The 57,671-nt window shown below is 36.9% G+C and carries 55 protein-coding genes and 1 pseudogene (2 of these 56 running past the window's edge); 52 read left to right on the top strand and 4 right to left on the bottom strand.

Features of this window, described 5'->3' with window-relative positions; translation table 11 throughout:
* The 14 genes from ileS to pyrE all read left to right on the top strand — a co-directional run.
* A protein-coding gene (gene ileS, locus NST00_RS13570; protein WP_016837490.1) for an isoleucine--tRNA ligase crosses the window boundary here: on the top strand, positions 1-1,678 show its 3' portion. It extends 1,085 nt beyond the left edge of the window; the window shows 1,678 of its 2,763 coding nt (coding positions 1,086-2,763); its start codon lies off the left edge, out of view; the stop codon is at positions 1,676-1,678.
* A gap of 199 nt (positions 1,679-1,877) precedes the next feature.
* The gene (locus NST00_RS13565; protein ID WP_340710128.1) at positions 1,878-2,063 is read left to right on the top strand and encodes a hypothetical protein; all 186 of its coding nucleotides are present in this window, start codon (positions 1,878-1,880) and stop codon (positions 2,061-2,063) included.
* Positions 2,064-2,247: 184 nt separating this feature from the next.
* On the top strand, positions 2,248-2,727 hold the full coding sequence (lspA, locus tag NST00_RS13560) for a signal peptidase II (protein ID WP_016837488.1): 480 nt from the start codon (positions 2,248-2,250) through the stop codon (positions 2,725-2,727).
* Positions 2,724-3,638, top strand: a complete 915-nt coding sequence (locus tag NST00_RS13555; RefSeq protein ID WP_016837487.1) for an RluA family pseudouridine synthase — start codon at positions 2,724-2,726, stop codon at positions 3,636-3,638. Before lspA ends, NST00_RS13555 begins: the two co-directional genes overlap by 4 nt.
* A 294-nt stretch (positions 3,639-3,932) precedes the next feature.
* Positions 3,933-4,478 carry a bifunctional pyr operon transcriptional regulator/uracil phosphoribosyltransferase PyrR gene (pyrR, locus tag NST00_RS13550; RefSeq protein WP_016837486.1) on the top strand — a complete coding sequence of 182 codons (546 nt, stop codon included), beginning with the start codon at positions 3,933-3,935 and terminating at the stop codon, positions 4,476-4,478.
* A 21-nt stretch (positions 4,479-4,499) separates the two neighbouring features.
* Positions 4,500-5,831, top strand: a complete 1,332-nt coding sequence (locus NST00_RS13545) for a solute carrier family 23 protein (protein ID WP_340710127.1) — start codon at positions 4,500-4,502, stop codon at positions 5,829-5,831.
* Positions 5,832-5,965: 134 nt separating this feature from the next.
* Complete coding sequence (locus NST00_RS13540; RefSeq protein ID WP_016837484.1) at positions 5,966-6,835, top strand: aspartate carbamoyltransferase catalytic subunit; 870 nt, start codon at positions 5,966-5,968, stop codon at positions 6,833-6,835.
* Position 6,836: 1 nt separating this feature from the next.
* Positions 6,837-8,111 (top strand): dihydroorotase, encoded by a 1,275-nt coding sequence (locus tag NST00_RS13535; RefSeq protein ID WP_016837483.1) that lies wholly within the window; start codon positions 6,837-6,839, stop codon positions 8,109-8,111.
* A complete protein-coding gene (locus tag NST00_RS13530; protein ID WP_340710125.1) occupies positions 8,111-9,214 on the top strand; it encodes a carbamoyl phosphate synthase small subunit in 1,104 nt (367 codons plus the stop codon). Before NST00_RS13535 ends, NST00_RS13530 begins: the two co-directional genes overlap by 1 nt.
* A complete protein-coding gene (gene carB, locus NST00_RS13525; RefSeq protein ID WP_340710124.1) occupies positions 9,201-12,398 on the top strand; it encodes a carbamoyl-phosphate synthase large subunit in 3,198 nt (1,065 codons plus the stop codon). Before NST00_RS13530 ends, carB begins: the two co-directional genes overlap by 14 nt.
* On the top strand, positions 12,395-13,168 hold the full coding sequence (locus tag NST00_RS13520) for a dihydroorotate dehydrogenase electron transfer subunit (protein ID WP_340710123.1): 774 nt from the start codon (positions 12,395-12,397) through the stop codon (positions 13,166-13,168). The genes carB and NST00_RS13520 overlap by 4 nt, the downstream gene beginning before the upstream one ends.
* Entirely contained in the window at positions 13,165-14,076 is a 912-nt protein-coding gene (locus NST00_RS13515; RefSeq protein ID WP_168411959.1) for a dihydroorotate dehydrogenase, read from the top strand. Before NST00_RS13520 ends, NST00_RS13515 begins: the two co-directional genes overlap by 4 nt.
* Positions 14,076-14,774 (top strand): orotidine-5'-phosphate decarboxylase, encoded by a 699-nt coding sequence (pyrF, locus tag NST00_RS13510; RefSeq protein WP_016837478.1) that lies wholly within the window; start codon positions 14,076-14,078, stop codon positions 14,772-14,774. Before NST00_RS13515 ends, pyrF begins: the two co-directional genes overlap by 1 nt.
* Complete coding sequence (gene pyrE, locus NST00_RS13505; RefSeq protein ID WP_340704270.1) at positions 14,774-15,403, top strand: orotate phosphoribosyltransferase; 630 nt, start codon at positions 14,774-14,776, stop codon at positions 15,401-15,403. The genes pyrF and pyrE overlap by 1 nt, the downstream gene beginning before the upstream one ends.
* A gap of 47 nt (positions 15,404-15,450) precedes the next feature.
* Here pyrE and NST00_RS13500 read toward each other — a convergent pair whose 3' ends face one another.
* Together NST00_RS13500 and NST00_RS13495 are read right to left on the bottom strand one after the other, a co-directional pair.
* On the bottom strand, positions 15,451-17,376 hold the full coding sequence (locus NST00_RS13500) for a serine hydrolase domain-containing protein (protein ID WP_340710122.1): 1,926 nt from the start codon (positions 17,374-17,376) through the stop codon (positions 15,451-15,453).
* 245 nt (positions 17,377-17,621) lie between these two features.
* Entirely contained in the window at positions 17,622-19,304 is a 1,683-nt protein-coding gene (locus NST00_RS13495; RefSeq protein WP_340710121.1) for an Rqc2 family fibronectin-binding protein, read from the bottom strand.
* Between the two features lie 200 nt (positions 19,305-19,504).
* Between NST00_RS13495 and NST00_RS13490 the strand changes: the two genes are divergently transcribed.
* The 16 genes and pseudogenes from NST00_RS13490 to NST00_RS13415 all read left to right on the top strand — a co-directional run bounded on the left by NST00_RS13490 (position 19,505) and on the right by NST00_RS13415 (position 34,881).
* On the top strand, positions 19,505-20,071 hold the full coding sequence (locus tag NST00_RS13490; RefSeq protein ID WP_340710119.1) for a TetR/AcrR family transcriptional regulator: 567 nt from the start codon (positions 19,505-19,507) through the stop codon (positions 20,069-20,071).
* An 87-nt stretch (positions 20,072-20,158) separates the two neighbouring features.
* The gene (locus tag NST00_RS13485; protein ID WP_340710117.1) at positions 20,159-21,079 is read left to right on the top strand and encodes an NAD(P)H-binding protein; all 921 of its coding nucleotides are present in this window, start codon (positions 20,159-20,161) and stop codon (positions 21,077-21,079) included.
* Between the two features lie 98 nt (positions 21,080-21,177).
* On the top strand, positions 21,178-22,053 hold the full coding sequence (locus NST00_RS13480; protein ID WP_016837472.1) for a YicC/YloC family endoribonuclease: 876 nt from the start codon (positions 21,178-21,180) through the stop codon (positions 22,051-22,053).
* A 37-nt stretch (positions 22,054-22,090) separates the two neighbouring features.
* A complete protein-coding gene (gene gmk / locus NST00_RS13475; protein ID WP_016837471.1) occupies positions 22,091-22,708 on the top strand; it encodes a guanylate kinase in 618 nt (205 codons plus the stop codon).
* Between the two features lie 2 nt (positions 22,709-22,710).
* Positions 22,711-22,935 carry a DNA-directed RNA polymerase subunit omega gene (rpoZ, locus tag NST00_RS13470; RefSeq protein ID WP_016837470.1) on the top strand — a complete coding sequence of 75 codons (225 nt, stop codon included), beginning with the start codon at positions 22,711-22,713 and terminating at the stop codon, positions 22,933-22,935.
* A gap of 81 nt (positions 22,936-23,016) precedes the next feature.
* Positions 23,017-23,562, top strand: a pseudogene (gene coaBC, locus NST00_RS13465) (bifunctional phosphopantothenoylcysteine decarboxylase/phosphopantothenate--cysteine ligase CoaBC); the annotation flags it as partial.
* A gap of 5 nt (positions 23,563-23,567) precedes the next feature.
* Complete coding sequence (priA, locus tag NST00_RS13460; RefSeq protein WP_340710196.1) at positions 23,568-25,976, top strand: primosomal protein N'; 2,409 nt, start codon at positions 23,568-23,570, stop codon at positions 25,974-25,976.
* A gap of 18 nt (positions 25,977-25,994) precedes the next feature.
* Positions 25,995-26,486 carry a peptide deformylase gene (gene def, locus NST00_RS13455; RefSeq protein ID WP_096550619.1) on the top strand — a complete coding sequence of 164 codons (492 nt, stop codon included), beginning with the start codon at positions 25,995-25,997 and terminating at the stop codon, positions 26,484-26,486.
* Between the two features lie 3 nt (positions 26,487-26,489).
* Entirely contained in the window at positions 26,490-27,428 is a 939-nt protein-coding gene (gene fmt / locus NST00_RS13450) for a methionyl-tRNA formyltransferase (RefSeq protein ID WP_340710115.1), read from the top strand.
* A complete protein-coding gene (rsmB, locus tag NST00_RS13445) occupies positions 27,425-28,783 on the top strand; it encodes a 16S rRNA (cytosine(967)-C(5))-methyltransferase RsmB (RefSeq protein WP_168411962.1) in 1,359 nt (452 codons plus the stop codon). The genes fmt and rsmB overlap by 4 nt, the downstream gene beginning before the upstream one ends.
* Before the next feature lie 18 nt (positions 28,784-28,801).
* Positions 28,802-29,938: a 23S rRNA (adenine(2503)-C(2))-methyltransferase RlmN gene (gene rlmN / locus NST00_RS13440; protein ID WP_168411963.1), complete on the top strand. Its 1,137-nt coding sequence runs from the start codon at positions 28,802-28,804 to the stop codon at positions 29,936-29,938.
* 5 nt (positions 29,939-29,943) lie between these two features.
* Positions 29,944-30,690, top strand: coding sequence for a Stp1/IreP family PP2C-type Ser/Thr phosphatase (locus NST00_RS13435; RefSeq protein WP_168411964.1), 747 nt, complete (start codon positions 29,944-29,946; stop codon positions 30,688-30,690).
* A gap of 3 nt (positions 30,691-30,693) precedes the next feature.
* On the top strand, positions 30,694-32,661 hold the full coding sequence (pknB, locus tag NST00_RS13430; protein ID WP_016837462.1) for a Stk1 family PASTA domain-containing Ser/Thr kinase: 1,968 nt from the start codon (positions 30,694-30,696) through the stop codon (positions 32,659-32,661).
* A gap of 11 nt (positions 32,662-32,672) precedes the next feature.
* Positions 32,673-33,557, top strand: coding sequence for a ribosome small subunit-dependent GTPase A (gene rsgA / locus NST00_RS13425; protein ID WP_016837461.1), 885 nt, complete (start codon positions 32,673-32,675; stop codon positions 33,555-33,557).
* Between the two features lie 2 nt (positions 33,558-33,559).
* Positions 33,560-34,228 (top strand): ribulose-phosphate 3-epimerase, encoded by a 669-nt coding sequence (rpe, locus tag NST00_RS13420; RefSeq protein WP_016837460.1) that lies wholly within the window; start codon positions 33,560-33,562, stop codon positions 34,226-34,228.
* Entirely contained in the window at positions 34,225-34,881 is a 657-nt protein-coding gene (locus NST00_RS13415; protein WP_016837459.1) for a thiamine diphosphokinase, read from the top strand. The genes rpe and NST00_RS13415 overlap by 4 nt, the downstream gene beginning before the upstream one ends.
* A 428-nt stretch (positions 34,882-35,309) precedes the next feature.
* Here NST00_RS13415 and rpmB read toward each other — a convergent pair whose 3' ends face one another.
* Positions 35,310-35,498 carry a 50S ribosomal protein L28 gene (rpmB, locus tag NST00_RS13410; protein WP_016837458.1) on the bottom strand — a complete coding sequence of 63 codons (189 nt, stop codon included), beginning with the start codon at positions 35,496-35,498 and terminating at the stop codon, positions 35,310-35,312.
* A gap of 316 nt (positions 35,499-35,814) precedes the next feature.
* Between rpmB and NST00_RS13405 the strand changes: the two genes are divergently transcribed.
* From NST00_RS13405 to ylqF, 22 genes are all read left to right on the top strand, one after another.
* On the top strand, positions 35,815-36,180 hold the full coding sequence (locus NST00_RS13405) for an Asp23/Gls24 family envelope stress response protein (protein ID WP_016837457.1): 366 nt from the start codon (positions 35,815-35,817) through the stop codon (positions 36,178-36,180).
* Between the two features lie 17 nt (positions 36,181-36,197).
* On the top strand, positions 36,198-37,841 hold the full coding sequence (locus NST00_RS13400) for a DAK2 domain-containing protein (RefSeq protein WP_016837456.1): 1,644 nt from the start codon (positions 36,198-36,200) through the stop codon (positions 37,839-37,841).
* A 137-nt stretch (positions 37,842-37,978) separates the two neighbouring features.
* Positions 37,979-38,641 (top strand): L-serine ammonia-lyase, iron-sulfur-dependent subunit beta, encoded by a 663-nt coding sequence (gene sdaAB / locus NST00_RS13395; protein WP_016837455.1) that lies wholly within the window; start codon positions 37,979-37,981, stop codon positions 38,639-38,641.
* Between the two features lie 13 nt (positions 38,642-38,654).
* Positions 38,655-39,533, top strand: a complete 879-nt coding sequence (gene sdaAA / locus NST00_RS13390) for an L-serine ammonia-lyase, iron-sulfur-dependent, subunit alpha (RefSeq protein ID WP_096550639.1) — start codon at positions 38,655-38,657, stop codon at positions 39,531-39,533.
* A 7-nt stretch (positions 39,534-39,540) separates the two neighbouring features.
* Positions 39,541-41,589 carry an ATP-dependent DNA helicase RecG gene (recG, locus tag NST00_RS13385; protein ID WP_408056480.1) on the top strand — a complete coding sequence of 683 codons (2,049 nt, stop codon included), beginning with the start codon at positions 39,541-39,543 and terminating at the stop codon, positions 41,587-41,589.
* A 188-nt stretch (positions 41,590-41,777) separates the two neighbouring features.
* Positions 41,778-42,356: a transcription factor FapR gene (gene fapR / locus NST00_RS13380; protein WP_026018997.1), complete on the top strand. Its 579-nt coding sequence runs from the start codon at positions 41,778-41,780 to the stop codon at positions 42,354-42,356.
* Positions 42,353-43,351 carry a phosphate acyltransferase PlsX gene (gene plsX, locus NST00_RS13375; RefSeq protein WP_340710112.1) on the top strand — a complete coding sequence of 333 codons (999 nt, stop codon included), beginning with the start codon at positions 42,353-42,355 and terminating at the stop codon, positions 43,349-43,351. The genes fapR and plsX overlap by 4 nt, the downstream gene beginning before the upstream one ends.
* Positions 43,352-43,363: 12 nt before the next feature.
* Entirely contained in the window at positions 43,364-44,302 is a 939-nt protein-coding gene (gene fabD / locus NST00_RS13370) for an ACP S-malonyltransferase (protein WP_016837450.1), read from the top strand.
* 4 nt (positions 44,303-44,306) lie between these two features.
* Positions 44,307-45,053, top strand: a complete 747-nt coding sequence (gene fabG / locus NST00_RS13365) for a 3-oxoacyl-[acyl-carrier-protein] reductase (protein ID WP_016837449.1) — start codon at positions 44,307-44,309, stop codon at positions 45,051-45,053.
* A 111-nt stretch (positions 45,054-45,164) separates the two neighbouring features.
* Positions 45,165-45,401, top strand: a complete 237-nt coding sequence (locus tag NST00_RS13360) for an acyl carrier protein (RefSeq protein ID WP_016837448.1) — start codon at positions 45,165-45,167, stop codon at positions 45,399-45,401.
* Positions 45,402-45,620: 219 nt separating this feature from the next.
* Complete coding sequence (gene rnc / locus NST00_RS13355; protein ID WP_016837447.1) at positions 45,621-46,382, top strand: ribonuclease III; 762 nt, start codon at positions 45,621-45,623, stop codon at positions 46,380-46,382.
* Between the two features lies 1 nt (position 46,383).
* Entirely contained in the window at positions 46,384-49,956 is a 3,573-nt protein-coding gene (gene smc, locus NST00_RS13350) for a chromosome segregation protein SMC (RefSeq protein ID WP_016837446.1), read from the top strand.
* A 1-nt stretch (position 49,957) separates the two neighbouring features.
* Complete coding sequence (gene ftsY, locus NST00_RS13345) at positions 49,958-51,199, top strand: signal recognition particle-docking protein FtsY (RefSeq protein WP_340710111.1); 1,242 nt, start codon at positions 49,958-49,960, stop codon at positions 51,197-51,199.
* A 178-nt stretch (positions 51,200-51,377) separates the two neighbouring features.
* On the top strand, positions 51,378-51,710 hold the full coding sequence (locus tag NST00_RS13340; protein WP_016837444.1) for a putative DNA-binding protein: 333 nt from the start codon (positions 51,378-51,380) through the stop codon (positions 51,708-51,710).
* A 12-nt stretch (positions 51,711-51,722) separates the two neighbouring features.
* Positions 51,723-53,084, top strand: coding sequence for a signal recognition particle protein (ffh, locus tag NST00_RS13335; protein ID WP_016837443.1), 1,362 nt, complete (start codon positions 51,723-51,725; stop codon positions 53,082-53,084).
* 102 nt (positions 53,085-53,186) lie between these two features.
* A complete protein-coding gene (gene rpsP, locus NST00_RS13330; RefSeq protein WP_016837442.1) occupies positions 53,187-53,465 on the top strand; it encodes a 30S ribosomal protein S16 in 279 nt (92 codons plus the stop codon).
* Positions 53,466-53,491: 26 nt separating this feature from the next.
* Entirely contained in the window at positions 53,492-53,722 is a 231-nt protein-coding gene (locus NST00_RS13325) for a KH domain-containing protein (RefSeq protein WP_016837441.1), read from the top strand.
* Positions 53,723-53,862: 140 nt separating this feature from the next.
* Positions 53,863-54,384, top strand: a complete 522-nt coding sequence (rimM, locus tag NST00_RS13320; RefSeq protein WP_016837440.1) for a ribosome maturation factor RimM — start codon at positions 53,863-53,865, stop codon at positions 54,382-54,384.
* Positions 54,381-55,118: a tRNA (guanosine(37)-N1)-methyltransferase TrmD gene (gene trmD, locus NST00_RS13315; protein ID WP_016837439.1), complete on the top strand. Its 738-nt coding sequence runs from the start codon at positions 54,381-54,383 to the stop codon at positions 55,116-55,118. Before rimM ends, trmD begins: the two co-directional genes overlap by 4 nt.
* Before the next feature lie 194 nt (positions 55,119-55,312).
* The gene (rplS, locus tag NST00_RS13310) at positions 55,313-55,657 is read left to right on the top strand and encodes a 50S ribosomal protein L19 (protein ID WP_016837438.1); all 345 of its coding nucleotides are present in this window, start codon (positions 55,313-55,315) and stop codon (positions 55,655-55,657) included.
* 107 nt (positions 55,658-55,764) lie between these two features.
* Positions 55,765-56,328, top strand: coding sequence for a signal peptidase I (gene lepB, locus NST00_RS13305; RefSeq protein WP_340710110.1), 564 nt, complete (start codon positions 55,765-55,767; stop codon positions 56,326-56,328).
* Positions 56,329-56,382: 54 nt separating this feature from the next.
* Positions 56,383-57,258: a ribosome biogenesis GTPase YlqF gene (gene ylqF / locus NST00_RS13300; protein ID WP_016837436.1), complete on the top strand. Its 876-nt coding sequence runs from the start codon at positions 56,383-56,385 to the stop codon at positions 57,256-57,258.
* Positions 57,259-57,310: 52 nt separating this feature from the next.
* On the opposite strand, the gene NST00_RS13295 is transcribed toward ylqF, so the two are convergent.
* Positions 57,311-57,671, bottom strand: the 3' portion of a protein-coding gene (locus NST00_RS13295; protein ID WP_016837435.1) for a PCYCGC motif-containing (lipo)protein. 125 nt of this gene lie beyond the right edge of the window; only the last 361 of its 486 coding nucleotides appear in the window; the start codon falls outside the window, past its right edge; it ends in the stop codon at positions 57,311-57,313.

Below are 57,671 nucleotides of genomic sequence, written 5' to 3'. Positions count from 1 at the left end.
AGGCATGTTCTATGATGATGCCAATAAAGTGGTGACTGAAAAATTAAAAGAGGTCGGAGCTTTATTAAAATTAAATTTCTTTACGCACTCCTATCCACATGACTGGCGTACAAAAAAACCGGTTATTTTCCGTGCAACGCCGCAATGGTTCTGTTCCATCGAACCGTTCCGCGATCAATTGTTGGAAGCTATTGAAAATACAACATTTACACCAAGCTGGGGTAAAATTCGCCTTTACAACATGATTCGCGATCGTGGTGACTGGTGTATTTCCCGTCAACGCGCTTGGGGTGTGCCAATTCCGGTATTTTACGCTGAAAATGGAGAAGAAATTATTACACCAGAAACAATTGCTCACGTAGCAAAATTGTTCCGTGAACACGGTTCAAATATTTGGTTTGAAAAAGAAGCAAAAGATTTATTACCTGAAGGTTTTACTCATCCAGGCAGTCCAAACGGAAAATTTACGAAAGAAAAAGATATTATGGACGTGTGGTTCGATTCTGGTTCCACTCACCAAGGTGTGCTTGTTGAACGAGGCATGAAATATCCTGCTGACCTTTATTTAGAAGGTTCTGACCAATATCGTGGATGGTTTAACTCATCGTTAATTACATCTGTTGCAATTAATGGACATGCTCCATATAAAGGGCTTTTATCTCATGGGTTCGTTTTAGATGGTGAAGGACGCAAAATGAGTAAATCCCTTGGAAACGTCATCGCTCCTGAACAAGTGATGAAACAATATGGTGCGGATATTCTTCGTCTATGGGTTGCTTCTGTAGATTATACAGGTGATGTTCGTATTTCGATGGACATGTTAAAACAAATTTCTGAAGTGTATCGTAAAATCCGAAATACGCTTCGTTATTTACACGGGAATCTATATGATTTCAATCCAAAAACGGACCGAGTTCCATATGAAGAATTGCGTGAAGTGGATCAATATATGTACATGCGCTTGCAGGATGTATTAAAACAAGTGCGTGCTGCATATGACAGATATGATTTCTCAGCAGTTTATCATTCCATCAACAACTTTGTGTCTGTTGAATTGTCAGCATTCTATTTAGATGTTGCGAAAGACGTAGTATATATTGAGGCGCCAAACAATCCAGCTCGCCGTGCGATGCAATCAGTGATGTATGATTGCTTGCATACATTATTAAAGGTTCTAACACCAATCATCCCACATACGACGGATGAATTATGGTCATATTTAAATGAAGAAGAAGCTTCTGTTCAATTAACAGACTTCCCAGAAGTTGATGAACGCAGCAACTTCAAAGAACTTCGTGAAAAATGGAATCAAGTGATGGAGATTCGTGACGAAGTATTAAAAGCTTTAGAAGAGGCACGAAACGCGAAAATCATTGGTAAACCATTAGATGCAAAAGTGGCTGTTTATGCAGATGATGAAGAAGTATTAGCATTATTAAATGATGAACATGTTGACTTTAAACAAATTTCACTCGTATCACAATTTGTTGTTCTAGGCAATAGAAAAGATGCACCAAACAATGCTGTAGAGTTAGATAAAACATCCATCGCTGTTGAGAAAGCGAATGGCGAAAAATGCGAACGTTGCTGGTCTTATGCTGAAACTGTTGGACAAAACGAAAAACATTCAACATTGTGTGCTCGCTGTGCAGAAATTGTAATCAATCATTACGAATAATTAATAGACCGCTTTTGAATTACTTATGTAATTCAAGGGCGGTTTTTTTGTTTGCAAATACATCTTTTTTTATAAAATGATTAGTAGAAGAAATTTAATGGAACGATTCATGAATTTTTAAGGTTGTTACAAAAGATTTTTTCCATTTAATGGAGTGGTTTACACTGTATCCGCATAAGTTGAAGGATTATCTTCACGAGTGGGAAGTGTATCCACACAAGTTGAAAAATTATCTGCACGAGTGGGAAGTGTATCCACACAAGTTGAAAAATTATCTGCACGAGTGGGAAGTGTATCCACACAAGTTGAAAAATTATTTGCACGAGTGAGGAGTGTATTTGCACAAGTTAAAGAATTATCTGCACGAGCGGAAAGGAAGCAATGAAGATATCTGCGCAAGTGCGAAAGGCAAACGCACAAGTAGGAGGATTATCATATTAAATGGAAGTAGTATTTACACAATATTTTTTTTTTTACATAGGAATTGAAATAAAAGGAATAGTTTCTCTGTATTAATTGAAGGAATATGTTAGAATAATGAAGATATATAGGCAAACGGGGGAAAGAATGTGTTTAAATACTACGTTTTAGCACTATTCATCATATTGATTGATCAAATTACAAAATGGTTTATCGTGACGAGGATGCAAATAGGTGATAGGATTGGCATTTGGGATCCTTGGATTGGTATTTTAAGTCATCGAAATCGTGGAGCAGCTTGGGGAATGCTTCAAGGACAAATGTGGATTTTTTATATTGTCACGATTATTGTAATTGTCGGTGTGATTTATTATTTTCATAAAGAAGGAAAAAATAAGCCTTTACTTGGCGTTAGTTTAATGATTTTATTAGGTGGGGCAATCGGCAACTTTATCGATCGAGTTTTTCGAGGTGAAGTGGTTGATTTTATTGATGTTTTCATTCCAATTATCCGCTATGATTTTCCTATTTTTAATGTAGCTGATGCGGCATTGACGATATCTGTAGTCATGTTGATTATTGTGATATTAAAGGAAGATCAAAAAGAACAGAGAAAGGTGAAACAATGACAGTTGTATCCATAACAATTGAAGCAGAACATGCAGGAGAACGAATTGATAAAGCTTTATCAACTATTCAAGAGGACTGGTCCAGAACACAAATATCAAATTGGATTGAAGAAGGGCTAATAAAAGTAAACGGCAAGGAAGTAAAGGCTAAATATAAAGTAAAAGAAGGGGATTCTATTGAAGTAGATGTTCCCGAACCTGAAATACTTGAAGTAATCCCTGAAAATTTAGAGTTGGATATTGTGTATGAAGATTCTGATGTACTTGTTGTGAATAAACCAAGGGGGATGGTAGTTCATCCTGCCCCAGGACATATGACAGGTACATTAGTGAATGGCTTAATGTATCATTGTAAAGATTTATCTGGAATTAACGGGGTTCTTCGTCCAGGGATTGTTCATCGCATCGATAAAGATACTTCTGGTCTGTTAATGGTTGCTAAAAATGACCAAGCCCATCATTCGCTTGTTGAACAGTTAGTGAATAAAACAGTAAAACGAAAATATACTGCATTAGTTCATGGACATATTCCACATAATAAAGGTACAATTGATGCTCCTATTGGTCGGGATCCGAAAGACCGCCAAAAACAGGCTGTTGTCAACAATGGAAAAGAAGCAATTACTCATTTCCAAGTGTTGGAACGTTTTGGAGGAAAATATACATTAGTGGAATGTCAATTAGAAACAGGGCGCACTCATCAAATTCGCGTTCATATGAAATATATTGGTTATCCATTAGTGGGAGATCCGAAATATGGTCCAAAGAAAACGATTGATTTTGGAGGACAAGTTTTACATGCAGGTGTTTTAGGTTTCGTGCATCCTAGAACAAATGAATTTTTGGAATTTGAAGCACCTTTACCTCATGATTTTGTAAATTTACTTGAACAATTAAGAAAAGAGTGTTGACTTGGAAGATAATTAGTTCTATACTTTACAGAAGTAGAATAACATCAAACGACAATAAAATATGAGTACCTTTAATGGCAGTCCAGAGAGGCTGAAAAGGTAATGAGATATGTTGGATGGAATGGGTATAATTATATCTAATTAGGGTGAAGTGTACCCAATTTTACAGGGATTACTGTACTCAATTACTATACCAACATACTATTTTACTGTAACTTCAACCTCTTAAGCTGACGGCTTAAGAGGTTTTTTTGTGCAAAGTGATTGGATTATGAAATAAGGAGGAATTTATGAATGGCTCAAGTCACAGAATTGTTAGACGCACAGGCGATGAACCGAGCGTTAACGAGAATTGCTCACGAAATTATTGAACGAAATAAGGGAATTGACAAAGTTATTTTAGTTGGCATTAGGACTCGCGGTACTTATCTTGCAAGGAGATTGGCTGAGAGAATCGAAAAAATTGAAGGTACAAAAGTTCGCACAGGTGAATTAGATATTACATTATACCGCGATGATTTATCTACGAAATTTGATGAGGACGAGCCAACTGTACAACAAGTGGATATTGATTACGTTGTGAATGATCAAAAAATAGTTCTTGTTGATGACGTGCTCTATACAGGTAGAACTGTACGCGCAGCACTTGATGCAGTGATGGATTTAGGGCGTCCTGCTCAAATTCAGCTTGCTGTATTAATTGACAGAGGACATAGGGAATTGCCAATTCGGGCAGATTATGTAGGGAAAAACATTCCGACTTCCAGTTCTGAAAAAATTGTTGTTCATGTAACAGAAGTAGACGGAAAAGATCAAGTTACTTTACACAAATCAAACTAATGAAGATAGAGAGGTAAAATTATGTCAAATCAAGTTATCGATATTAATGAAAAACCTTCTAGTGGACAACTCATTACATTAAGTTTTCAACATATGTTTGCCATGTTCGGATCGACGATTTTAGTGCCCCAATTAGTTGGGTTAAGTCCAGCGATTGCACTTTTAACAAGCGGTATTGCAACAATAATCTTTTTGATTGTAACACAATTTAAAGTACCAGCTTATTTAGGTTCATCCTTCGCATTTATTGCACCGATGTTATTAGTATCTGGCGGTTTAGATCCAGAGGGTGCAGCAGTGAATCCTGGAAATGCAATGATTGGTGCGATGGCAGTTGGATTAGTATATGGAATTGTTTCATTACTAATATATAAAACCGGCTATAAATGGATTATGAAAATATTGCCAGCTGTTGTAGTAGGACCAGTTATTATGGTAATCGGACTTGGACTTGCTGGAGTAGCGGTAGATATGGCAATGAATATTTCAGTGGAACAAGTAAATTCTGATACAGGTCAAACAGAATTAGTTAAACAATATAGTGGCTGGCATTTTTCAGCAGCATTAGTGACTTTATTTGCAGCGATATTTTTCAACGTGTTCTTTAAAAATATTTTAAGCGCGATGCCAATTCTTTTAGGATTAGTAGTCGGGTATATATATTCCGCAATCATCGGTATCGTAGATTTTACAAAAGTAAAAGAAGCATCATGGTTTGCAGTCCCAGACTTTTTAATTCCTGGAATTCATTATGAGTTTATCGTAACATCAACAATTTTATTAGCCATGGTTCCAATTGTGATCGTAACGATTTCAGAACATATCGGTCACCAACTCGTATTAGGAAAAATCGTTGAACGAAACTATATTAAAGATCCAGGATTGCACCGCTCCATTCTTGGTGATGGTTTAGGTACATTTGTAAGTGCGCTAATTGGTGGTCCACCGAAAACGACTTATGGAGAAAACATTGGTGTATTAGGCATTACGAAAGTGTATTCAGTGTATGTCATCATGGGTGCTGCAGTGATTGCAATATTACTTTCATTCTTCGGTAAAGCAATGGCGTTAGTACAAACAATTCCAACAGCCGTTTTAGGAGGAATCTCCATCCTATTATTCGGTATTATCGCATCAAGTGGTCTTCGAATGGTTGTAGAAAACAAAGTTGATTTTGGTCAAAACCGCAACATGGTTATAGCATCTGTCATTTTAGTGGTGGGAATTGGTGGCGCTGCAATCAGATTTACTGAAGCATTTGCGATTGAAGGTATGGCACTTGCTGCTATTGTTGGCGTTATCTTAAACTTAATCCTTCCGGGTAGAGAAAAGAATATAGAAGAATTTAAATAAGAAGATATTCAATAATCCTTTAATGATTTGTCCAGTGAGGCAAAAAAGGAGACGAATGGCAAGTGCATACTTGTCATCCCTCCTAAGCCATGTATATGGCAATGAGTGTAAATAAAATTAGGAGGAAACTGACAATGAAGAATTTACTTTCAATGGAACATTTATCAAACGATGAAGTGTTGGCTATTTTAGAAAGAGCAAGAGAATTTGAACAGGGAGCGGAAACGAAGCTACAACGCTCCTATTATGTAGCGAATTTATTTTTTGAACCAAGCACTCGAACAAAAACAAGTTTCGAAATGGCAGAACGAAAAGTAGGATGTACAGTCATCCCCTTTGAAGCAGGATTTTCAAGTATGCTAAAAGGGGAAACTTTGTACGATACTGTAAAAACGTTGGAAATGATTGGACTTGATACGGTTGTCATTCGTGCAAAGGAAGATGAATACTATAAAGAATTGCTCGAAGGAATTAATGTCGGCATTATTAACGCCGGTGATGGAACAGGGCAGCATCCATCCCAAAGTTTATTGGATTTATATACGATTTATAAAGAATTTGGACGCTTCGAAGGTTTAACAGTAACGATTGCAGGGGATATCTCTCATAGCAGAGTAGCAAAATCTGATGCCATCGCATTGCGACGATTAGGAGTAAATGTAAATTTCCTTTGTCCTCCTGAATGGGCCGGTGATTTTGAGGCACAGCACGCATGGAACGGTCTGTTAGAAGAAAGTGATGTGATTATGTTGCTTCGAATTCAACATGAACGACATGATGTATATTTTTCAAAGGAAAATTATCATCAACAATTTGGGTTGACACCCGAACGAGAAAAGCAAATGAAGGAACATGCAATCATCATGCACCCGGCGCCAGTCAATCGGGATGTGGAAATTGCTTCAGAACTAGTGGAATGTGGACGTTCAAGAATTTTTCAACAAGTACAAAACGGTGTATTTGTTCGAATGGCAATTCTTGAAACAATTTTGAAGGAGAGATAACATGGCGACGTTTATAGAGAATATCAAGATGTTAAATGACCACGGTGAACTTGTTAAAACAACGATCACGATTGAACAAGGCAAAATTGCTGCAATCGGTGAATCAAAACCAGAAAATGCTGAAGTAATTGATGGAAAAGGAAATTTTGTTTCTCCAGGATTTGTCGATGTACATGTTCATTTAAGGGAACCTGGTTTTGAACATAAAGAAACAATTGAAACGGGCACTCGATCAGCTGCTAGAGGTGGATTTACAACAATTTGTGCTATGCCAAATACAAAGCCTGTGCCAGATTCTGTTGAAAACCTTGAATATATTAAAGGATTAATTAAAAACAGTGCAGTGGTTCGTGTCCTTCCTTATGGCTCACTTACTGTTGATGAAGCCGGGGAAAAACGTACCAATATCGCTGAATTAAAAGAACATGGTGCTGTAGCTTTTTCAGATGATGGCGTGGGCGTTCAACTTGCTGCAACAATGTATGAACAAATGCAAGATGCAGCAAAAGTTGGTGCAATTGTTGTTGCCCATTGTGAAGATAACTCATTAATCTATGGCGGTGTAATGCACGAAGGGGTTCGTAATAAACAATTAGGATTACCTGGAATTCCAAGCGTTTGTGAATCGGTACAAATTGCGCGGGACGTATTACTTGCCGAGGCAGCTGGGGCAAGATATCATGTTTGTCACGTTTCTACGAAAGAATCCGTTCGTACAGTAAGAGATGCTAAAAAAGCGGGCATTCGTGTTACTGCAGAAGTTTGTCCACATCATCTCCTATTAGAAGATATGGACATTCCAAGTGATGATGCAAATTGGAAAATGAATCCTCCGTTACGAGCTTCAGAAGATAAAAAAGCTTTAATTGAAGGATTACTTGATGGTACGATCGATTGCATCGCCACAGACCATGCACCACATACTACTGAAGAAAAATGTTGCGGAATGGTTGGAGCTCCTTTTGGAATTGTAGGATTTGAAACAGCCTTTCCATTGCTTTATACAAAATTTGTAGAAACAGGAATTTTTACACTAAAACAATTAGTGGATTGGATGGCTACAAAACCTGCTGAAATTTTCGAGCTTCCTTATGGAAAAATTGAGGTAGGTGCACCTGCTGACTTAACAATTATTGATTTAAATAAAGAGAAAACAATTGATGCAAATGAGTTTTATTCTAAAGGTCGCAATACGCCATTCAATGGATGGAAAGCAAAAGGTTGGCCGGTCATGACAATCTTTGAAGGAAATGTGGTTTATAAGGAGGAAGAATGATGAAAAAGCGTCTCTTAATTTTGGAAGATGGGACAGTATTTCAGGGAGAAGCGTTTGGAAGTGAACAAAGCAGTCAAGGAGAAGTTGTTTTTACAACTGGGATGACTGGGTATCAAGAAACAATTACTGACCCTTCTTTTTACGGTCAAATTGTAACATTTACTTATCCATTAATCGGTAACTATGGAATAAACAGCGATGATTTTGAAACGATTGCTCCTGTTATTCGAGGTGTTGTTGTTCGTGAATTAACGAAAATCCCATCAAATTTCCGTTCTGAAATCACTTTGGATGAGTATTTAAAAACACATAATATTCCTGGAATTGAAGGAATTGATACAAGAAAACTTACTCGCATCATTCGTTCAAAAGGCGCAGTTCGTGCGATGTTAACTGCAGCAGGCGAGGAAGTGAATGTAGATGAAATAGTTAAACAATTAAATGAAACGCCTTATTTGAAAAATCATGTAAAAGAAGTTTCGACAAAAATGCCATTCCCAAGTCCCGGTAGAGGGAAACGAGTAGTGCTAATGGACTTTGGAATGAAAAACGGGATATTGCGTGAATTAAATAATCGTCATTGTGATGTTCTTGTAGTTCCTTATAATACACCTGCTGAAAAAATCATGAGTTTTCGTCCAGAAGGCATTCTATTATCCAATGGTCCAGGTAATCCCGCCGATGTAACAGAAGCTATTGAAACAATCAAAGAATTAATTGGGAAAGTTCCGATGTTTGGTATTTGCTTAGGACACCAATTGATTGCATTAGCTTGCGGTGCGAAGAGCTATAAGTTACCTTTCGGACATCGTGGTGGAAACCATCCAGTAAAAAATCTTCAAACTGGTGTTGTTGAAATCACTTCGCAAAACCATGGTTATGTAATCGATGAAAACTCATTGGAAGGTACTGATTTAGAAATTACGCATGTTTCATTAAATGATGGTACGATCGAAGGTTTAAAACATAAAAAACATCCAGTCTTTTCAGTGCAATTCCATCCGGAAGCTTCACCAGGTCCGGAAGATTCGAACTATTTATTTGATGAATTTATTGCATTAATGGAACGAGCAGGGGAGGAAATAGCATATGCCAAAGCGTAAAGATATTGAAAGCATTTTAGTTATTGGTTCAGGTCCTATTGTTATTGGACAAGCTGCAGAATTCGATTATGCTGGTACTCAAGCTTGTCTTGCATTAAAAGAAGAAGGATATAAAGTGATTCTAATAAACTCAAACCCTGCAACGATTATGACAGATACAGAAATTGCAGATAAGGTTTATATCGAACCGATTAGTTTAGAGTTTGTTTCCCGAATATTGCGAAAAGAAAGACCAGATGCCATACTTCCAACACTTGGTGGACAAACTGGCTTAAATATGGCAATTGAACTTCAAAAATCAGGTATTTTGGATGAATTAGGGATAGAAGTATTAGGAACAAAATTAGAAGCAATCCATCATGCAGAAGACCGTGAATTATTCAGAAGTTTGATGTTTGAATTAGGTGCTCCAGTTCCTGAATCCGACATCGTTCATAGTGTTGAAGAAGCAAAAGCTTTTGTTGAAAAAATCGGTTATCCAGTGATTGTTCGACCAGCCTTTACGCTAGGAGGTACTGGTGGAGGTATTTGTCACAATGAACAAGAGTTGGAAGAAATTGTTTCAAGCGGTTTAAAATATAGCCCAGTGAAACAATGTCTACTTGAAAAATCAATTGCAGGCTACAAAGAAATTGAGTTTGAAGTAATGCGCGACTCAAAAAATAATGCGATTGTAGTTTGTAGCATGGAAAACGTGGATCCAGTTGGTATTCATACTGGTGACTCAATTGTAGTAGCACCAGTCCAAACGTTAACTGATCGGGAATATCAGATGCTACGTAACATCTCATTAGATATTATCCGTGCATTAAAAATTGAAGGTGGATGTAACGTACAATTAGCACTTGATCCACATAGTTTTAAATATTATGTAATTGAAGTAAATCCTCGTGTTTCTCGTTCATCTGCTTTAGCATCTAAAGCAACAGGTTACCCAATTGCAAAAATCGCTGCAAAAATTGCGGTTGGTTTAACGCTGGATGAAATTAAAAACCCTGTTACTGGCACTACATATGCAGACTTCGAACCTGCCATCGACTATGTAGTGGCAAAAATTCCTCGTTGGCCATTTGATAAATTCGAATCTGCAAAACGTAATTTAGGTACGCAAATGAAAGCCACTGGGGAAGTAATGGCTTTAGGACGTAATTTTGAAGAAGCGATCTTAAAAGCAGTTCGATCTCTCGAGACTGGCCATTATCATATCGATTTAAAACATGCAGAAGATCATGATGATAACTGGATTGAAAAACGCATTAAGAAAGCAGGCGACGAACGGCTATTCTTTATCGCTGAAGCAATGCGCCGCGGTGTCGCTGTGGAACAAATTCATAAATGGTCACAAATCGATTTATTCTTCCTATATAAACTAAAAAACATTATCGACATGGAGACTGTTCTTTCTGAAAATAAAAATGATTTAGAAGTGTTAAAACAAGCAAAACGTCTAGGCTTTGCAGATCAAAAAATCGCTGAGCTTTGGGATATGGAAGCGAAAGAAATTTACGAACTTCGCAAATCGAATGGTATTGTACCGGTTTATAAAATGGTTGACACTTGTGCAGCGGAGTTTGAATCAGCAACTCCTTATTATTACGGAACTTACGAAGAAGAAAATGAATCGATTGTTTCCGATAAACCATCTGTCATCGTTCTTGGTTCTGGTCCAATCCGAATTGGACAAGGCGTTGAGTTCGACTATGCAACAGTGCATTCGGTTTGGGCAATTCAAGAAGCAGGGTATGAAGCAATTATTATCAACTCAAACCCTGAAACGGTATCAACAGACTTTTCAATTTCCGATAAACTCTACTTTGAGCCTTTAACGATTGAAGATGTAATGCACATTATCGATTTGGAAAAACCGATTGGAGTAGTAGTACAATTCGGTGGACAAACAGCAATTAACTTAGCAGATAAACTTGCAGCAAATGGTGTGAAAATTTTAGGTACATCATTAGAAGATATCGACAGAGCAGAAAATCGCGACTTGTTTGAACAAGCTTTAAAAGAATTAGAAATTCCACAGCCAGAGGGGGACACTGCGGTTTCATTGGATGAAGCATTGGAAATTGCAAAGAGAATCGGCTTCCCGGTATTGGTTCGTCCTTCTTACGTTCTTGGCGGCCGTGCGATGGAAATCGTTTATAACGAAAATGAATTGAAACATTATATGGAAAATGCGGTAGAAGCTTCTCCAGATCATCCTGTATTAATTGACCGTTATTTAACAGGAAAAGAAGTAGAAGTAGATGCGATTTCTGATGGAGAAAATGTACTCATTCCTGGCATTATGGAACATATTGAACGTGCTGGGGTTCACTCAGGTGACTCAATTTCCGTTTACCCACCGCAAAGTTTAACGCAAAAACAAATTGAAACGATTGTGGATTATACAACAAGATTGGCTAGAGGATTAAATATTGTCGGATTAATGAACATCCAATATGTCATTTCAGATGGAAATGTATATGTCATTGAAGTAAACCCTCGTGCATCAAGAACAGTGCCGTTCTTAAGCAAAATTACAAACATTCCGATGGCGAATGTTGCAACAAAAGCGATTTTAGGTCAATCAATCGTTGAACAAGGTTACGAAACAGGTCTAGTTGAAGAGAAAAAAGGTGTATACGTAAAAGTACCTGTATTTAGCTTTGCAAAACTACGACGCGTCGATATCACACTAGGACCTGAAATGAAGTCAACTGGTGAAGTAATGGGGAAAGACATTACTTTAGAAAAAGCATTATATAAAGGGTTGGTTGCTTCAGGTATAGAAATCAAACCGTATGGAACTGTGTTATTTACAGTAGCGGATAAAGATAAAGAAGAAGCAATTAGTCTTGCCAAACGTTTCCAATCTGTAGGTTATCGCATCATGGCGACAGAAGGAACAGCGAAAAAATTTGAAGAAGCAGGTATTCGAACAGAAGTAGTAGATAAAATTGGTGGCAAAGGTAAAACGTTGGTGGATGTAATCCAAAACGGTGATGCCCAAGTTGTAATTAATACTTTAACGAAAGGAAAACAACCTGCCCGCGACGGTTTCCGCATTCGTCGAGAAACTGTTGAAAACGGCATTCCTTGTTTAACATCATTGGATACAGCTAACGCTTTAATAACAGTCATTGAATCCATGACATTTGCAATACAGGAAATGCCGAAAGCGGAGGTATATTCATGATTCGACAAGAAAGTATGACGGTAGTAAGCCAAAGGGAAATTGCAAAAGACATTTTTGAAATGACTTTGCAAGGTCAAATTGTTCAGGAGATGTCTCCTGGACAATTTGTTCATATACGAGTTTCAGATTTGTTGGAGCCTTTGTTAAGACGCCCAATTAGTATAGCGAATATTCAGAAAGAAGCAGAAGAATTTACAATTATTTATCGAGCACAAGGTAGAGGGACAAAAGTTTTATCTCAGAAACAAGTAGGCGATGAGGTGGACGTATTAGGTCCTCTCGGTAACGGTTTTCCAGTTGAAGAAGCACGTGAAGGTGAAACGGCTCTTCTTGTTGGAGGAGGGATTGGTGTTCCACCCCTCTATGAACTGTCAAAACAGTTAAATGCTAAAGGCGTTCGGACTATCCATGTACTTGGTTTCCAAACAGAAGAAGTAGCGTTTTATGAAGAAGAGTTTACAAAATTAGGCGAAACCTATTATGTAACGGATGACGGATCAAAAGGTTTTAAAGGATTCGTTACGGATTTATTGAATGAATTAAATCCAGATTTTAATATCTTTTATTCATGTGGCCCGCTGCCGATGTTAAGAGCATTAGCTTCAATGTATGAGGAGAAAAAAGGATATTTATCCCTTGAGGAACGTATGGGCTGCGGCATTGGAGCTTGTTTTGCTTGCATTTGCAAAACGGAAGAAGGGCAAGAGAAAGACTACGTTAAAATTTGTTCAGATGGTCCTGTATTTGAGAAAGGAGTTGTGAAATTATGAATCGATTAGATATCCAACTCCCTGGTTTACAATTAAAAAATCCGATTATGCCTGCTTCTGGTTGTTTCGGATTTGGCCGTGAATATGCCGGGTTGTATGACCTTTCCAAGTTGGGAGCCATTATGATTAAAGCAACGACAGTAGAACCACGACTTGGAAATCCGACGCCTCGTGTAGCAGAAACACCTGCTGGAATGCTGAATGCCATCGGATTACAAAATCCAGGACTCGAAAAAGTCATGGCTGAAGAATTACCTTGGTTAGAACGCTTTGATGTGCCGATTATCGCTAATGTAGCAGGTACTACACCGGAAGATTATGTGGAAGTGGCAAGACGCATTTCAACTGCTCCAAATGTAAAAGCATTAGAATTAAATATTTCTTGCCCGAATGTTAAGCAAGGAGGCATTACGTTCGGAACAGACCCTGTGATTGCTAGAGAACTTGTAGAACAAGTGAAGGCCGTTTCTCAAGTGCCTGTATATGTGAAACTTTCACCTAATGTAACGAATATCGTGGAAATGGCACAAGCGGTTGAAATAGGCGGAGCCGATGGAATTACGATGATTAATACATTATTGGGCATGCGACTCGATGAAAAAACTGGAAAACCAGTCATCGCCAATGTTACAGGAGGACTATCCGGTCCAGCGGTAAAACCGATTGCTTTACGAATGGTTTATGAAGTATATAAAGCGGTAGATATTCCGATTATCGGTATGGGTGGCATTTCTTGCGTTCAAGACGTAATCGACTTTATGTCTGCTGGTGCATCAGCAGTTGCAGTAGGTACAATGAACTTTATCGATCCTTTCATTTGTCCGAATATAATTGATGCCCTTCCAGCGAAGTTAGATGAGCTTGGAGTAAAGCATATTAAAGAGATTATCGGAAGGAGCCATCGTTAATGAACAAACCGATTATCGCGTTAGATTTTCCGAGTGAAATTGAAGTTTTTCAGTTTTTAAACCAATTCGATGAAAAATTGTTTGTAAAAGTTGGAATGGAGCTTTTTTATCAAGAAGGTCCTGATATTGTAAGAAAAATTAAGGATTTAGGACATGATATATTCCTTGATTTAAAACTTCATGACATTCCAAATACAGTGAAATCTGCAATGAAAGGGCTAGCTCGTTTGGGCGTTGATTTAGTAAATGTGCATGCAGCCGGCGGAAAAAATATGATGGAAGCAGCCATTGAAGGATTAGAGGCAGGAAGTGCTGACAAAAGGCCAATGCTCATTGCCGTGACTCAATTAACGTCTACAACGGAAGAACAAATGCAAAAGGAGCAAAAAATCCCATTATCCTTGTTAGATTCAGTATTGCATTATGCACAATTAACGAAAGATGCTGGATTAGATGGAGTTGTTTGCTCTGTTCATGAAGCAAAAAATATTGCGGATGTATGTGGAGAAACGTTCTTACGAGTGACACCTGGAATTCGACTGCCTGGTGGAGATGCTCACGATCAGAAACGGATTGCAACTCCTGACTATGCCCGAATTAATGGCTCTTCTTATATTGTTATTGGACGAGCAGTGACTAAAGCAGAAAATCCTGTAGAAGCTTATAAAAAGGTATGCCAACTTTGGGAGGGAATTTAATGGCTATTGAAAAAGAAATTGCCCAAATCATGTTATCAGTAGGTGCTGTTGAATTAAACGCATCGGAATTATTTACTTGGGCAAGTGGAATTAAATCACCCATTTATTGTGATACACGTTTAACAATTTCTTATCCAGAAGCAAGAAAACAAATTGCGAAAGGTTTAGCGGAAAAAATTAAAGAACATTTTCCTGAAACAGAAGTGGTTGCAGGCACAGCAACAGCAGGAATTCCTCATGCTGCATGGGTGAGTGATGTATTACAATTGCCAATGGTATATGTGCGTTCCAAACCGAAAGATCATGGACGAGGCAATCAAATTGAGGGGAAACTAGAACCAGGTCAGAAGGTAGTTGTTGTAGAAGACATCATTTCAACTGGCGGTTCATCACTTACTGCAGTAAAAGCATTAAGAGATGCAGGATGCGAAGTCGTGGGTGTTGTATGTGTTTATACATACAATTTGCCAAAAGCCGAGGATGCTTTTGAAAATCAGGGTATAAAGTATGTCAGCTTAACGAATTTCGACTATTTAATTGAAGCGGCAAAAGATTCTGGTGCTATTAAGTCCGACGATATTCCATTCTTAAAAAATTGGCATGAAGATTTGAAAGCTGGTAGATTATAATAAAAAAATTCTCCTGAGTCATTAAAATGATTCAGGAGAATTTTTTTTTAAGCAAAACCAGGAAAAAATCTCCAGTAGATGCAGTATGGGATGAAAAGAAGGTAACCCATTAGAATGACCAAATAGCCGATTTTTCTTTTTTTCGAAACATTTCTATACAATTGATAATACAATCCAAACAGTAACATGGTCAAAATACCAGTAATCACAGGTACATACAGCAATATTTGTACGAGTTTTGGTAGGCCAAAAGCAACTGCAGGGAACCCAGCTATTTGATTTATAAAACATAATTGAAAGATTGGAAATGGAAATGAAAGATTTAATAAACTAATTACTCCACAGAGTTGAAGGAAAGGCAATTCCATATAAGCATAGAATTTCTTATTTCTTTTAATAAAATGGATGATTGAATAGATGAGTGTTATGACAAATAGTATTGTAAAAATAGTTAGGAACACTAGCTGTGATATCACTTTTTCATACCAAGGAATTTTTTCATAAGTGGTGTGATAACCATTACCTGTATGCATCAATAATTTTCCGTCAAGATTTTCAAAAGCAACATATCCTTCCATATCACTACGTTGAAACAGCATCGGTTCAATTTGTGTGAGCGTTGCTTCTTTTTCAAATCCTCCCCAACCTGCTGTATCGCCTGGACCTGAAACAACAAGTTGTAAAGTGCCATCATGATTTGCAGTAATATCAATCATCATCCCGGAGAAAAAGCTACCAACTTTCATGATATTTTGATGTTGCTGGATTGCTCGATAAGTACCTTCTAATTTCTTTGCTTCCTCTAATGTTAAGGGAATACCAGTCTTTTTTGCTTTCTTTTCAAAAAAGTAATCGAAAAAAGTAGTGGTTAATTCATTAAGTAAATCATCTCCTCGAATATTTTGAAAATATACGAATCCTATTTGTTCTTCAGGTATAAACAACATTCTGGTTGTTACTCCAAATCCACTGCCATCTCTAACAAGTGCCCTTTTGTTGTTTTGAAAGAATTCAAAAAATCCATAAGTAACACCTGCTAGATTGTTATGTCCACGGTATTGCGGTTGAATCATAGATTGTACTGCTTCTTGTTTTAATATTTCGATTCCATCAAATGTGCCATTTTTCATTAAGGCAATTAGTAAATTGCTAACTTCTGCTGGAGTGCTACTTAGACCTCCTGAAGGCGGAGTGGAGCCATATAAAAACTCTGTTTCAATAAACTTATTATCTTCAAATAAATAGGTAGTGGCTAGACTATGTTGTAATGACTTTGGAATGGTTTGAGAGAATGTACTGTAGTTCATAGAAAGCGGCTGAAGAATTTTTTCCTTTACATAAACATCAAATGTTTTTCCAGTGATATTTTCAATAATATGAGCAGCTAATACGGAACCCATTCCACCGTAGGCAATGCCCGTACCGGGTTGAATAGTTGGTTTTCTCAAATCTTTTATTAATGTGTCATGAAGAGGCGGAATGGCATCCGCATTTAACACAAAAGTTCCAACATCTTTAGATGGAAAGCCTTCTGTATGGGTAAGCAAATGGTGAATTTTAATTCCTTTCAATCGATGGATAAGTGGATCATCTTCTGCTAAATATTTTGATACTTCATCATGAACCGATAATTTGCCTTCTTCTTGCAATTTTAAAATTGCCATCAGTACATAAATTTTTGATAATGAAGCAACCCGAAATAGAGTCTTTTCTGGGTCAACCCCAATTTTTTTATTAATATTTGCGTAGCCGTATCCTTTTGAAATTATTCTTTTTCCATCTTTCACTAATATGAAACCGACACCTGGAACATGCTTTTTTGACATCTCCTTTGAAAAAAATTCATCAAAAAACTGTTCGATTTCAGCTTGTGATTTATGAAATTCTGATGCCTTTGCCTTTTGAGGTGATTGAATGAGAAATGCAAATAGTAGGACGAATATACTGAGGCAATGAATAAATTTGAATTGCATCATTATTCCTCCTGAAAATTTTACAGATGAATCGTTAATTTCTATGCATTTATAGAGTAATTAATAACTTGGTAATGCAATAATATTGAGCCAATATTTTAACAAAAGGTGTTTGGAAAAAAGAGGTTGTTGATTATTTTTAGTAAGGCTCAAGCTTTAGGGTTATTTATAAACCAGAAGGCTTGAATTATTTTAAAAAAATAGTACAAACCGTCGTATAGGTTTGCACTACAATAATAAAAAGATCAATCTTTTTTCTTAAGTTTTAATACAACTTCTTCATCCGGTGTGACATAGAGCGTTTTTTGCTCAAAATAAATCACGAAACCTGGTTTTGCTCCATTCGGCTTTTTCACATGTCGAATTTTCGTATAGTCTACTGGTACAGAAGAGGAGCTTCTTGCTTTGCTAAAATAGGCGCTTAATATAGCAGCTTCTTTCAATGTTGTCTCGTCTGGATTATCCGAATGAATGACGACATGTGATCCTGGAATATCTTTTGTGTGAAGCCAAGTATCGGATTTTTTAGCTAATTTAAAGGTTAAATAGTCGTTTTGTTTATTGTTTTTGCCGACCGATATAGGAACCCCTGTTGATGACATAAATTTTTCAGGAACAGGTTTTAATTGTTTTTGCTTTTGTTTTTTGTTTCGTTTTTTCAAATAGCCTTGTTCTGCTAGTTCATCACGAATTTCTTCAATATCCGTTGGGCTTGCTTGGTTTACTTGGTTGATGAGCATTTCAAAATATTCAATTTCCTCTTTTGTTTTATCAATTTGCTCTTTTACCCGAATGAGCGCATGTTTAGCTTTATTGTATTTCGCATAATAGCTTTGGGCATTTTCGATAGGTGTTTTTCTTTCATCTAATGGTATTGTCAATTCTTGTTCATTGTAGTAATTCGTTACGGTAACTTCCTTCATGCCTTTGTCGAATTGGTATAAATTAGCCATTAATAGTTCGCCATATAATTGGTATTGATCTAATTTGGAAGCTTGTTCTAAGTCTTTATGTAACTTTTTTAATTTTGTTTTTAATTTATTGATTTCATTTTGTAAAAAGCGTTCTAAGTCGCCCGCTTGTTGTTTTACACGGTCCCTTTCAGCTCTTGCGTAAAATGCTCGGTCTAGGAGGGAGCTTAAATCAACAAAAAACGTATTTTTCCCCGATACATGAGTAATTGTTGTCGGTGAAAAATAAGGTTTTCCATCTACTTCTAAATAAGTAGGATTAGCACTAGCAAGAATTTCGTTTATAAACGTGCGGAATATTTCAATTTTATTGTTTTCGTCCTTCATTCGATGCAATAATTCTTTAGCATGAAAAGGAGAAAATCCAGCAAAATGAGCAACTACTTCTTGTGATGTTTTTTCATTTGAGAAAAAGTTCGTAATCTCCTCATCAGATATTGTAATCGGATTGGCTTTTTGTTGTGCTGGTGGATGGATATACTCAAAACCTGGAAGCACTGTTCGATAACTGTTAACGGAAGGTGGTAAATGTTTTAATCCATCGATGATTTTATTTTCATCGTCAACTAAAATTAAATTACTATGTCGTCCCATTATTTCAACGATTAACTTCCGAGTCACTTGGTCACCAATTTCGTTTTTACTTTCAATGTGAAAAGTAATCAATCTCTCAAAACCATTGTTTTCAATTCGAGTAATAATGCCGCCTTCAATATGTTTGCGGAGGAGCATGCAAAACATTGGTGGTTCTTGTGGATTTTCAATGGATTCTTTTGTTAAGTGAACTCGAGCATATGATGGGTGAATAGAAAATAATAATTTTTCATTTTTCCCTCTTGCTCGGATATGGAGCACTACTTCCAATGCATTTGGTTGATGAACTTTTGAAATTCGACCAGTTTCAAGTCTCTTCAGCTCATTGATCATCGCTACTGTAAATAATCCATCAAATGCCATAATTGTTCCTCTTTTCTTGAAAAATCACTGATATATTATTTTATCATGTTTTTATATCTCTGCATTGATTCTAATGCAATTCATAAAATATTTAAAGTTTAATGAGAAGAAGCATTTGACATTTTAAAACCTTTGAATTATCTTATTATTGAACAGTGGTCAATTAATTTAATGCAACTAGAATGACTGGAGGATTTATTATGGCAAGAGATGCGTCTAAACCTGTCCTTACGCCAAAAATGATTATGGATGTTGCAAGAGATTTATTCGTAAAAAATGGCTATCAGCAAGTTTCGATGCGTCAAATTGCGAAAGAACTTGGCTGTTCCCACGGTGCTTTGTATTATCATTTTCAAAGTAAAGCAGAATTATTTTTTGCATTGGTGAAGGAATATTTTGTTCTATTAGAACAGGAATTAAACAATGTATTACAGAAGGACATTGAAAATTTAGAAAAACTTGAGCAATGTATGCTTGGGTATATCAAGTTTGGTTTAAACCATCAGAGCCATTATGAAATAATGTTTATGCTAAAAGATGATGAGGTACGCAATTTCATCAATGAACAACCGATGAAGGTATATGAGAAGTTTGCCAATGCTTTATACACATTATCAAATAAAAAATTGCAATTAAAGGATATATGGTCAATTTTTATTTCTTTGCATGGTTTTGTTAGTCACTATTTATCCCATGTTGTAAGTTATGAAGATATAGAGAGTGCAGCAATTCATCACGTAAAATTTTTACTTAAAGGTGTGTGTTAATTTTTTTATATTTATTTAACCAGCGGTCAATAAAATGTATTGAACATTTAATTGACCACTGGTTAACAAAAAGGGAGGAGTTTTTTTATGAAAAAAGTATTAGTTCTTGGTGCTTCAGGTAATATGGGAGCGGCACTTGTAAAAGAATTTTGTAATCGTGGAATTGAAGTAAAAGCATTTGCACGAAATAAGGAAAAATTAGAAAGACTATTTAATAATGAGGAACGAGTGGAAATCGTCCAAGGAGATTTATTTAATCAAACAGATTTACTTCATGCAGCACAAGATGTTGATTTAATCGTTCATTCAGTGAATATACCTTATCAAGAGTGGAAAAAACTACCTGTATTAATGGACAATGTTATTCAAACTGTAAAAAAGTACAACATAAAATTTGCTTATGTTGATAATATATATGCTTATGGTCGAAGTGTTGGCAAAAAAATGACGGAGGATATGCCGAAAAATCCTCATACAAAAAAAGGAAAAATCCGATTGCAATTAGAAAACATGATCAAGAATTCTGGAATTAAATATACTATTGCTCATTTCCCAGATTTTTACGGTCCGAATACCGCTAATACATTATTATATACAACAATCAATGCTGTAATAAACAATAAAAAGGCCATGTTTATAGGGAATCCAAAGTTGGCGAGGGAATACATTTATTTGCCTGATGGAGCAAAGGCTTTTGTAAACTTAGTATTGAATGAAAAGGCTTATGGGCAAGAGTGGAATATTCCTTCTTACGGTCCGATTACCGGGGAAGAAATCATTCAAATGATTCGAGAGTTTACGGGATATGATAAAAAAATCTCCATTGTAACGAAAAGAATGGTTCAAATGGTAGGATTATTCAACCCATTTATGCGTGAATTTTCGGAGATGTTTTATTTAATTGATGAACCTGTTATTTTAAGCGGTGAAAAATATGAGCGGGAAATCGGTCCCCTACCAAAAACATCATACTATGATGGACTAAGAGAAATTTTTCAAATAAAATAAAAAAGCTAAGTTAATCTTCTAATAATGGATAAATACGTTATAATTTTTTAATCATATGTTATAATTGGAGCATAGCTTTATGAAAGGTGTGACTTACCTTGGTGCGTAGTATGACTGGTTTTGGCAGAGGTGTCACAACTACGAATGATTATCAACTGACAGTAGAAATTCGATCAGTGAATCATCGCTTTTTAGAAATTTATACAAAATTTCCAAAAGAGTGGTTAGAGGCAGAACTGCTTGCAAAAAAAATCATATCCCAATATGTAAAACGAGGGAAATTTGATTGTTTAGTAAACTTAAAACTTACTGGTGAAGAAGTAAAAGATTTTAAAATTAATTGGTCTCTTATTGAAGCCTATAAAAATGCAAAAGATGAACTTCGCCAAGTAATCCCAATAGATGAGCAATATTCTATGCAAGAAGTGCTATCATTAGAAGGTGCACTTTTATATGAAAAAAAAGAGTTAACACCAGAAGAGATTGCATCTAGTGTTGAAATTGCTGTCCGAGAAGCGATGGAAAAATTAGTAGAAATGCGAGAGCGAGAAGGACAAGAATTAAAACAAGTGTTGCTCGAATATAATGATGAGCTTAAAGCGCAAGTAAAATTTATTCGTGAACATTCGCAAGATGCAGTAAAAAAACATCGAGAAAAATTGACAGAAAGATTAGCAGAAATTGCAAATGTGGAAGAAGTAGAAGATAGAATACTTGCTGAAGTCGCTATTTTCGCTGATCGGATTGATATATCGGAAGAATTGGATCGACTTGAAAGTCACTTCCAGCAGTTAGAAGAGACGTTAGAAGAACCTTTTTCCATAGGAAGAAAATTAGATTTCCTTATGCAAGAAATGCTCAGAGAAATTAATACAATTGGGTCGAAAAATCAGTCTGTAATCATTTCACCAGTGGTTGTTCAATCAAAAACTATTTTAGAAAAAATGCGAGAACAAGTTCAAAATATTGAATAAGCTTGGAAAGGTAGTAATAAGGGAGAGTATGAAATCGATGAAAAAAGAGCGCGGATTATTAATTGTTCTTTCTGGCCCATCTGGTGTTGGGAAAGGAACAGTAAGAAAAGAGCTTTTTAAACAACCGAATACAAATTATGAATACTCCATTTCAATGACAACTCGAAAACCTCGTGAGGGAGAAGTCGATGGAGTCGATTATTTTTTTAAAACTCGAGAAGAGTTTGAAAAATTAATCGAGGAGGGAAAACTATTAGAGTATGCTGAATTTGTAGGCAACTATTATGGCACCCCTCTCGATTATGTAAATGAAACATTGGATGCAGGCCGCGATGTTTTTTTAGAAATCGAAGTTCAAGGAGCGGCTCAAATTCGCGAAAAAGTTCCGGAAGCTCTTTTCATCTTTTTAGCACCTCCTAGTTTGTCGGAGTTAGAAAGACGATTAATAGGTCGCGGTACAGAAACGGAAGAAATTATTCAAAAGAGAATTGAAACTGCAAAAGAAGAACTTGAAATGATGAGTTTATATGATTATGTTGTAGAAAATGATGAAATTCAAAAAGCTTGTGAAAAAATAAATGCAATCATCATGGCTGAACATTGCCGCCGTGAACGTGTTGAAAAAAGATATTTATCGATGTTGAAAGGAGAATGATGATGTTATATCCATCCATTGATGTGTTGAAAGAAAAAGTAGACTCCAAATATTCATTAGTTAGTTTAGCATCAAAACGTGCCCGTCAATTACAAGAACTTGGAAACTTTAAATTGTCTGAGTATAAATCACATAAACCAGTTGGGAAAGCGTTGGAAGAAGTTGCTGCAGGTTTATTAGAAATGGAAATCCAAGATGCTAACAAAGTTTATTCTGATGAACAATAGAAGTAAAATTTAATGTAAAACTACGAGTAGCTCCCGGAGAAACATTCTTTGGGAGCTTATCCTTTGAAAGGGTGAAAGTTGATGAGTCGAAAAATTTTACTAGGAGTGTCTGGCGGTATTGCGGTTTACAAAGCAGTAGCATTAGTAAGTAAATTAACTCAAGCAGGGTTTCAAGTAAAAGTAATTATGACCGAATCAGCGATGAAATTTGTTACACCCCTTACTTTCCAAGTGATGTCAAAAAATGATGTGTATATTGATACGTTCGACGAAAAAGATCCAAGTTCAATTGCTCATATTGAATTAGCTGACTGGGCGGATTTAGTGATTGTTGCACCTGCGACAGCGAATATCATTGGTAAACTTGCCAATGGAATTGCTGATGATATGTTGACAACAACACTGCTCGCTACAACGAGCCCAGTATGGATTGCCCCAGCTATGAACGTGCATATGTATGACCATCCTGCTGTAAAACGCAATATCGCACAGCTTGCAAGAGACGGCTATTCCTTTATTGAACCATCAGAAGGGTATTTAGCTTGTGGATATGTTGGTAAGGGACGATTAGAAGAGCCGGAGAAAATAACGGAGTTGGTGATTCAATATTTTGAAAGAGAAGAGAAAAAATGATGATTGCCGAAGTCATTGTTGACGTGTCCGCATATCCAGTCGACCGCCCTTTTGATTACTTCATTCCAGAACAAGTAGAAGAGCTTATTGAATGTGGTTGTCGAGTAAAAGTGCCTTTTGGAAATCGGAATGTTCTCGGATTTGTTGTTGGGATAAAGAATGAGACGGATGTTCCGTTAGATAAAATTAAGCCAATCGCGTCATTACTCGATATTGAGCCGGTATTGACAAGTGAAATGCTTCAATTGGCAAAATGGTTGAAACAAGAAACGATTTGTTATGAAATCGATTGCTTACAAGTAATGTTGCCATCAGCACTTAGGGCAAAGTATGAAAAAATGGTCGTTCTTCAAACTAATGTAGAAAATTTAGATGAACCTTTAAAACATTACTTCCAAAAGTCGACAAAAGTGAACTATAAAGAATTTGAGAAAAACAATTTGCTCATCCCTTTAAAAAAAGCGTTAAATAAGAAATTACTTTCCCTTGAAAATGTAGTTAAACAAAAAGGCCAAGTAAAAGAAATTAGGAAAGTAAAAGTTTCAGATAATCTTCAACTTCTTCAAGAAGTATATGATAAGTTATCCAACCGTGCCAAAAAACAAAAACAACTGCTTTTATGGATGAAACAACACGTTGGGGAAATATTGGAACCTGATTTTATTTACAAGGAAACAAACTGTTCCCCTCAAGTGTTACAAGCAATCATTGAGCAAGGTGCTGCTGAATTTATATTAGAAGAAGTGTATCGAAATCCTTTTAAGAAGGATGTTAAAAAAACAGATTTTTTAACTTTAACAGAGGAACAAAAACAAGCATTACATAAAATTGTAGAAGCGATGGACAATCGTTCCCCTGAAACGTTCTTATTACATGGGGTAACCGGAAGCGGTAAAACGGAAGTTTATTTGCAGGCAATTCAGCATTGTATTCAGCAAGGTAAAGATGCGATTGTACTTGTTCCAGAAATTTCCCTCACTCCGCAAATGACAAATCGCTTCCGTTCAAGATTTGGTGAACTTGTTGCGGTGATGCATAGCGGTTTGTCGATCGGTGAAAAGTACGATGAATGGAGGAAAGTTCATCAACAAAAAGTGAAGGTTGTTGTTGGTGCGCGATCCGCAGTATTTGCTCCCTTTGAAAATGTAGGACTCATCATCCTCGATGAAGAGCATGAATCGTCTTATAAACAAGAAGATACACCGAGATATCATGCAAGGGATGTTGCCATTTGGAGAAGTAAATATCATCATTGTCCAGTGATTTTAGGAAGCGCTACGCCAAGCCTTGAATCCTATGCTCGTGCTAGAAAAAACGTGTATAAATTATTGACATTAAAAGGGCGGGCATTAAATCAACCCCTACCGACTGTTGAAATTGTTGATATGAGGGAAGAATTAAAAAAGGGAAATCGTTCCATGTTTTCTGAAAAATTAACTGAGTCCATTCGTAATCGGTTAAAAAAGAAAGAGCAAATCGTGTTGTTTTTAAATCGGAGAGGGTATTCTTCCTTCGTTTTATGCCGAGATTGCGGAACGGTGATGCAATGTGAAAATTGTGATATTTCCTTAACATATCATCGCTACAATGAAAAATTAAAATGCCATTATTGTGGATATGAACAGTTTGTACCAACAATTTGTCCAGAATGTAGTAGCGACCATATTCGTTATTTTGGAACAGGTACTCAAAAAGTGGAAGAAGAATTGATGAAACTCTTTCCAGAGGCAAGGGTATTAAGAATGGATGTGGATACGACAAAACAGAAAGGTGCACATGAGGAGATATTAGAGAATTTTGGAGCTGGCAAAGCGGATATACTGCTCGGAACTCAAATGATTGCCAAAGGATTGGACTTTCCAAACATTACCCTTGTTGGTGTATTAAGTGCCGATACTTCGCTGCATTTGCCAGATTTTCGCGCAGCTGAGCGGACATTCCAACTGCTTACTCAAGTAAGTGGTCGTGCGGGTAGAGCGGAAAAGCATGGTGAGGTAATTATTCAATCCTACACACCGGAACATTATGCAATTTTACTTGCGAAAACCCAACAATATGAACCATTTTATGAAAGAGAAATGATGGTTCGCCATGGTGCGGCATATCCACCATATTATTTTATAGCACTCATCCAAGTAGCACATGAAGACGTATTGTTAGCAGCAGAATATGCTAATAAATGTGCAGAATTTCTTCGTACTCATCTTTCTTTTAATGCTTCTATTATTGGACCGACGACAGCAGGCATCGTTCGTCTGCAAAATAGATATCGCTATCAATGTTTGATAAAATACAAAATAGAGCCGAATTTAATTCCAACATTTTTACAGTTAATGAAAATATATCGTACGGATTGGATAAAAAAGGGTGTCGTATTAACAATTGATTTAGACCCCTCCATGATTTAAATAGAAAGAGGTTACCTAATGATTAGAGAAATCGTAAAGCATCCGGCAAAAGTATTAACACAGCCATGTAAAGAAGTAACAGTAATTGATGAAGAGATTATCACTTTATTAGATGATATGTACGAAACGATGGTTGAATATGACGGTATGGGTATTGCTGCTCCTCAAGTTAATGTTCCCCTTCGTATTGCTATTGTTGAGTTAGGTGAAGAGCGAACGTTGATCGAAATGATTAACCCTACAGTCATCGAAACGGACGGTTCATCAGTGGACATCGAAGGTTGTTTAAGTTTCCCTGGGCTTTATGGAGAAGTGGAAAGACCGAATTATGTTAAAATTGAAGCCCATGATCGAAACGGTCAAGTATATCAATTGGAAGCAACGGATTACGATGCTCGCTGTATTTTACATGAAATTGACCATTTAGATGGTATTTTATTCAATTCTAAAATTACACGTGTCTATACTGAAGAAGAATTAGAGGAAATGTTCGAGGAGGAGGAAGAATAAAATATGACAAAAATCGTGTTTATGGGCACTCCGGAATTTTCAGTTCCTATTTTGCGCATGCTTCATGAAGAAGGATATGAAGTTGCAGCAGTCGTCACGCAACCGGACCGTCCTGTTGGAAGAAAACGGGTGCTAACTCCTCCTCCAGTAAAAGAAGAAGCCCTTCGTTTAGGATTAAAAGTTCTTCAACCTGAGAAATTAAAAGGTTCTGAAGAAATGAGCGAATTAATTCATATGAATCCCGATTTAATTGTTACGGCTGCTTATGGTCAAATCTTGCCGAAAGAGTTGTTGGAAGCGCCAAAATGGGGATGCATTAATGTGCATGCATCGCTATTGCCAAAATATCGCGGTGGTGCGCCGATTCATCAAGCCATTATTGACGGAGAAGAGAAAACAGGCGTTACCATTATGTATATGGCAGAAAAATTAGATGCGGGTGATATCATTTCCCAAAGAGAAATCCCTATTGAAGAAATGGACCATACGGGCATCATGTTTGAAAAACTGAGCCTTTTGGGAAGAGATTTATTAAAGGACACGCTTCCTAGCATCCTAAATGGTACAAATGAACGCATTCCGCAGGACGAAACAAGAGCGACTTTTGCACATAATATTACAAGGGAACAAGAGCGAATAGATTGGACAAAAAGTGCGAGAAGTATTTATAACCAAGTGCGTGGCCTACATCCATGGCCTATTGCCTATACAACCTTTAAAGGTGACAATGTGAAAATTTGGTGGGCAAAAGTAGGTGACTCACAAGTTACAGCTCGTCCTGGTGAAGTGGTGAAAATTGAAAAAGATTATTTTGAAGTGGCTACTGGTGAAGGAACCCTTGCAATAATCGAATTACAACCTGCAGGTAAAAAACGCATGTCAGCGGAAGATTATTTACGTGGCGTGGGTTCAAAATTGCAGATTGGAGATTTATTTGAATGAGAAAGAAGAAGAAAAGTATTCATATTTGGGATGGTAATGTGCGAGATGCGGCGTTAAGCATACTACTTGCCGTAGACAAGAACCAAGCATATTCCAACCTATTATTAAACCAAACAATCAATAAATATCATATTGAAGCAAAAGATCGGGCCTTGCTGACGGAATTAACCTATGGAACTCTTCAATATAAATATGCCTTGGATTATTATTTAGAACCGTATATTCGTGGCAAAATAGAACAATGGATTCGATGGCTTTTAAGACTTTCGGTTTACCAAATGGTCTATTTATCGAAAATTCCTGAGCATGCAATTGTTCATGAAGCTGTAGAAATTGCCAAAAGGAGAGGCCATAAAGGGATTGCTTCCATGGTGAATGGTATTTTGCGATCTATCACCAGAATGGGCATTCCGTCGCTAGAAAAAATAAAAGATCCGATTGAGCGTATAGCTATAGAAACAAGCCATCCTAGATGGATTGTAGAAATGTTTGTTGACTCATATGGACTAGAAAAAACGGTTGCTATGTTAAAAGAGAATAATATTCCTCCGAAGCAAACTGTCCGAGTGAATACTTTAAAAGCTACAGTAGGTGAAGCAATAGAGTTATTAGCTCAAGAAGATATTCAAGCAGAACAAAGTAAAGTAATTCCACAATGTTTAAATCTATTAAACGGACAAGCTGCTAGAACGGAAACTTTTCGACAAGGCATCATAACGATTCAAGATGAGAGTTCAATGATGCCAGCAATCGTTTTAAATCCAAAGCCGGGCGAACGGGTACTAGATATGTGTGCCGCTCCTGGTGGAAAAACGACTCATATGGCAGAAATCATGAAAAATGAAGGTTCCATTCTTGCAACGGACATTCATCCTCATAAATTAGATTTAATTGAAGAAAACTGTGCAAGGCTTGGAATTAATATCGTTGAAACAGCGCCAATTGACGGTAGGAAAGCAGTGGAATTATTACAGCCTGAATCATTCGATGCAATCCTTGTTGATGCACCATGCTCTGGATTAGGTGTAATGCGTCGAAAACCGGATATCAAATATACAAAAAGAGAAGAGGATTTTGACCGCTTACATGAAATTCAATTGGAGCTGTTAGATAATGCTGAAAAATTATTAAAACCTGGTGGAAGACTTGTGTATAGCACATGCACAGTCAGCAAAAAAGAAAATGAAGGAACAGTCGAAGCATTTTTAGCGTCTCACCCTGAGATGAAACTTGTACCAATAAACCATTTGCCAAAGCAATTACTAGAAGCACAGCACGAAGGCATGCTGCAAGTTTTTCCACAAGACTTTGGAAGTGATGGTTTCTTTGTTGCTGCCTTTGAAAAAGTTAAGTAAAAAGGAGAATCCTATTTAATGGATAACGCTATTTTTAATGAACGTATAAATGAATTAGTTGAACATGCAGAATCATCACAGAAACGTGTAAAAAAAGAAAAACCACAATTAAAAGAATCCATTTATTCATTAACATTGGATGAATTAAAACAATGGTTGAATGAAAATGGAGAAAAGCCATTCCGTGCTACACAAATTTATGAATGGCTTTATAATAAGCGGGTTAAAACTTTTGATGAAATGACAAATTTATCGAAGCAATTGCGAGATAAACTTAAAGAAAACTTTGCATTTACAACCCTTTCAACGATTGTAAAACAAGAATCAAAAGATGGAACAATCAAATTTTTATTTCAATTACAAGACAACTATTCCATTGAAACGGTATTAATGCGCCATGACTATGGAAACTCCGTCTGTGTGACAACGCAAGTGGGTTGTCGGATTGGTTGTACTTTTTGTGCGTCAACTTTAGGCGGATTAAAAAGACATTTGCTTGCAGGAGAAATCGTTGAGCAAGTGGTCAAAGTGCAACAAACGTTAGATGAAGTCGGAGAAAGAGTATCCCATGTGGTGATTATGGGAATCGGTGAACCATTCGATAATTATGATGCAATGATGAAGTTTTTAAAAGTCATCAATCACGAAAAAGGCTTAAATATTGGAGCGCGTCATATAACTGTTTCTACCTCTGGTATAATACCTAAAATTTACCAGTTCGCGGATGAACAATTGCAAATTAATTTCGCATTGTCTCTTCACGCACCAAATCAAGAACTGCGTGAACGTTTAATGCCGATTGCTAGAGCGTATAAGTTAGATAAATTAATGGAAGCAATACGCTATTATACGAATAAAACTGGACGCCGTGTCACATTTGAGTATGGGTTGTTCGGTGGTGTAAACGATTCTATTGAGCACGCAGAAGAACTAGCCCAACTGATAAAAGGAATTAAAAGCCATGTCAATTTAATTCCCGTAAACTACGTACCAGAGCGAGATTATGTGCGTACTCCAAGAAATCAAATATTTGCCTTTGAAAAAGCATTAAAAAAGAATGGCGTCAATGTAACAATTCGCAGAGAGCATGGCTCAGATATTGATGCAGCGTGTGGGCAATTACGGGCGAAAGAGAGAGTTCACGAGACGAGGTGACAATTGTGAAGTTTACGGTTGAAAGTGATGTAGGGAGAAAAAGAGTTATTAATGAAGATAGGGCAGCTTTTTTAGAGCGCCCTGATTCATTAAAACTTGCTTTATTAGCGGATGGAATGGGTGGTCATAACGCGGGTGATGTTGCAAGTGAAATGGCAATTCAAGAAATGTCCAATTATTTTCTACAGGCAGAATTTCAAAATGCAACGGTGGAAGAAAAGCGAAAGTGGATGCAGGAAGCCATATCAAACATCAACGAAAAAATTTACAACCATTCCTTAGAACATGAAAACTGTAAAGGAATGGGGACGACATTTATAGCCGTGTTGATTGACCATAATCATTGTTTAATTGGTCATATTGGAGATAGTCGAGTATATCATTTTACATCAACTAGCGTTGACTTAATAACTCGTGATCATTCGTACGTTAATATATTAGTAGATAGTGGAGAAATCAGTGAGGAAGAAGCACAAAATCATCCGCAAAAAAATTTTATTGTGAAAGCTTTAGGCACAGAACCCACCATTGAACCGGATTTTTACGAGCTAACCCTGAAGGAATATTCTTATTTACTTATCTGTTCAGACGGGTTAAGCAATAAAATATCAACGGAGGAAATGGCTGCCATCATTACTTATCCGATGCCTATTGCTGAAAAAGGTCGGAAACTAGTGCAATTAGCAAATGATAGCGGAGGAGAAGACAATATTTCCCTCATTCTATTAATGATGACTGAAGAGGAGGTGTAATTTATGCTTGAAGGTAAACGCATTAATGATCGCTACAAAGTTCTTGAACTCATTGGCGGCGGGGGCATGAGTTATGTTTATCTAGCCCATGACGTTATATTAAATCGAGATGTGGCCATTAAAGTGTTGCGTTATGATTCAACAAATGAAGAAGAAAGTATGCGCCGCTTTCACCGAGAAGCTTTATCTGCAACAAGTTTAATGCATCCGAATATCGTCAGTATTTATGATGTCGGCGAAGATGGCGATATGCATTATATTGTTATGGAGTATGTAAAAGGGAAAACGCTAAAGCAGTACATAAAAGAAAATGCACCGCTTTCTCCTGCTCGAAGCGTTCAAATTATGAAACAACTAACGAGCGCCATTAGTCATGCCCATGAAAATCAAATTATACACCGGGACATCAAACCGCAAAACATTTTAATGGATGAAGCAGGTAATGTGAAAATAACAGATTTTGGGATTGCTACTTCCCTTGCTGCAACAAGTTATACAAAAACGAATTCAGTCATTGGGACAGTTCATTATTTGTCTCCTGAACAAGCACGCGGCGGAATAGCAACGAAAAAATCAGACATTTATGCACTAGGGATTGTGTTATATGAGTTGCTAACTGGAGAGGTACCCTTCTCTGGGGAATCCGCAGTATCAATTGCTTTAAAACATTTGCAAGCAGAAACACCTTCTGTTCGTAACTTCGATGCTTCCATTCCACAAAGTTTAGAAAATGTGATTTTAAAGGCGACAGCAAAAAATCCTGACCATAGATATGCTTCAGTGGAAGAGATGGCAGCGGATTTAGAAACGGTATTATCTCCCTCTCGGCAACATGAACCGAAATTTCGCCCTCCTGTTGATAATGAAGAAACGAAAGCTATTCCAGTTATAAAAGATGTAATGCCAATCGATGAATTGGCAAAAACGAAAGAAATAAAACCGATCATTTCAGATCATAAAAAGAAAACAAAAAATGAAGAAGTGGAAAAGAAACCTACAAAACTAAAGAAAAATAGAAAAAAACTTTGGACAATCATCGGGGCAGCTGCTCTTGTTCTCATCATTGGACTAATTGGACTCGTTAACTTGATGATGCCGGATAAAGTTGAGATACCGGACGTTTCAAATATGGAAGTGGAAGAAGCTACTGAGATTCTAAAAAAGGCAGGATTTGTCATCGGTGAAATCCGTGAAAAGAATTCCGATGAAATTGAAGAAGGGCTAGTCATAGAAACTGATCCAAAAGCTGGTTTATCAAGAGTAAAAGGAACAGAAATTGATTTAATCATTTCAATTGGCAACGAAAAAGTTGAAATGAACGATTATGTAGGAAAACAATTAAATCAAGTTCTTTCCATCATTAGTGAAGAATTTAAGGATGTAAAAATCATCGAGGAATATTCAAATCAACCGGAAGGGACAATCATTGGTCAAGATCCAGCACCGGGAGAAGAAGTTGTACCTGAAGATTCAATTGTAACGCTTACAGTTAGTAAAGGGAAACAAATTGGAACTGTCAGTGATTTAACAGGCTTTAATCAATCTGCTATGAGGGAATATGAAAAGACTTCAGGATTTAAAATTAAAATTGTCGAAGAAGTGTATTCAGACGACATTCCAGCTGGAAGCGTCGTATCACAAGATCCTAAGCCGAACACAAAATTAGAAATTGGAGAATCGGTGAACGTAGTAATTTCAAAAGGACCTAAACAAAAACGCGAAAAATTATATGTAAAAGAAGTTGTGATACCGTATGATCATGCATTAATGGGTGAAGAACAAATAGTTAGAATTTACATTCAAGACAAATCTAATACGATGGATAAACCGTATGATGAAATTAAAATTACTGAAGATACGACTTATCAAATCCAATTAGTAATTCAAGAGGGTTCAACAGCATCCTACATGATTGAAAAAGATTCGGTAATTATTGAAAAAGATACAATACCATTTGAAAGAGGAGATTAAGGAGGAATTGGATGCCTAATGGGCAAATTCGAAAGGCTTTAAGTGGATATTATTATGTGTACGATGAAGGAAAATTATTGCAATGTCGAGGACGAGGGGTATTCCGTAAGCGAGGGGAACAGCCTCTCGTCGGCGACTTTGTTGAATATGAGAAAGTGGAAGAAGGATCTGATGGTGTTATAAAGAAAATTTTTCCGCGAAAAAATGAATTAATACGACCACCTATTGCAAATGTTGATCAATCATTGCTCGTATTTTCTGTAAAAGAGCCTGATTTTAATACAATTTTACTGGATCGTTTTTTAGTAATATTGGAATCTCATCAAGTGATCCCAATCATTTGCTTAACTAAGATGGATTTGTTGACGGAAAAAGAAAAAGATGAAATAAATTCATATATCAAAATCTATAAAGATATTGGCTATGAAGTGGTAGATACTTACAAAAACGATCCAACATTACTAGATAGATTAGAGCCGATCCTTAAAGGAAAAACAACAGTATTGGCAGGACAATCTGGAGTTGGAAAGTCTACATTATTAAACACTTTAATTCCAAATCTCAATTTAAAAACAGGGGAAATATCCCAAAGCCTTGGAAGAGGAAAGCATACGACAAGACATGTTGAGTTAATCGAAGTTGCTGGTGGACTTGTTGCAGATACACCAGGATTTAGTTCTTTTGAATTTGACCATCTTGAAAAAGAGGATTTAACAACTTGTTTTCCTGAGTTTGAACGAAAAAAAGATGAATGCAAATTTCGTGGGTGTCTTCATTTGAAAGAACCAAAATGTGCCATAAAGGCTGGGGTTGAATCTGGAGACATTCTAGAATTTCGTTACGAACATTATTTACAATTTTTGAAAGAAATAATAGATCGAAAGCCGAGGTATTAGTTATGATAAAAATAGCACCATCCATATTATCAGCGAATTTTGCGAAATTAGGGGACGAAGTAAAGGAAGTGGAGGAAGCTGGAGCAGACCTTATTCATATTGATGTAATGGATGGTCATTTCGTTCCTAATATTACAATGGGTCCTATCGTTGTGGAGGCTTTACGTCCCGTTACAAAATTACCGTTAGATGTGCATTTAATGATTGAAAATCCAGATCAGTATATTGAGGCATTTGCAAAAGCTGGAGCAGATTGGATTTCTGTTCATGTCGAAGCTTGTCCACATTTACATCGCACGATTCAACTAATTCGTTCTTTTGGTGTAAAACCTGGAGTAGTATTAAATCCGCACACACCGATTGAAATGATTCAACACGTTTTAGGAGAAGTAGATTTTGTATTGTTGATGACGGTGAACCCTGGTTTTGGGGGACAAAAGTTTATTGATAGCGTTGTGCCCAAAATTGAAGCTCTCTCCAAAATGATTAAAGAAAACGGATATAATGTAGAAATTGAAATTGATGGCGGCATTACGGAGGAAACAATTATTCCGTGTGCGAAAGCGGGAGCGACGATTTTTGTAGCTGGTTCAGCTATTTACAATAAAGAAGATCGAAAATCTGCGTTGCAGGCTATTAAAACGAGTGGTGAGGCTGCAATTCAGCAATGAAAAGAGTATTAATTTGTGCTGGCGGTCCAAAAAACGAATTATGTTCATTTGAAATGTATGCTAAAGAAAAGGACATGTATTTTATTGGTGCAGATCGCGGCGCACTTTATTTGCTTGAAAAAGGAATTGTTCCAGATGAAATCATCGGGGATTTTGATTCATTATCGAAAGAAGAATGGGAAATAATTCGCTCTAAAGTAAAAAAAATTGAAAAGTATCGCTCAGAAAAAGATGAAACTGACACCGACTTAGCACTGCTAAAAGCTGTTTCCTACAATCCGAATGAAATTTTGATTACAGGAGTAACTGGTGGACGCTTGGACCATTTTGAAGCGGCTCTTCGTTCTTTATATAAAATGAAGGCACAATGTCCGCATATTGAACATAGAATTATTAATAGCCACAATGAAATTAGCATACTGTTACCAGGAACGCATACGATTTCTCGAGATGAAAGATATCGTTACCTTTCATTTTTCTCTTTTATACAAGCGGTAGAAAATGTGACGTTACGCGGTGTGAAATATGAGACAACGCGGGAGAGGATTGAAGTGGGTTCTAGCCGATTTACTAGCAATGAGCTCGTAGGGGAGCAAGGTTATATCTCCTTTTCATCAGGCATATGTTTAATGATAAGAAGCAGTGACTTATAAGGAGGTCTCAGTGTGCGAGTTTATACTTTTCAATTGCCAAAGTTTTTAAGTAATCTTACCCGTTCTTGCATCAATTTGTTCTCAGGCAGTAATAAAAAGAAAAAAAGAAAAGAGTAGTTTATCGTATTCATCTGTTATTATCTTTTGATTATTTTGGTCTAGCTCCCAGTAAGGGGCTGTCTGAAAAGCAATTTGAGACGGTCTCTTTGTGACTGTCGCGCATAGTTACAGATAAGTTGCGACAAGGATTGTGAAAACTTTGTTTTACTACCGCAGGAGTAAAAGATTTATCAGAGACATCATAAGAAGTAAGGGTGTGTAGAAAGTTTTCAATTTTCTACACACCTCCTTTTATTTTCTCTCAAAATAAAAAAGCGTAAATAAAGTACGTTAAAAACGACTTTACTTACGCTTTTATATACGCGTCATTATACACGTTCTACTTTACCTGATCTTAAAGCACGAGTAGAAACCCAAACGCGTTTAGGTTTTCCATCAACTAAAATACGTACTTTTTGAAGGTTAGGTTTCCAAGTACGTTTGTTAGCGTTCATTGCGTGTGAACGTTTATTACCTGTACGAGTTTTACGACCAGTTACTACACATTTTTTTGGCATCTATATTCCCTCCTTACAGATGAATCTGAAAGATTTTTTTCAGTTCGAGTATTTCACATACCATAATAATTTAACATAGACAAAAAATCTATGCAACTATTTTAGAGAATAGTTTCAAGAAAAAAACCTTTACAGTCTAATAAAAAAGATGAAGGATTAGGTGAAAAAATGTTGTTACAAAATAAAATATAACACAAGATTTTAACGAAGTTATAGGAAAATACTGATAAACTAGACGAGCAACATCGTTCTCTTTTATAATCAAATTTTGTATAGTACAATATTTTTAGTTAAAATGAGCCAAGGGGGCAGTATCATGTCAATCGAAATTAGAACAGATTACGGCCAAATTGATATTTCTAATGATGTTATCGCTCAAATTGCTGGTGGAGCAGCTATTGAATGTTATGGTATTGTTGGAATGGCAAGTAAACATCAAATTCGAGATGGGTTAACGGATATTTTGAGAAAAGAGAATTTTGCGAAAGGTGTCATTGTACGGCAAGAAGGAGAAGATCTCCACATTGATATGTATATCATTGTCAGCTATGGGACTAAAATTTCTGAAGTAGCTTATCAAGTCCAATCAAAAGTAAAGTACACAATAAATAAGACATTAGGTTTGAACGTGAAATCAGTCAATATTTTCGTTCAAGGCGTTCGTGTAATGAACGGTGAATAGAGGAGGATATTAATCGAATGAAGTTATTAGATGGAACAAAATTTGCAGAGATGGTTCAGATGGGATCGCACCATCTAACTCAAAATGCAGATTTTGTAGATTCATTAAACGTATTCCCAGTACCAGATGGAGATACGGGAACTAATATGAATTTATCAATGATATCCGGGGCAAAAGAAACGGAAGCAAACGCCCAAAAACATATCGGTAAAACTGCCCAAAGCTTATCAAAAGGTTTATTAATGGGGGCACGAGGAAACTCAGGGGTAATCTTATCCCAACTATTCCGTGGCTTTGGAAAATATTTAGAAAAAGAAAGTGAAATTAACGCGAAACAATTTGCTCAAGCTTTTCAAGCGGGAGTAGACACTGCCTATAAAGCGGTTATGAAGCCTGTGGAAGGGACAATTTTAACAGTTGCTCGTGAAGCAGCGGCAAAAGCGGTTGAAGTGGCAGAACATGAACAAGATATCATTAAAGTGATGGAAGCGCTTGTAGAAGAAGCTAAAAATTCATTAAAACGCACACCAGAATTGCTCCCTGTACTGAAAGAAGTTGGTGTAGTTGATAGTGGCGGACAAGGTCTTGTTATTATTTATGAAGGCTTTTTAGCATCATTAAAAGGGGAAGCGCTACCAGAAAAAACGAAAGTCGATAATCTTGAAGAATTAGTAAATGCTGAACATCATCGAGCTCAAGAGTTTATGAGCACTGAAGATATCGTATATGGCTATTGTACGGAGATTATGGTTCGTTTTGAGCCAGGAAAAGAACCGTTTGATGAAGGGAAATTCCGTGAAGACTTGAGTAATCTCGGAGATTCTTTACTTGTTGTTTCAGACAACGAAATAGCGAAAGTACATATTCACACTGAAACTCCTGGAGTTGTTCTGAACGAAGGGCAAAAATATGGAAGCCTCATAAAAATAAAAGTTGATAATATGCGCGAACAACATTCAGCGATCGTGAATTCCGAGAAAGATGAAAAACAAACGGTAGAAAAACATCCATATGCTGTTGTGACTGTTGCAATGGGTGAGGGGATTAGCAACTTGCTTCGTAGTATTGGAGCCTCTTATGTCATTGAAGGCGGTCAAACGATGAATCCGTCTACAGAAGATATCGTGAAAGCGGTAAAAGAAATAGGTGCGGAAAAAGTATTAATTTTACCAAACAACAAAAATATTGTGATGGCTGCTGAACAGGCGGTTGAATTATTAGATATTGAAGCGGCAGTTGTGCCGACAAAAACAATTCCTCAAGGTATGGCAGCAATCCTTGCATTCAATCCAGAAGCCTCTGTTGAAGAAAATAAAGAAGCGATGACAGAAGCGATTGCAGGAGTAAAGACGGGTCAAATTACCTTTGCTGTTAGAGATACGACGATTGACGGAGTAGAAATCCATAAAGATGATTACATGGCACTTGCTGACGGAAAAATTGTTGCTTCAACTTCCGATATGTTAGATGCTACTTATAATTTATTGTCTCATCTAATTGATGATGACACAGAAATTGTAACGATGATTTATGGTGAAGATGCAACTGAAGAACAAGTCAATGCAGTCGTTCAGTTCATTGAGGATCGATTCTCACATGTAGAATTGGATATTATCGATGGAAAACAAACATTATATCCGTTTATCTTCTCAGTAGAATAAAAAAGCGTCTCTTCTAGGGACGTTTTTTATTTTATATAGAGTTTCTAATAAGTGGCAGGTGAAAAAAATATTATTGTTTTGATAGAAACTGATAGTTCATGTTACACTTAATTCAAACTTAACAAATAGGTGATGTTATGAAATTTACCTCTGTTTTTGATATTATCGGTCCCATCATGGTAGGACCTTCTTCCTCTCATACAGCAGGAGCTGTTCGGATAGGGAAAGTGGCAAGGGATTTATTTGGAAAAAAACCAACGTGGGCAAAAATCCATTTATATGGTTCTTTTGCGGAAACTTACCGCGGTCATGGGACAGATGTTGCCATTGTAGGTGGATTATTAAATTTTGACACTTTCGATACTAGAATTATTGATTCCTTTAAGCATGCAAAAGAAGAAAATTTACAATTTGAATTTATTCCAGAAACAGCAAACAAAGAACATCCTAATACAGCAAGAATAGTATTGGGTGATGAAGAATCGGAATTGTCGATTGAAGCGATTTCGATTGGCGGTGGAAAAATTGAAATTAGTGAAGTAAATGGATTTAAATTGCGTTTAACTGGCGGGATGCCTACTATTTTAGTCGTTCACAATGACCGGGCAGGTTGCATTGCGAATGTAGCCAACATTTTAGCCATGCATGATGTGAATATCGGGCATATGGAAGTGTCTCGAATCGACCGCGGTTCTACAGCATTAATGGTTATTGAAGTTGACCAAAATGTAGATGAAAAAATACTAACTCAAATTTCTTTAATCCCTAATATTACGAAAGTTTCGAAAATCAATACTTAAAAGAGGAGATGCTATGGATTTACTATTTCGAAATGTCAGAGAATTAATTGAGCTTTGTGAAAATGAAAATAAAAGCATTTCTGAAGTGATGATTGAACAAGAAATATTAATGACGAATCGCTCTAGAGAAGAAATTATTGAGCAGATGGATAAAAATTTAACTGTGATGGAACAAGCAGTTGAACGAGGATTAAAAGGTGTAAAATCAGTCACTGGTTTGACTGGTGGTGATAGTGTTTTATTGCAAAAGTACATTGAAAAAGGAAACACTCTATCAGGGGAATTGATGTTAGATGCGGTAAGTAAGGCGATGGCAACAAATGAAGTGAATGCAGCTATGGGAATCATTTGTGCAACACCTACTGCTGGTTCCGCCGGAGTAGTGCCTGGCACTCTTTTTGCTGTAAAGAATAAGCTTAATCCTACTCGTGAACAAATGATTCGTTATTTATTTACTGCAGGTGCTTTCGGGTTCGTGGTAGCAAATAACGCAAGCATTTCTGGTGCAGCTGGAGGTTGCCAAGCGGAGGTAGGTTCAGCCGCAGGAATGGCCGCTGCTGCCATTGTAGAAATGGCTGGAGGAACTCCAAAACAAAGTGCAGAAGCTTTCGCCATTACGTTAAAAAATATGCTAGGTCTAGTTTGTGACCCGGTCGCTGGATTGGTGGAAGTTCCTTGTGTAAAACGTAATGCAATCGGTGCTAACAACGCTCTTGTTGCTGCGGACATGGCGCTTGCTGGAATCGAAAGTAGAATTCCTTGTGATGAAGTAATTGGTGCTATGTTTAGAATTGGGCAAACAATGCATCCAAACTTGAAAGAAACTGGTAGAGGAGGACTTGCTGCTACACCGACTGGAAAAGCAATTGCTGCAAAAATATTTGGAGCGTGAAGATATATTGGGACAAATCGAATTAGAACCCGTTACCAATATTAAAGGCGTAGGAACAGAAACCGCTGAATTATTAAATGAATTAGGGATTTATCATATACATGATCTAATCATGTATTTTCCATATCGGTATGAGGACTTTCGATTAAAGGATTTAGCAGAAACGCCTCATAACGAACAAGTAACAATAGAAGCAAGAGTAGAAGGCATGCCTGTCGTCTTTTTTACCGGACGGAAAAAGTCAAGACTTCAAGTAAGCGTTTTCTCTGGTAGGCATATTGTTAAAGTGGTTTTCTTTAATCAACATTATTTAAAAGAACGGTTAACTCCAGGTACCATTATTACTGTTTCAGGGAAATGGGATAGAGGACGGCAAACGATAACTGCATCGTCAGTCAAATTTGGAGCGAAGGAGATTAACCAAGATTTTGAACCGGTTTATCGTTTAAAAGGCAATCTGCATCAAAATAAATTTCGGAAGTTTATGCGGCAAGCACTCGATCTTGCAAAAGGGCAGATGGCTGAAAAGCTGCCAAATAAAATAAGAGAACAATATCAATTGTTATCTATCGAAGAAGCATTAGAGGGCATTCATTTTCCGAAAGATGCTAATCATTTGAAGCAGGCTCGCAGGCGTTTTGTTTACGAGGAACTTCTTATGTTTCAACTGCGCATTCAAGCATTGCGTAAGTCGAGAAAAGATCATGAAAAAGGAATTGTTATTCAGTATGATTTAGAAAAACTTAAGAAATTTATTCAACAAATTCCTTTTGAATTGACAAATGCCCAAAAACGAGTCGTCAATGAAATTTGCAAAGATTTAAAATCACCATTTCGCATGAATAGGCTTCTGCAGGGGGATGTTGGTTCAGGGAAAACGATTGTTGCTGCAATAACCTTGTATGCTTGCGTTACAGCAGGTTTCCAAGGTGCTTTAATGGCACCTACGGAAATATTAGCAGAACAACATTATGCTTCTCTGGAAAGTTTATTCCAACCGATGAGTGTAAAAATTGCACTGCTAACGGGCTCTACAAAAGCAAAAGACCGAAAAATCATTTTAGAACAGTTGGAGAATGGGGAAATCCAAGTCATTATTGGAACACATGCCCTAATTCAACCTGATGTCACGTTCAATCGTCTAGGGTTTGTCATAACCGATGAACAACATCGCTTTGGAGTGGAACAAAGGAGAATCTTGAGGGAAAAAGGGATGCACCCAGACGTGCTATTTATGACAGCAACACCTATTCCGCGTACATTAGCTATTACGGCATTTGGAGAAATGGATATTTCCGTCATTGATGAAATGCCTTCTGGACGCAAGCAAATTGAGACGCACTGGATGAAAAAAGAACAGTTGAATGCAAGCCTTGTGAAAATGGAGATGGAATTGAAAAAAGGTCGCCAAGCATACGTTATATGTCCATTAATTGAAGAATCAGAGAAGATAGATGTCCAAAATGCGGTAGAGGTATATGAACAGTTAAGAAGAATATTCCACGGACGCTACAAAGTAGGGCTCATGCACGGTCGGCTTCATCCCGATGAAAAAGATCAAGTGATGCGAGATTTTAAAGAAGGGAACATACATGTGCTCGTTTCTACGACAGTTGTGGAAGTAGGAGTGAACGTGCCGAATGCAAGTTTCATGCTAATTTATGATGCGGATCGTTTTGGGCTTGCACAGCTCCATCAGCTGCGTGGTCGAGTTGGACGTGGGAACTATCAATCTTACTGTGTGTTGCTAGCAAATCCAAAAACCGATGAAGGAATTGAACGAATGAGGAGTATGACAGAAACGAATGATGGTTTCCGTTTAGCTGAAAAAGATTTAGAATTACGTGGCCCTGGAGACTTCTTCGGTAAAAAACAAAGCGGCTTACCGGAATTTAAAATAGCTGACTTAGTGCATGATTATCGAGTATTGGAAGTTGCTCGAAATGATGCTGTAAAGCTTATTAATGATGAGCGTTTTTGGAAAGAGGATGAGTATAGGCTTCTGCGGGAAATGTTAGAACAATCCGGTGCATTAAATGGAGAGAGAATGGATTGATGTACTCAATTAATAGAAAGCAAGAACAAAACATAAATTAAAGAGAGGATTTAGGAAGTATTTTTATTGAGCATTGAAAGAACTCAATAATTGAACGTAACAATTCGTTGTTGCGTTCTTTTTTATGGAAATGTATACTGGTATTAGTACCAAGTGCTAAAACAGAAGAAAGTAGGTGGCGAATGTTGATAAAAAAATCGAAAAAAGAACGGCAGCAATTACTTTTAGAAACGATTGAGGAAAATCCATTCGTCACGGATGAACAACTTGCTACAAAATTTGGTGTGAGCGTTCAAACGATTCGCCTCGATCGGATGGAATTATCAATTCCGGAACTAAGAGAACGAATAAAAGATGTTGCGGAAAGAAATTTAGAAAATGAAGTAAAGTCATTACCTATTAACGAAGTAATCGGTGAAATTATTGATATCGAGTTAGATAAGAGAGCCATATCCATTTTTGATGTAAAAGAAGAACATGTTTTCCAAAGAAATGGAATCGCCCGTGGACATCATTTATTTGCCCAAGCCAACTCCCTATGTGTTGCAGTGATTAATGATGAACTTGCATTAACAGTTCGGTCAAATGTTGTATTTATTAAACCTGTTCGTGCAGGAGACCGAGTAGTAACGAAAGCGATTGTCCGAGAAACTAACACTGAAAAAAATCGAACGTATATCGATGTTATTTCGACGGTAAACAACGAAACCGTGTTCAAAGGCGAATTTGAAATGTATCGCACGAAAGGTGAAGGTGAACAAAAATGAAAATTGCAATTGACGGTATGGGCGGAGATCATGCACCTCAGAAAATTGTGGAAGGTGTCAACGAAGCTTTAAAAGATTTTACAAACATAGAAATACTACTATTTGGAAGAAAAGAAGAATTAGAAAAATACATTATACAAAATGACCGTCTAGAAATCATTCACTGTGAAGAAGTCATTACTGGAGAAGATGATCCTGTCCGTTCCGTTCGACGAAAAAAGGATTCATCGATGACACGCATGTTGGAAGCTGTAAGTGAAGGGAAAGTAGACGCATGTATTTCTGCTGGTAATACAGGTGCATATATGTCCGGCGGATTATTCAAAGTGGGGCGAATAGAAGGGGTATCAAGGCCTGCTCTCGCAACAATCCTGCCAACAGTTGATGGTAAAGGGTTTTTAATGCTAGATTTAGGTGCAAATGCAGACGCAAAACCTGAAAATCTTTTTCAATATGCGGTGATGGGTAATATTTATGCTCAAAAAGTTCAAGGAATAGCACGCCCTCGAATTGGGTTGTTGAATATTGGAACTGAAGAAAATAAAGGGAATGAACTGACAAAAGCAGTTTATGGCATGTTGCAGCAAGGAGATTTCAACTTTGTCGGTAATGTGGAAGCACGCGACTTGCTTGAAGGGGTTGCAGATGTCGTTGTAACAGATGGCTTTACAGGCAATATGGTGTTAAAGTCCATTGAAGGTACAGCAGGAACATTAATGAAAATGTTAAAAGACGTATTCATGGCTTCTACTAAAACAAAGCTTGGTGCATTACTCGTAAAAAATGAATTAAAAGGATTAAAAAATAAACTAGACTACTCCGAACATGGCGGAGCATTGCTTTTCGGGTTGCAGGCTCCTGTCGTGAAAGCTCATGGATCATCCGATGCGAGAGCGATTTATAATACAATACGCCAAGCTGCTATGATGGTTGAAAATGATATCGTCAACGTCATGAAGCAAGCAATACTAGAAAGTCAGAAAGAAAATGAGTAAAGGAGACGACAAATGTCAAAAATAGCATTTATTTTTCCAGGACAAGGCTCTCAAAAAGTAGGAATGGGTGCAGAGTTTGTAGCCAATGATGAAGCGAGCAAAGCTTTTTATGATCAAGCGGATCAAGCTTTAAATATTAAACTATCAACATTAATGTTAGAGGGACCACAAGAAGAACTAACGTTAACTTACCATGCTCAACCTGCGCTGCTTACAACAGGAGTGATGATTGCATCCAAATTAATGGAAGCTGGTATTACTCCTGACTATACAGCAGGACATTCATTAGGAGAGTATGGATCTTTCGTTATTGCAGGATCGTTATCTTTTGAAGAGGCTGTCAAAATCGTTCATAAACGAGGTCTTTACATGAATGAAGCGGTGCCAGCTGGTCAAGGTGCTATGGCTGCGATTTTAGGAATGGATGAAGAGCCTTTAAAAGAAGTATGTGCTGAAATCACTAATAACGGTGATTTAGTACAACTTGCTAACTTAAACTGCCCTGGCCAAATTGTCATTTCAGGTACAAAAGCAGGTGTAGAAAAAGCATCTCAATTGGCGAAAGAAAAAGGTGCGAAAAGAGCCATCCCACTTGATGTAAGTGGACCATTCCACTCTGAATTGATGAAAGATGCGGCAATAAAATTAGAAAAGGAAATCGAGCAAGTAGAAATTTCACAACCAAATATTCCGATTATTAGTAATGTACATGCAGGAATATTGGAAGATGTGGAATCCATCAAGAAAGAAATGGTGGAACAAGTTTATAGCCCTGTACAATGGGAACGTGATGTTCGCAAGATGTTGGAATGTGGTGTTACAACATTTATCGAATGTGGACCAGGTAAAGTATTATCAGGATTAGTCAAAAAAATCGATCGCTCAGTAAAAACATATTGTGTATATGATATAGCAACGTTTGAAGAAGTTGTAAAGGAATTGAAGGGGTGAAAACATGGGAAAGTTAGATGGTAAAACGGCAGTTGTAACGGGAGCTTCAAGAGGAATCGGACGTGCCATTGCATTGGAACTGGCAAAAGAGGGTGCCAATATAGTCGTGAACTACAGCGGCAGTAAAGAAAAAGCAGATGAAGTGGTAGAAGAAATTTTAAAAATTGGTAAAAAAGCTATTGCAGTTCAAGCTAATGTTGCAGATAATGAATCAGTACAAAACTTAATGAAAACAGCATTAGATGAATTTGGCTCAATTGATATTCTCGTAAACAATGCAGGCATTACTCGAGATAATTTATTGATGCGTATGAAGGAAGAAGAATGGGATGAAGTTATTCAAACGAACTTAAAAGGCGTATTCCTATGCACAAAAGCTGTAACTCGCCAAATGATGAAACAACGTTCTGGTCGCATTATCAACATTGCTTCAGTCGTTGGCGTGACGGGGAACGCTGGACAAGCCAATTACACAGCAGCAAAAGCAGGTGTTATTGGATTGACGAAAACGACTTCAAGAGAGTTGGCATCACGAAATATTTTAGTGAATGCTGTAGCTCCAGGATTTATTACGACAGAAATGACAGACGCTCTTCCGGAAGATATTAAAAACTCTATGCTTTCACAAATTCCATTAGCCAAACTTGGTAAGCCAGAACATGTAGCAAAAGCAGTTGTATTTTTGGCTTCAGACGATGCTGAATATATTACTGGACAAGTTCTTCATGTGGATGGCGGCATCGCAATGTAATCAAAAATTGTGGGCTACTAACTATAAATAATGTTGATTAACCATCCTTTCATGAAAGACTCTTTGAACAGGAAACACTTTTATGTATACTATTGAAGGGAGGTGACCTAAATGAGCACAGTATTAGAACGTGTAACAAAAGTAATCGTTGACCGTCTTGGTGTTGACGAAAGCGAAGTAAAAGAAGAAGCATCTTTCCGTGAAGATTTAGGTGCTGATTCATTAGACGTTGTAGAATTAGTAATGGAACTTGAAGATGAATTCGATATGGAAATCTCTGATGAAGATGCAGAAAAAATCGTTACTGTTGGCGATGCAATCAAGTATATCGAAAGTAAATTAAACTAATTTATAAGAGGCACATCCCGCACAACGTGGCTGATGGGTGCCTCTTTTCATTGCTTAAATTCATTAAAAGAAAAATGAAAAGTGAATTTGGGTTATAATAAAAACAATGTATTTATTCGATGTGAAGATATGTGGATAAATCTTTTATCCTTATATCTTTACTGTTTCGAATAACAACGATATATTTACGAGAGAAATGAATAGGAAGGCAGATTGTTCATGACGATAAAAAGAAAAGGTACTCAACAAAAAAATGGAGTGTTTCCCGAAAAAATTAAACAGCAATTTGAAGAATTACAAGAAGAATTAAATATCACGTTCAATAACAAGAATTTACTTTACCAAGCTTTTACCCATTCATCCTATGTGAATGAGCATCGCAAAAAATTATTTGCTGATAATGAACGATTAGAATTTTTAGGTGATGCAGTTCTTGAACTATCAGTATCTAAATTTTTATTTGATCGTTACCCGCATATGAGTGAAGGAGAATTGACGAAGCTTCGAGCTTCCATCGTTTGTGAGCCATCCCTTGTGATATTCGCAAACGAATTGAATTTCGGAAAATATGTACTTTTAGGTAAAGGTGAAGAATTGACTGGTGGAAGAGAGAGACCAGCGTTGCTTGCCGACGTATTTGAATCCTTTATTGGTGCCCTTTATTTAGATCAAGGTTTAGATTCTGTTGTTCAGTTTTTACAAAGAGTCGTGTTCCCTAAAGTTGAAGTCGGTGCTTTTTCGCATGTGATGGATTTTAAAAGCCAATTGCAAGAATTGGTGCAGCAATCAAATACTGGAGTATTACATTATGAAATTATTGACGAAAGAGGGCCTGCCCACAATCGGACATTCGTTTCCCGCGTATTGCTAAACGACAAAGAACTTGGAATTGGACGCGGAAAATCGAAAAAAGAGGCTGAACAGCAAGCTGCACAAAATGCAATGGTTGCGCTAAATCAGTCCTTGCATAAGGAGGAATAATATGTTCCTTAAGCGACTTGAAGTAGTAGGTTTTAAATCATTCGCGGATCGCATCGGTATCGATTTTGTTCCAGGGGTAACTGCAGTTGTAGGCCCTAATGGTAGTGGAAAGAGCAATGTAACCGATGCGATTCGTTGGGTCTTAGGGGAACAGTCGGCAAAAAGCTTGCGCGGTTCGAAAATGGAAGATGTTATATTTGCTGGAAGCGCATCTCGAAAACCTTTGAACTTTGCTGAAGTTACGTTGATTTTAAACAATGAAGATGAAGAAGTGGGTATTCCCTATTCTGAAATTAGCGTAACTCGACGAGTATATCGTTCGGGTGAAAGCGAATATCTATTGAATAATCAGCAATGCCGCCTGAAAGATATTACGGATTTGTTTATGGATTCAGGATTAGGGAAAGAAGCCTTTTCTATTATCTCTCAAGGCCGAGTTGATGAAATTTTAAATAGTAAACCGGATGATCGCCGAACAATATTTGAAGAAGCAGCTGGAATATTAAAATATAAACTGCGCAAAAAAAAGGCAGAGCAAAAATTATTGGAAACCGATGACAACTTACATCGAGTGTTAGACATTTTACATGAATTGGATAGCCGTTTAGAGCCATTAAAAATCCAGAGTTCTGCAGCAAAAGACTACCTTCACATGACAGAAGAATTGAAAGAATTGGATATGTCACTGATCGTTCATGATTTAGAAGAGCACCATCAAGAACTACTCATTGTCAAGGAAGAGCACGAACAACTGGAACAACAAGAGCAAAATCAAGCATCAGAAATAGCAAATTTACAAACAAAAATGGACGAACTCCGCACAAAAATCCATAACATTGATGAGACGATTGATGCTGCGCAAGAACGACTAGTTGAAGCGAGTGCTGAAGTGGAGCGTTGGGAAGGACGAAAAGCGTTAATGCAGGAAAAACGCTCCAATGCAGAAAAGCAGTTTCAACAATTACAACTTGCCTTAAAAGAAGCAAAAGAAGAAGAAATGGAACTAGCGAAAACTGAGGAAGAAAATAAAAAATTGTTTGATTTGAAAAAAAATGAAATTCAACAACTAAAAGCTGAAATTAAACAACTGGATGTTTCGTTAAATAGTTCTGTTTCTCAAATTGAACAACAAATCGAAGAATATAAAAATTTATATATTGATTTATTGAACGAAGAAGCAACTGCAAAGAATGAGTTAAAACATATTGAGCAGCAATTAGCCCAATATGAAGAAACAGAGGAGCGAATGAACGACCGCTCTGAAGAGATGTTAAAAAAATTAAAACAAGTTTCCAACTTGAAAAATGAACTCGCACAAAAGCTCGAATATATACGAAATAAAGTTAGTGACGTGTTGGAGCAATATGAACAATTACAACGACAACTAAACGCTGCCACTTCCTCATTTGAAGAAAAACAACGAATGCTGTATCAAGCATATCAACATCAGCAACAATTGAAGTCTAGAAAAGAAGCGATTGAGGAACTAGAATCAGACTTTTCTGGTTTCAATTTTGGAGTGAAGGAAATTTTACTTGCAAGAGAACGGGGAGAATTAAAAGGAATTGAAGGAGCCGTTCTAGAGCTGTTAAAAGTGGAAGGTAAGTATTCTAAAGCCATTGAAACCGCTTTAGGAGCAGCAACCCAACACATCGTCACAAATACAGAGCAAGATGCGCAAAAAGCGATCGGCTGGTTAAAAGCAAAAAAAGCTGGACGAGCTACTTTCTTGCCAAAAAACGTCATGAAATCTCGAAAACTATCTACTACACAAATTCAGGAAGCAATGAATCATCCAGCTTATATTCAACTTGCTCATGAATTAGTAGAATTTGATGAACATAACCGGAATATTGTGGAATACTTATTAGGAAATGTTCTTGTTGCTGAAAACTTAGAAGGAGCAAGTCAAATCGCGAGGTTATGTGGCTATAAATATCGTGTTGTTACATTAGATGGAGATATCGTAAATGCTGGCGGTTCATTAACTGGCGGTTCCGTCAAACAACAAAACTCTTTATTTACTAGAAAAGCGGAGTTAGAACAGTTAAAGAAAAATTTATCCCAAATTGAGCAATCCATTTATCAAGCGGAAAAAACGCTGGCAACAGAAAAGGAAACGTTAACAACCTTACGTGAACAAGTGGAATTGTTAAAGGTGCAAAGCGAACAATACCGCCAAGAGGAAATGGAGTTGCATTCGAAATATGTTGAATTAGAATTGGAAGAGAAAAACTTAAAAAATACTGTAAATCTCGCATCTTCTGAAAAATCGTCCGCATCTTCAAGAAGAGAGGCGTTACTTAAACAAAAAAGCCAAACAGAAGAACGACTAGCTGAACTGAATAAAGAATTGCAAAAAGTAAACGACAAAGTTGAGCAATTATCGAAAGCAAAAATTCAAAGCGAAACGGAAAAAGACTTGCTTCGTGAACAGTCAGCTGAAAAACGCTCAGAACTTGCGGTATTGCAAGAACAATTAAATCAACTTCAAATTCAAACGGCGGATATCGCTTTGAAGCGTTCGAAAGTTTTTCAACAAATGGAATCGATTTCTCGAGAAATTGAATGGATTCAAAATGAGCGAGACAATCATTTGACCGATGAAGAAATTGAACAAGCGATTTCTGAGTGGGCTGAAAAGCGTGATCAATATTCGTTCACAATTCAAGAAAATCGTCAATTGCGAATTGAGTACCAACAACAGCTCTCACAATTGGACGAACAGTTCAAGGAATTGCAAAGAATTCATAAAGGTTTTTTAGAACAATTACGTTCAATCGATGTAAAGAAAAGCCGTATCGAATTTGAAATTAATCGATTAACTAATCTATTAGAAGAAGAGTATGAAATTGATTTTGATGAAGCGAAAAATGAAGCTGTTGAACTGGACGATGTAGAGCAGATTCGCAAGAAAGTAAAATTGTTAAAACAGTCAATTGAAGAATTAGGGCCAGTTAATTTAACTGCTATTGAAGAGTATGAGCGGGTGTTAGAACGCCATACATTTTTAACGGAACAACGAAATGACTTAATTGAAGCGCAACAAACGCTTAACGAAACAATTAGAGAAATGGATGAAGAAATGGCGACTCGTTTTAAAGAGTCTTTTGAGAAAATTCAACTACAATTCCGCGAAGTTTTCCGTGAACTTTTCGGTGGCGGTCATGCAGATTTAATTTTATTAGATCCGAACAATTTACTAGAAACAGGAATAGAAATAGTAGCTCAACCTCCAGGGAAAAAATTGCAAAGCTTAAGCTTACTTTCTGGCGGTGAACGAGCATTAACTGCAATCGCCCTATTATTTGCCATTCTGAATTCGCGCCCAGTACCGTTTGTTATTTTAGACGAAGTGGAAGCGGCTCTTGATGAAGCAAATGTAGAGCGTTATAGTACCTATCTAAAAAAATTAAGCCGAGATACACAATTCATTGTGATTACCCATCGAAAAGGAACGATGGAAGGAGCCGATGTATTATACGGGATTACGATGCAAGAATCTGGTGTATCGAAGCTCGTTTCGGTTAAATTGGAAGATGAAGTAGTACTTGTTGGACAAAGGAGCGAATAATATGAGCTTTTTTAAACGTTTGAAGGAAAAATTAAGTGGAAAATCAGAAGAAAAATTACAGCAGGACACGGTTGAGGAAACGGCTGAACAAAACGAAGATGTTCAAAATGAAGCTGATGATGTGGGAGAAACATCAAAAGAAGTAATAGAAGAAAAAAATGAAACGATAGAAACTGAAGAAACTTTTTCTGATGACAGCGAAAAAGCGGAAGAAACTCTTGGTGACGACGTTGAAACGGTTCAACAAGAGGATGAAAAGGAAGAGGAGAAGAAGCCTTCCGCATGGTCGATCACTCAAAAATTTAAAATGGGTCTTGCAAAAACCCGTGATACGTTTACTTCTAAAGTGAACGATTTAATTGCACGTTATCGCAAGGTAGACGAAGAATTCTTTGAAGAATTAGAAGAAATATTATTGCAAGCGGATGTAGGTTTTGAAACAGTTATGGAATTAATGGACGAACTCCGCTTTGAAGTACAACGAAAAAATATAAAAGATACAGATGGCATTTATGAAATTATTTGTGAAAAATTAGTGGAAATTTATGAAAAGGGCGAGGAAGTCATTTCTGAACTTAATTTGCAACCAAATGGTGAGCTAACAGTTATTTTATTTGTGGGTGTAAATGGTGTAGGGAAAACAACGACAATTGGTAAACTTGCTCATCGTTTGAAAAATCAAGGAAAAAAAGTGATGCTTGCTGCTGGTGATACGTTCCGTGCTGGTGCCATAGAACAGCTTCAAGTTTGGGGCGATCGAGTTGGCTGCGAAGTAATTAAACAATCAGAAGGCTCAGATCCCGCTGCGGTAATTTATGATGCTATAAATGCTGCGAAAAAGCGCGGTGTTGATGTGTTGATTTGTGACACAGCTGGCCGTTTGCAAAATAAAGTGAACTTAATGAAGGAACTAGAAAAAGTGCATCGCGTTATTTCTCGTGAAATTCCAAACGCCCCACATGAAGTGTTGCTTGCGTTAGATGCGACAACGGGTCAAAATGCGTTAATTCAAGCTCAAACATTTAAAGAAGCGACAAATGTGACGGGGATTGTATTAACAAAATTGGATGGTACAGCAAAAGGTGGTATTGTCTTAGCAATTCGTAACAAATTAAATATTCCGGTTAAATTCGTTGGTTTAGGTGAAAAAATTGATGACCTACAACCATTTGATGCGGAACGATATGTATACGGATTATTTGCTGATTCATTAGACCAAGAATTGAAAAAAGCTGAACAATAAGAAGAGATATTTGAAAAGGAGCCTGACCAAAAATTTTTGGCCAGGCTCAAATACTTAATGGCGCTAGCAATAACATTTCCGATTCGTGTATATTATCAGTGTTAAAGGGAATTTACTTGACACTTATAAGTAAAACCGATATGATACAGTAGAAAAAATATGAATGGAGAGACATTCGATGTTACTTGAAAAAACGACGCGGATGAATTTTCTCTTCGATTTTTATCAAGCTTTGTTAACGGATAAACAGCGGGCATATATGGAGCTATATTATTTAGATGATCTTTCCTTAGGTGAAATTGCAGAAAGCTACAAAGTTTCTCGACAAGCTGTATACGATAATATCCGTCGCACTGAAGCAATGCTTGAAGAATATGAAGAAAAACTAAAGTTATTTGAAAAGTTTCAAAAGCGTCAGCAAACGATTGAAAAGCTAGCCGCTGCAATCAAAGGCAATGCCTCTATTGAAGAACAATTAAAGTTAATAGATCAATTAAAAGAAACGGATTAGGAGGCGAAAAGTTTGGCATTTGAAGGATTATCAGAACGACTCCAAAGCACAATCCAAAAAATTAAAGGCAAGGGAAAAGTTACTGAAGCAGATGTAAAACAAATGATGCGGGAAGTGCGCCTTGCATTGATTGAAGCCGACGTAAATTTAAAAGTTGTAAAAGACTTTGTAAAAAAAGTAAGTGAAAGAGCAGTCGGCGTTGAAGTTATGAAAAGTTTAACACCTGGTCAACAAGTCATTAAGATTGTAAAAGATGAATTGACTGAGTTGATGGGTGGAGAACAGAGTCAAATTAAATTTAATACAAAGCCTCCAACAGTCATTATGATGGTAGGTTTGCAAGGTGCTGGTAAAACTACGACTTCCGGAAAACTTGCAAATGTTTTAAGGAAGAAATACAACCGTAAACCGCTTTTAGTTGCTGCCGATATATATCGTCCAGCAGCTATTAAACAATTAGAAACATTAGGAAAACAACTTTCGATTCCTGTGTTTTCTCTTGGTGCGGATGTTTCTCCTGTGAAAATTGCGGAAGAAGCAATCGAACATGCAAAAAAAGAACATTATGACGTGGTCATTATCGATACAGCTGGTCGATTACATATCGATGAAGAACTGATGGACGAATTAAAAAATATTCGGGCCATTAAAGAACCAGACGAAGTATTTTTAGTTGTTGATGCCATGACCGGACAAGATGCAGTTAATGTTGCTCAAAGTTTCAATGATGCAATTGGCATCTCAGGCGTCATCTTAACAAAATTAGATGGAGATACACGCGGTGGTGCTGCTTTATCGATTCGTGCTGTGACAGAAAAGCCAATAAAATTTGTTGGTATGGGTGAGAAGATGGACGCTTTAGAGCCTTTCCATCCAGAACGTATGGCTTCTCGTATACTAGGGATGGGCGACGTCCTATCGCTAATTGAAAAAGCACAGGCAAATGTGGATTTAGAAAAAGCGAAAGAATTGGAAGAAAAGTTTAAAACGCAAAGCTTTACTTTCGATGATTTTGTAGAACAAATTAAAGCTGTCCGAAAAATGGGACCGTTGGAAGACTTATTAAAAATGCTTCCAGGTGCCAATAAAATAAAAGGTTTAAATAATATTCAAATCGACGAAAAACAAATCGATCGCCTGGAGGCTATTATTTATTCCATGACGCCTGAAGAAAGAGAGCGTCCAGAAATCATCAATGCTAGCCGTAAAAAGAGAATCGCAAACGGTTCTGGTACGTCCATTCAGGATGTCAACCGATTATTAAAACAATTTGAAGATATGAAAAAAATGATGAAGCAAATGACGAGCATGGCACAAGGAAAAGGCAAGAAGAAAATGAAACTTCCTGGATTCGATTCATTATTTAAATTTTAATATAAAAGAAAAAATGAACTGTTAAGAAAAAACACTTTACAAACAAATCAAACACTGATATTATTCTATCTTGTGTGAAACTAATTCGGAGGTGCAATAAACATGGCAGTAAAAATTCGTTTAAAACGTATGGGAGCTAAAAAATCTCCTTTCTATCGTATCGTAGTTGCTGATTCTCGTTCTCCACGTGACGGACGTTCAATTGAAACAGTTGGTACTTACAATCCTCTAACTGTTCCAGCAACAATCAATATCGATGAAGAGAAAGCTCTTAAATGGTTAGCAAATGGTGCGAAACCATCTGATACAGTACGTAACTTGTTCTCACAACAAGGAATTATGGAAAAATTCCACAATTTAAAATTCAATAAAAATGCTTAATTGAAAAGTATCTAGGAGGTGTCCGCATGCAAAAGCTGATTGAAACAATTGTCAAACCACTAGTTGATTATCCCGAAGACGTTCGCGTTGAAAAAGATGAAAATGCTAGTCGCATTGTTTATAAACTTTTTGTCAATCCAGAGGATCGAGGAAAAGTGATTGGTAAACAAGGTCGTGTTGCGAAGGCGATTCGTACTATTGTTTATTCAGCTAGCGGTCACCAAAAGAAAAAAACTTACGTCGATATATTGGACTAATGCAAAAAGGGGCTACTTCAGCCCCTTTTTTATACATATAAAATCTTCCTAGGTTAATCAAACTATATCGTGTACCATGATGAACTGGTTGGAGAAAAGCCAGTTAATTAGAAAACTTCAATTTAAAGAGGTGTCGTTTGATGGAATGGTTAAATGTGGGTCGCATTGTCAATACACACGGCATTCGTGGAGAGGTGCGCGTCATTTCTTCCACAGATTTTGAAGATATTCGTTTCAAAAAAGGATCGCAACTTGCTATTTTTAAAAGTGATAATGCAGAACCAATCTGGGTGACAGTAGAAAATGCCCGGAGACATAAAAACTTTATTTTGTTAACATTTGAAGGATATTATAACATCAATCAAGTAGAACCATTTAAAAACAGTGTATTAAAAATTTCAAAAGACCAATTAAAAGAAGACGAATTAGGCGAAAACGAATATTATTATTTTGAAATCATTGGCTGCCAAGTTTATTCAGAAGAAGGAGAACTCTTAGGGGAAATCACAAATATTTTAGAAACTGGCGCTAACGATGTTTGGGAATTAAAAGACGGAAAAGGGAAAAAACATTATATCCCTTACATTGAAGATGTAGTTAAAGATATTGATGTTGACAATAAACGAATTACCATTCATGTGATGGAAGGATTATTATCATGAAAATACATGTGCTTACCTTATTTCCTGAAATGTTTGATGGTGTGTTCGGTTCATCCATCTTAAAAAAAGCCCAAGAAAAAGGAATCGTCGATATTCAAGTAACCAATATTCGTGATTACAGCGACAACAAACATAAACAGGTAGACGATTATCCTTATGGTGGGGGAGCTGGCATGGTGTTGAAGCCTGAGCCAGTGTTTCATGCGGTTGAATCGATTACTGAAGGCCGTAATCCTCGCGTTATTCTCATGTGTCCACAGGGAGAACGTTTCACTCAGTCGAAAGCGGAAGAATTGGCGGAAGAAGAGGAACTTGTTTTTATTTGTGGACATTACGAAGGATATGATGAACGTATTCGAGAGCATCTTGTAACCGATGAAATATCCATTGGGGATTTTGTATTGACTGGTGGAGAAATACCGGCAATGGCGATTATTGATTCGGTTGTTCGCTTAATTCCTGGAGTATTGGGACAAGAAGCTTCACATATTCATGATTCCTTTTCTACAGGGCTGTTAGAACACCCGCATTACACAAGACCCCAAGAATTTAGAGGAATGAAAGTTCCAGATGTGCTATTGTCAGGAAATCATCAAAAAATTGAAGAATGGCGTATGGAACAATCAATCAAGCGCACTTTTGAGCGAAGACCTGACTTATTGAAAAATATTGAACTAACACCAAAACAACTGGAATATCTTGAAACTTTAAAAAGAAAAAATGAAAAATCATGAATATTTTATAAAAATAATCAATATGAATAAACAGTCCCTTTTAGTTGATTATTGATTCGTGATTAGAATTTTCCTTGCACGTTGATTTAAAGTATGATAATATTCAATCTGTGCTTCTATGAGAAGCTTTAATTACGGTGTTCCGCTGTAGTGAATAAGACTATATGAACATTCGGTATAAGGAGAGAATAAACATGTCAAATATTATTGCAGAAATTACAAAAGAACAACTTCGCACAGATCTTCCTGAATTCCGCCCTGGTGATACAGTTCGCGTACACGTTCGTATTCAAGAAGGTAACCGTGAACGTATCCAAGTATTCGAAGGCGTAGTAATTAAACGTCGCGGTGGTGGAATTAGCGAAACATTTACAGTGCGTAAAATTTCTTACGGTGTAGGGGTTGAACGTACTTTCCCTGTTCACACACCAAAAATTGCAAAATTAGAAGTTGTTCGTCGCGGTAAAGTGCGCCGTGCAAAACTTTACTACTTACGTAATTTACGTGGTAAAGCAGCACGTATTAAAGAAATTCGATAATCATTCTACTAAAGGGGGCTTTGTTTTAAAAAGCCTCCTTTCTTTTGCTTGTCATAAAGAATAAGAATGAAATAAAATGTAGATAGTAGATTTGGGGGAATGCTCTCGTGGAAAAAGTAAAAAAAGAAAAAAACGAGACTTGGGAATGGACAAAAGCGTTAATCATTGCTCTCCTCATTGCTGTAGTTATTCGTTACTTTTTATTTACTCCTATTGTGGTAGATGGAGAATCGATGATGCCAACGCTAAAAGATGGCGACAAGATGATCGTCAATAAAATCGGATATCGATTAGGTGAACCAAAGCGGTTTGACATTGTTGTATTCCATGCACCAGAAGGCAAAGACTATATCAAAAGAGTTATTGGATTGCCTGGTGAACATATTGAATATAAAGATGACCAGTTGTATATTAACGGTGAACCCATCGATGAACCATATTTAGATGAATATAAATCACAACTCTCAGAAGGTCAATTAACGCAAGATTTTACCCTCCAAGATATTGATCCAAGCCTTGACGTAATTCCGGAAGGTTATGTATTTGTAATGGGGGATAACCGACGATTCAGCAAGGATAGCCGCCACATCGGAGTCGTCAGTGAAGATGAAATCATTGGCAGTACAAGCGTAGTCTTTTGGCCTTTAAGTGAAATAAAAATTGTGAAATAAAAAAGAGGAGTAGATGAACACTCCTTTTCTTTTTTGACTGAAGGAGGAATAATAATGACAATTCAATGGTTTCCAGGGCATATGGCAAAAGCAAAACGACAAGTTCAAGAACATTTAAAACTTGTTGATATTGTCTTTGAATTAGTTGATGCCCGATTGCCATTATCTTCAAGAAATCCAATGATTGATGAAGTCATTAACCAAAAACCTCGATTGATATTATTAAATAAAGCAGACATGGCTGATGAAACAGAGACGAAAAAATGGGTTGAATATTTTTCAAATAAAGGATTAACGGCAATCGCCATCAACTCCTTTGAAGGGAAAGGACTAAACCAGGTCACAAAAGCTGCTCAACAAATATTAGCAGAAAAATGGGCTCGCATGAAAGCAAAAGGGATGAAACCCCGCGCCATTCGAGCGATGATTGTAGGGATTCCGAACGTAGGAAAATCAACTTTAATCAATCGTCTAGCCAAAAAAAACATAGCCAAGACTGGTAATACTCCGGGGGTCACGAAAGCCCAGCAATGGGTTAAAGTTGGAAAAGAATTAGAATTATTAGATACGCCAGGAATTTTATGGCCAAAATTCGAAGATAAAGAGGTAGGTTTAAAACTGGCTTTAACGGGAGCAATTAAAGATACAATCCTCAATATGGAAGATTTAGCAACTTATGCGTTGAATTTTTTATCTACCCATTATCCTGAGCGAATGAATGAACGCTATGGTATTAGTTCAGTAGATGAAGATATCGTAAAGACTTATGACCATATCGGAAAATTGCGCAATGTATTAGGTCCTGGTGGTACAATTGACTATGATAAAGTATCAGAATTGATTGTACGCGATATTCGCAATTTAGAATTAGGGAAATTAACTTTTGATTTTGTTGATGAAGAATTAAAAAAAGAACTTGTTCACAATTAGATGAAAAAACCATCCAAAAGTCCCATCGAGAAACTTTATGGATGGTTTAATTTTATGCAGGCATTTCAGTCGGAGTTGGTTTCGAAAAGCCCTCTTGATATTTTTCATCAATATATTTTCGAATTTCTTTAATGGATTTTCCATCATTTGAGAGCTTTGCAGATTCAACTGCAATTTCCATACAAACGAGACAGCGAGTTCCATGGTCATCCCACAGAACTTGTTCGTCGCGAATTTCAGCAACGAAGCAATTTAAACTGCTTCGGTGGCCAGCTGATTCTCCACAACCGCAATAACAAGGAATCCATTGCAACACATCGGCATGTTCGAATGCGATTTTGTATACAGTCGTTATGTTTTCATGTTTTTCTTGTAAAAAAGAAGGCAATTCATTAATAGAGGTTAGTTCTTGT

It is taken from the genome of Ureibacillus sp. FSL K6-0165 (genome assembly GCF_038004285.1).
Classification (GTDB): domain Bacteria; phylum Bacillota; class Bacilli; order Bacillales_A; family Planococcaceae; genus Ureibacillus; species Ureibacillus thermosphaericus.
The sequence above is the reverse complement of the archived record's forward strand: the minus strand, read 5'-3'. Positions and strand labels throughout refer to the sequence as shown.

Excerpts from the sequence above, each read along its gene's own strand:
- NST00_RS13555 (WP_016837487.1), top strand. The coding sequence starts at position 2,724 with ATGACAGTTGTATCCATAACAATTGAAGCAGAACATGCAGGAGAACGA.
- pyrR (WP_016837486.1), top strand. The coding sequence starts at position 3,933 with ATGGCTCAAGTCACAGAATTGTTAGACGCACAGGCGATGAACCGAGCG.
- NST00_RS13545 (WP_340710127.1), top strand. The coding sequence starts at position 4,500 with ATGTCAAATCAAGTTATCGATATTAATGAAAAACCTTCTAGTGGACAA.
- NST00_RS13540 (WP_016837484.1), top strand. The coding sequence starts at position 5,966 with ATGAAGAATTTACTTTCAATGGAACATTTATCAAACGATGAAGTGTTG.
- NST00_RS13535 (WP_016837483.1), top strand. The coding sequence starts at position 6,837 with ATGGCGACGTTTATAGAGAATATCAAGATGTTAAATGACCACGGTGAA.
- NST00_RS13530 (WP_340710125.1), top strand. The coding sequence starts at position 8,111 with ATGAAAAAGCGTCTCTTAATTTTGGAAGATGGGACAGTATTTCAGGGA.
- carB (WP_340710124.1), top strand. The coding sequence starts at position 9,201 with ATGCCAAAGCGTAAAGATATTGAAAGCATTTTAGTTATTGGTTCAGGT.
- NST00_RS13520 (WP_340710123.1), top strand. The coding sequence starts at position 12,395 with ATGATTCGACAAGAAAGTATGACGGTAGTAAGCCAAAGGGAAATTGCA.
- NST00_RS13515 (WP_168411959.1), top strand. The coding sequence starts at position 13,165 with ATGAATCGATTAGATATCCAACTCCCTGGTTTACAATTAAAAAATCCG.
- pyrF (WP_016837478.1), top strand. The coding sequence starts at position 14,076 with ATGAACAAACCGATTATCGCGTTAGATTTTCCGAGTGAAATTGAAGTT.
- pyrE (WP_340704270.1), top strand. The coding sequence starts at position 14,774 with ATGGCTATTGAAAAAGAAATTGCCCAAATCATGTTATCAGTAGGTGCT.
- NST00_RS13500 (WP_340710122.1), bottom strand. The coding sequence starts at position 17,376 with ATGCAATTCAAATTTATTCATTGCCTCAGTATATTCGTCCTACTATTT.
- NST00_RS13495 (WP_340710121.1), bottom strand. The coding sequence starts at position 19,304 with ATGGCATTTGATGGATTATTTACAGTAGCGATGATCAATGAGCTGAAG.
- NST00_RS13490 (WP_340710119.1), top strand. The coding sequence starts at position 19,505 with ATGGCAAGAGATGCGTCTAAACCTGTCCTTACGCCAAAAATGATTATG.
- NST00_RS13485 (WP_340710117.1), top strand. The coding sequence starts at position 20,159 with ATGAAAAAAGTATTAGTTCTTGGTGCTTCAGGTAATATGGGAGCGGCA.
- gmk (WP_016837471.1), top strand. The coding sequence starts at position 22,091 with ATGAAAAAAGAGCGCGGATTATTAATTGTTCTTTCTGGCCCATCTGGT.
- rpoZ (WP_016837470.1), top strand. The coding sequence starts at position 22,711 with ATGTTATATCCATCCATTGATGTGTTGAAAGAAAAAGTAGACTCCAAA.
- priA (WP_340710196.1), top strand. The coding sequence starts at position 23,568 with ATGATTGCCGAAGTCATTGTTGACGTGTCCGCATATCCAGTCGACCGC.
- def (WP_096550619.1), top strand. The coding sequence starts at position 25,995 with ATGATTAGAGAAATCGTAAAGCATCCGGCAAAAGTATTAACACAGCCA.
- fmt (WP_340710115.1), top strand. The coding sequence starts at position 26,490 with ATGACAAAAATCGTGTTTATGGGCACTCCGGAATTTTCAGTTCCTATT.
- rsmB (WP_168411962.1), top strand. The coding sequence starts at position 27,425 with ATGAGAAAGAAGAAGAAAAGTATTCATATTTGGGATGGTAATGTGCGA.
- rlmN (WP_168411963.1), top strand. The coding sequence starts at position 28,802 with ATGGATAACGCTATTTTTAATGAACGTATAAATGAATTAGTTGAACAT.
- pknB (WP_016837462.1), top strand. The coding sequence starts at position 30,694 with ATGCTTGAAGGTAAACGCATTAATGATCGCTACAAAGTTCTTGAACTC.
- rsgA (WP_016837461.1), top strand. The coding sequence starts at position 32,673 with ATGCCTAATGGGCAAATTCGAAAGGCTTTAAGTGGATATTATTATGTG.
- rpe (WP_016837460.1), top strand. The coding sequence starts at position 33,560 with ATGATAAAAATAGCACCATCCATATTATCAGCGAATTTTGCGAAATTA.
- NST00_RS13415 (WP_016837459.1), top strand. The coding sequence starts at position 34,225 with ATGAAAAGAGTATTAATTTGTGCTGGCGGTCCAAAAAACGAATTATGT.
- rpmB (WP_016837458.1), bottom strand. The coding sequence starts at position 35,498 with ATGCCAAAAAAATGTGTAGTAACTGGTCGTAAAACTCGTACAGGTAAT.
- NST00_RS13405 (WP_016837457.1), top strand. The coding sequence starts at position 35,815 with ATGTCAATCGAAATTAGAACAGATTACGGCCAAATTGATATTTCTAAT.
- NST00_RS13400 (WP_016837456.1), top strand. The coding sequence starts at position 36,198 with ATGAAGTTATTAGATGGAACAAAATTTGCAGAGATGGTTCAGATGGGA.
- sdaAB (WP_016837455.1), top strand. The coding sequence starts at position 37,979 with ATGAAATTTACCTCTGTTTTTGATATTATCGGTCCCATCATGGTAGGA.
- sdaAA (WP_096550639.1), top strand. The coding sequence starts at position 38,655 with ATGGATTTACTATTTCGAAATGTCAGAGAATTAATTGAGCTTTGTGAA.
- plsX (WP_340710112.1), top strand. The coding sequence starts at position 42,353 with ATGAAAATTGCAATTGACGGTATGGGCGGAGATCATGCACCTCAGAAA.
- fabD (WP_016837450.1), top strand. The coding sequence starts at position 43,364 with ATGTCAAAAATAGCATTTATTTTTCCAGGACAAGGCTCTCAAAAAGTA.
- fabG (WP_016837449.1), top strand. The coding sequence starts at position 44,307 with ATGGGAAAGTTAGATGGTAAAACGGCAGTTGTAACGGGAGCTTCAAGA.
- NST00_RS13360 (WP_016837448.1), top strand. The coding sequence starts at position 45,165 with ATGAGCACAGTATTAGAACGTGTAACAAAAGTAATCGTTGACCGTCTT.
- rnc (WP_016837447.1), top strand. The coding sequence starts at position 45,621 with ATGACGATAAAAAGAAAAGGTACTCAACAAAAAAATGGAGTGTTTCCC.
- smc (WP_016837446.1), top strand. The coding sequence starts at position 46,384 with ATGTTCCTTAAGCGACTTGAAGTAGTAGGTTTTAAATCATTCGCGGAT.
- ftsY (WP_340710111.1), top strand. The coding sequence starts at position 49,958 with ATGAGCTTTTTTAAACGTTTGAAGGAAAAATTAAGTGGAAAATCAGAA.
- NST00_RS13340 (WP_016837444.1), top strand. The coding sequence starts at position 51,378 with ATGTTACTTGAAAAAACGACGCGGATGAATTTTCTCTTCGATTTTTAT.
- rpsP (WP_016837442.1), top strand. The coding sequence starts at position 53,187 with ATGGCAGTAAAAATTCGTTTAAAACGTATGGGAGCTAAAAAATCTCCT.
- NST00_RS13325 (WP_016837441.1), top strand. The coding sequence starts at position 53,492 with ATGCAAAAGCTGATTGAAACAATTGTCAAACCACTAGTTGATTATCCC.
- rimM (WP_016837440.1), top strand. The coding sequence starts at position 53,863 with ATGGAATGGTTAAATGTGGGTCGCATTGTCAATACACACGGCATTCGT.
- trmD (WP_016837439.1), top strand. The coding sequence starts at position 54,381 with ATGAAAATACATGTGCTTACCTTATTTCCTGAAATGTTTGATGGTGTG.
- rplS (WP_016837438.1), top strand. The coding sequence starts at position 55,313 with ATGTCAAATATTATTGCAGAAATTACAAAAGAACAACTTCGCACAGAT.
- ylqF (WP_016837436.1), top strand. The coding sequence starts at position 56,383 with ATGACAATTCAATGGTTTCCAGGGCATATGGCAAAAGCAAAACGACAA.